Annotated in this window: 56 protein-coding genes; 31 read left to right on the top strand and 25 right to left on the bottom strand. The window is 68.4% G+C overall.

Annotation, left to right across the window (positions count from 1 at the left end; all coding sequences use genetic code 11):
* Positions 1-34: 34 nt before the first annotated feature.
* The 4 genes from AB2385_RS05945 to AB2385_RS05930 are packed head-to-tail and all read right to left on the bottom strand — an operon-like array spanning position 35 to position 3,941.
* On the bottom strand, positions 35-271 hold the full coding sequence (locus AB2385_RS05945; RefSeq protein ID WP_367654029.1) for a MoaD/ThiS family protein: 237 nt from the start codon (positions 269-271) through the stop codon (positions 35-37).
* 11 nt (positions 272-282) lie between these two features.
* A complete protein-coding gene (locus tag AB2385_RS05940; RefSeq protein WP_367654028.1) occupies positions 283-2,229 on the bottom strand; it encodes an aldehyde ferredoxin oxidoreductase family protein in 1,947 nt (648 codons plus the stop codon).
* A 35-nt stretch (positions 2,230-2,264) separates the two neighbouring features.
* On the bottom strand, positions 2,265-3,449 hold the full coding sequence (locus AB2385_RS05935; RefSeq protein WP_367654027.1) for an iron-containing alcohol dehydrogenase: 1,185 nt from the start codon (positions 3,447-3,449) through the stop codon (positions 2,265-2,267).
* Positions 3,450-3,461: 12 nt separating this feature from the next.
* Positions 3,462-3,941, bottom strand: a complete 480-nt coding sequence (locus AB2385_RS05930) for a hypothetical protein (RefSeq protein ID WP_367654026.1) — start codon at positions 3,939-3,941, stop codon at positions 3,462-3,464.
* A 321-nt stretch (positions 3,942-4,262) separates the two neighbouring features.
* On the opposite strand from AB2385_RS05930, the gene AB2385_RS05925 reads away from it, so the two are divergent.
* The 6 genes from AB2385_RS05925 to AB2385_RS05900 all read left to right on the top strand — a co-directional run bounded on the left by AB2385_RS05925 (position 4,263) and on the right by AB2385_RS05900 (position 11,656).
* The gene (locus tag AB2385_RS05925) at positions 4,263-5,306 is read left to right on the top strand and encodes a cytochrome-c peroxidase (protein WP_367654025.1); all 1,044 of its coding nucleotides are present in this window, start codon (positions 4,263-4,265) and stop codon (positions 5,304-5,306) included.
* 255 nt (positions 5,307-5,561) lie between these two features.
* Entirely contained in the window at positions 5,562-7,346 is a 1,785-nt protein-coding gene (locus AB2385_RS05920) for an L-lactate permease (protein WP_367654024.1), read from the top strand.
* A 13-nt stretch (positions 7,347-7,359) separates the two neighbouring features.
* Positions 7,360-8,091 (top strand): (Fe-S)-binding protein, encoded by a 732-nt coding sequence (locus AB2385_RS05915; RefSeq protein WP_367654023.1) that lies wholly within the window; start codon positions 7,360-7,362, stop codon positions 8,089-8,091.
* Entirely contained in the window at positions 8,088-9,626 is a 1,539-nt protein-coding gene (locus tag AB2385_RS05910) for a LutB/LldF family L-lactate oxidation iron-sulfur protein (RefSeq protein ID WP_367654022.1), read from the top strand. The genes AB2385_RS05915 and AB2385_RS05910 overlap by 4 nt, the downstream gene beginning before the upstream one ends.
* 7 nt (positions 9,627-9,633) lie before the next feature.
* Positions 9,634-10,353, top strand: a complete 720-nt coding sequence (locus AB2385_RS05905; RefSeq protein ID WP_367654021.1) for a lactate utilization protein C — start codon at positions 9,634-9,636, stop codon at positions 10,351-10,353.
* A gap of 133 nt (positions 10,354-10,486) precedes the next feature.
* Entirely contained in the window at positions 10,487-11,656 is a 1,170-nt protein-coding gene (locus AB2385_RS05900) for an iron-containing alcohol dehydrogenase (RefSeq protein ID WP_367654020.1), read from the top strand.
* A gap of 380 nt (positions 11,657-12,036) precedes the next feature.
* Here AB2385_RS05900 and AB2385_RS05895 read toward each other — a convergent pair whose 3' ends face one another.
* The 9 genes from AB2385_RS05895 to sufC form a co-directional block, all read right to left on the bottom strand.
* Positions 12,037-12,789 carry an alpha/beta hydrolase gene (locus tag AB2385_RS05895; RefSeq protein WP_367654019.1) on the bottom strand — a complete coding sequence of 251 codons (753 nt, stop codon included), beginning with the start codon at positions 12,787-12,789 and terminating at the stop codon, positions 12,037-12,039.
* A 191-nt stretch (positions 12,790-12,980) separates the two neighbouring features.
* Positions 12,981-13,358: a DoxX family protein gene (locus tag AB2385_RS05890; protein ID WP_367654018.1), complete on the bottom strand. Its 378-nt coding sequence runs from the start codon at positions 13,356-13,358 to the stop codon at positions 12,981-12,983.
* A gap of 237 nt (positions 13,359-13,595) precedes the next feature.
* Positions 13,596-13,910 carry a metal-sulfur cluster assembly factor gene (locus tag AB2385_RS05885; protein WP_367654017.1) on the bottom strand — a complete coding sequence of 105 codons (315 nt, stop codon included), beginning with the start codon at positions 13,908-13,910 and terminating at the stop codon, positions 13,596-13,598.
* 5 nt (positions 13,911-13,915) lie between these two features.
* Positions 13,916-14,221 carry a non-heme iron oxygenase ferredoxin subunit gene (locus AB2385_RS05880; RefSeq protein WP_367654016.1) on the bottom strand — a complete coding sequence of 102 codons (306 nt, stop codon included), beginning with the start codon at positions 14,219-14,221 and terminating at the stop codon, positions 13,916-13,918.
* A gap of 162 nt (positions 14,222-14,383) precedes the next feature.
* Positions 14,384-15,784 (bottom strand): Fe-S cluster assembly protein SufB, encoded by a 1,401-nt coding sequence (gene sufB / locus AB2385_RS05875; RefSeq protein ID WP_367654015.1) that lies wholly within the window; start codon positions 15,782-15,784, stop codon positions 14,384-14,386.
* On the bottom strand, positions 15,777-16,244 hold the full coding sequence (sufU, locus tag AB2385_RS05870; RefSeq protein WP_367654014.1) for a Fe-S cluster assembly sulfur transfer protein SufU: 468 nt from the start codon (positions 16,242-16,244) through the stop codon (positions 15,777-15,779). The genes sufB and sufU overlap by 8 nt, the downstream gene beginning before the upstream one ends.
* Entirely contained in the window at positions 16,241-17,467 is a 1,227-nt protein-coding gene (locus AB2385_RS05865) for a cysteine desulfurase (protein WP_367654013.1), read from the bottom strand. The genes sufU and AB2385_RS05865 overlap by 4 nt, the downstream gene beginning before the upstream one ends.
* Positions 17,468-18,616 (bottom strand): Fe-S cluster assembly protein SufD, encoded by a 1,149-nt coding sequence (gene sufD / locus AB2385_RS05860; protein WP_367654012.1) that lies wholly within the window; start codon positions 18,614-18,616, stop codon positions 17,468-17,470.
* 3 nt (positions 18,617-18,619) lie between these two features.
* Positions 18,620-19,405: a Fe-S cluster assembly ATPase SufC gene (sufC, locus tag AB2385_RS05855; RefSeq protein WP_367654011.1), complete on the bottom strand. Its 786-nt coding sequence runs from the start codon at positions 19,403-19,405 to the stop codon at positions 18,620-18,622.
* A 487-nt stretch (positions 19,406-19,892) separates the two neighbouring features.
* Here sufC and AB2385_RS05850 point away from each other — a divergent pair, with 487 nt between their 5' ends.
* The 7 genes from AB2385_RS05850 to AB2385_RS05820 all read left to right on the top strand — a co-directional run bounded on the left by AB2385_RS05850 (position 19,893) and on the right by AB2385_RS05820 (position 25,595).
* A complete protein-coding gene (locus AB2385_RS05850; protein WP_367654010.1) occupies positions 19,893-20,612 on the top strand; it encodes a helix-turn-helix transcriptional regulator in 720 nt (239 codons plus the stop codon).
* Positions 20,613-20,870: 258 nt separating this feature from the next.
* Complete coding sequence (locus tag AB2385_RS05845) at positions 20,871-21,401, top strand: hypothetical protein (RefSeq protein ID WP_367654009.1); 531 nt, start codon at positions 20,871-20,873, stop codon at positions 21,399-21,401.
* Positions 21,398-21,727, top strand: coding sequence for a hypothetical protein (locus tag AB2385_RS05840; RefSeq protein WP_367654008.1), 330 nt, complete (start codon positions 21,398-21,400; stop codon positions 21,725-21,727). The genes AB2385_RS05845 and AB2385_RS05840 overlap by 4 nt, the downstream gene beginning before the upstream one ends.
* Positions 21,728-21,970: 243 nt before the next feature.
* Positions 21,971-22,636, top strand: coding sequence for a vancomycin high temperature exclusion protein (locus AB2385_RS05835; protein ID WP_367654007.1), 666 nt, complete (start codon positions 21,971-21,973; stop codon positions 22,634-22,636).
* A gap of 136 nt (positions 22,637-22,772) precedes the next feature.
* Positions 22,773-23,927, top strand: a complete 1,155-nt coding sequence (locus AB2385_RS05830) for an MFS transporter (RefSeq protein WP_367654006.1) — start codon at positions 22,773-22,775, stop codon at positions 23,925-23,927.
* Positions 23,920-24,555 (top strand): ribonuclease HII, encoded by a 636-nt coding sequence (locus AB2385_RS05825; RefSeq protein WP_367654005.1) that lies wholly within the window; start codon positions 23,920-23,922, stop codon positions 24,553-24,555. The genes AB2385_RS05830 and AB2385_RS05825 overlap by 8 nt, the downstream gene beginning before the upstream one ends.
* Positions 24,556-24,977: 422 nt before the next feature.
* Positions 24,978-25,595 carry a hypothetical protein gene (locus AB2385_RS05820; RefSeq protein ID WP_367654004.1) on the top strand — a complete coding sequence of 206 codons (618 nt, stop codon included), beginning with the start codon at positions 24,978-24,980 and terminating at the stop codon, positions 25,593-25,595.
* Positions 25,596-25,695: 100 nt separating this feature from the next.
* On the opposite strand, the gene AB2385_RS05815 is transcribed toward AB2385_RS05820, so the two are convergent.
* Positions 25,696-26,634: a hypothetical protein gene (locus tag AB2385_RS05815; protein ID WP_367654003.1), complete on the bottom strand. Its 939-nt coding sequence runs from the start codon at positions 26,632-26,634 to the stop codon at positions 25,696-25,698.
* A gap of 200 nt (positions 26,635-26,834) precedes the next feature.
* On the opposite strand from AB2385_RS05815, the gene AB2385_RS05810 reads away from it, so the two are divergent.
* Entirely contained in the window at positions 26,835-27,332 is a 498-nt protein-coding gene (locus AB2385_RS05810) for an NUDIX domain-containing protein (protein WP_367654002.1), read from the top strand.
* On the opposite strand, the gene AB2385_RS05805 is transcribed toward AB2385_RS05810, so the two are convergent.
* From AB2385_RS05805 to AB2385_RS05790, 4 genes are all read right to left on the bottom strand, one after another.
* Entirely contained in the window at positions 27,329-28,219 is an 891-nt protein-coding gene (locus AB2385_RS05805; RefSeq protein ID WP_367654001.1) for a S1C family serine protease, read from the bottom strand. The two genes, AB2385_RS05810 and AB2385_RS05805, sit on opposite strands and share 4 nt — an antisense overlap.
* 177 nt (positions 28,220-28,396) lie before the next feature.
* A complete protein-coding gene (locus tag AB2385_RS05800) occupies positions 28,397-28,915 on the bottom strand; it encodes a hypothetical protein (RefSeq protein ID WP_367654000.1) in 519 nt (172 codons plus the stop codon).
* Positions 28,916-28,918: 3 nt separating this feature from the next.
* Positions 28,919-30,520 carry a peptide chain release factor 3 gene (locus AB2385_RS05795; protein WP_367653999.1) on the bottom strand — a complete coding sequence of 534 codons (1,602 nt, stop codon included), beginning with the start codon at positions 30,518-30,520 and terminating at the stop codon, positions 28,919-28,921.
* 417 nt (positions 30,521-30,937) lie between these two features.
* The gene (locus tag AB2385_RS05790) at positions 30,938-31,423 is read right to left on the bottom strand and encodes a GNAT family N-acetyltransferase (protein WP_367653998.1); all 486 of its coding nucleotides are present in this window, start codon (positions 31,421-31,423) and stop codon (positions 30,938-30,940) included.
* A gap of 432 nt (positions 31,424-31,855) precedes the next feature.
* On the opposite strand from AB2385_RS05790, the gene AB2385_RS05785 reads away from it, so the two are divergent.
* Together AB2385_RS05785 and AB2385_RS05780 are read left to right on the top strand one after the other, a co-directional pair.
* A complete protein-coding gene (locus AB2385_RS05785; RefSeq protein WP_367653997.1) occupies positions 31,856-32,524 on the top strand; it encodes a serine hydrolase domain-containing protein in 669 nt (222 codons plus the stop codon).
* The gene (locus AB2385_RS05780; RefSeq protein ID WP_367654046.1) at positions 32,434-32,769 is read left to right on the top strand and encodes a serine hydrolase; all 336 of its coding nucleotides are present in this window, start codon (positions 32,434-32,436) and stop codon (positions 32,767-32,769) included. Before AB2385_RS05785 ends, AB2385_RS05780 begins: the two co-directional genes overlap by 91 nt.
* Positions 32,770-32,807: 38 nt before the next feature.
* Here AB2385_RS05780 and AB2385_RS05775 read toward each other — a convergent pair whose 3' ends face one another.
* The 3 genes from AB2385_RS05775 to AB2385_RS05765 form a co-directional block, all read right to left on the bottom strand.
* Entirely contained in the window at positions 32,808-33,107 is a 300-nt protein-coding gene (locus tag AB2385_RS05775; RefSeq protein ID WP_367653996.1) for a spore coat protein, read from the bottom strand.
* A gap of 13 nt (positions 33,108-33,120) precedes the next feature.
* Entirely contained in the window at positions 33,121-33,339 is a 219-nt protein-coding gene (locus AB2385_RS05770; protein ID WP_367653995.1) for a hypothetical protein, read from the bottom strand.
* Positions 33,340-33,426: 87 nt separating this feature from the next.
* Complete coding sequence (locus tag AB2385_RS05765) at positions 33,427-35,280, bottom strand: methyl-accepting chemotaxis protein (RefSeq protein ID WP_367653994.1); 1,854 nt, start codon at positions 35,278-35,280, stop codon at positions 33,427-33,429.
* A 249-nt stretch (positions 35,281-35,529) separates the two neighbouring features.
* Between AB2385_RS05765 and AB2385_RS05760 the strand changes: the two genes are divergently transcribed.
* The 4 genes from AB2385_RS05760 to AB2385_RS05745 all read left to right on the top strand — a co-directional run bounded on the left by AB2385_RS05760 (position 35,530) and on the right by AB2385_RS05745 (position 40,041).
* Complete coding sequence (locus AB2385_RS05760) at positions 35,530-35,802, top strand: hypothetical protein (RefSeq protein WP_367653993.1); 273 nt, start codon at positions 35,530-35,532, stop codon at positions 35,800-35,802.
* Between the two features lie 186 nt (positions 35,803-35,988).
* Positions 35,989-36,444, top strand: a complete 456-nt coding sequence (locus tag AB2385_RS05755) for a MarR family winged helix-turn-helix transcriptional regulator (protein WP_367653992.1) — start codon at positions 35,989-35,991, stop codon at positions 36,442-36,444.
* A gap of 1 nt (position 36,445) precedes the next feature.
* Positions 36,446-38,173 carry an ABC transporter ATP-binding protein gene (locus tag AB2385_RS05750; RefSeq protein ID WP_367653991.1) on the top strand — a complete coding sequence of 576 codons (1,728 nt, stop codon included), beginning with the start codon at positions 36,446-36,448 and terminating at the stop codon, positions 38,171-38,173.
* Positions 38,170-40,041 (top strand): ABC transporter ATP-binding protein, encoded by a 1,872-nt coding sequence (locus AB2385_RS05745; RefSeq protein ID WP_367653990.1) that lies wholly within the window; start codon positions 38,170-38,172, stop codon positions 40,039-40,041. The genes AB2385_RS05750 and AB2385_RS05745 overlap by 4 nt, the downstream gene beginning before the upstream one ends.
* An 81-nt stretch (positions 40,042-40,122) precedes the next feature.
* Here the strand turns inward: AB2385_RS05745 and fliN are convergent, their stop codons facing one another.
* Positions 40,123-40,830: a flagellar motor switch protein FliN gene (fliN, locus tag AB2385_RS05740; RefSeq protein ID WP_367653989.1), complete on the bottom strand. Its 708-nt coding sequence runs from the start codon at positions 40,828-40,830 to the stop codon at positions 40,123-40,125.
* A 180-nt stretch (positions 40,831-41,010) separates the two neighbouring features.
* Between fliN and AB2385_RS05735 the strand changes: the two genes are divergently transcribed.
* Complete coding sequence (locus tag AB2385_RS05735) at positions 41,011-42,216, top strand: MFS transporter (RefSeq protein ID WP_367653988.1); 1,206 nt, start codon at positions 41,011-41,013, stop codon at positions 42,214-42,216.
* On the opposite strand, the gene mntR is transcribed toward AB2385_RS05735, so the two are convergent.
* Together mntR and AB2385_RS05725 are read right to left on the bottom strand one after the other, a co-directional pair.
* Entirely contained in the window at positions 42,213-42,668 is a 456-nt protein-coding gene (gene mntR, locus AB2385_RS05730) for a transcriptional regulator MntR (protein ID WP_367653987.1), read from the bottom strand. The genes AB2385_RS05735 and mntR overlap by 4 nt on opposite strands.
* 154 nt (positions 42,669-42,822) lie before the next feature.
* On the bottom strand, positions 42,823-43,581 hold the full coding sequence (locus AB2385_RS05725) for a metallophosphoesterase (RefSeq protein ID WP_367653986.1): 759 nt from the start codon (positions 43,579-43,581) through the stop codon (positions 42,823-42,825).
* Positions 43,582-43,931: 350 nt separating this feature from the next.
* Here AB2385_RS05725 and AB2385_RS05720 point away from each other — a divergent pair, with 350 nt between their 5' ends.
* The 7 genes from AB2385_RS05720 to AB2385_RS05690 all read left to right on the top strand — a co-directional run bounded on the left by AB2385_RS05720 (position 43,932) and on the right by AB2385_RS05690 (position 51,048).
* The gene (locus tag AB2385_RS05720) at positions 43,932-44,105 is read left to right on the top strand and encodes a hypothetical protein (protein ID WP_367653985.1); all 174 of its coding nucleotides are present in this window, start codon (positions 43,932-43,934) and stop codon (positions 44,103-44,105) included.
* A 204-nt stretch (positions 44,106-44,309) separates the two neighbouring features.
* Complete coding sequence (locus AB2385_RS05715) at positions 44,310-45,605, top strand: hypothetical protein (protein ID WP_367653984.1); 1,296 nt, start codon at positions 44,310-44,312, stop codon at positions 45,603-45,605.
* A gap of 150 nt (positions 45,606-45,755) precedes the next feature.
* On the top strand, positions 45,756-46,385 hold the full coding sequence (locus AB2385_RS05710) for a TetR/AcrR family transcriptional regulator (protein WP_367653983.1): 630 nt from the start codon (positions 45,756-45,758) through the stop codon (positions 46,383-46,385).
* A gap of 123 nt (positions 46,386-46,508) precedes the next feature.
* Positions 46,509-47,180: an MBL fold metallo-hydrolase gene (locus AB2385_RS05705; protein ID WP_367653982.1), complete on the top strand. Its 672-nt coding sequence runs from the start codon at positions 46,509-46,511 to the stop codon at positions 47,178-47,180.
* Between the two features lie 166 nt (positions 47,181-47,346).
* Entirely contained in the window at positions 47,347-48,036 is a 690-nt protein-coding gene (locus AB2385_RS05700) for a response regulator transcription factor (protein WP_367653981.1), read from the top strand.
* The gene (locus tag AB2385_RS05695; RefSeq protein ID WP_367653980.1) at positions 48,033-49,454 is read left to right on the top strand and encodes an ATP-binding protein; all 1,422 of its coding nucleotides are present in this window, start codon (positions 48,033-48,035) and stop codon (positions 49,452-49,454) included. Before AB2385_RS05700 ends, AB2385_RS05695 begins: the two co-directional genes overlap by 4 nt.
* 100 nt (positions 49,455-49,554) lie before the next feature.
* Complete coding sequence (locus tag AB2385_RS05690) at positions 49,555-51,048, top strand: GerMN domain-containing protein (protein WP_367653979.1); 1,494 nt, start codon at positions 49,555-49,557, stop codon at positions 51,046-51,048.
* Positions 51,049-51,322: 274 nt separating this feature from the next.
* Here AB2385_RS05690 and AB2385_RS05685 read toward each other — a convergent pair whose 3' ends face one another.
* On the bottom strand, positions 51,323-52,015 hold the full coding sequence (locus AB2385_RS05685) for a septum formation initiator family protein (protein WP_367653978.1): 693 nt from the start codon (positions 52,013-52,015) through the stop codon (positions 51,323-51,325).
* 834 nt (positions 52,016-52,849) lie between these two features.
* Between AB2385_RS05685 and alaS the strand changes: the two genes are divergently transcribed.
* The 3 genes from alaS to AB2385_RS05670 all read left to right on the top strand — a co-directional run bounded on the left by alaS (position 52,850) and on the right by AB2385_RS05670 (position 56,531).
* Positions 52,850-55,474: an alanine--tRNA ligase gene (gene alaS / locus AB2385_RS05680; RefSeq protein ID WP_367654045.1), complete on the top strand. Its 2,625-nt coding sequence runs from the start codon at positions 52,850-52,852 to the stop codon at positions 55,472-55,474.
* A gap of 21 nt (positions 55,475-55,495) precedes the next feature.
* The gene (locus tag AB2385_RS05675) at positions 55,496-56,086 is read left to right on the top strand and encodes a GNAT family N-acetyltransferase (protein WP_367653977.1); all 591 of its coding nucleotides are present in this window, start codon (positions 55,496-55,498) and stop codon (positions 56,084-56,086) included.
* A gap of 163 nt (positions 56,087-56,249) precedes the next feature.
* Positions 56,250-56,531, top strand: coding sequence for an IreB family regulatory phosphoprotein (locus AB2385_RS05670; RefSeq protein WP_367653976.1), 282 nt, complete (start codon positions 56,250-56,252; stop codon positions 56,529-56,531).
* Positions 56,532-56,584: the final 53 nt, after the last annotated feature.

The raw sequence follows: 56,584 nt of genomic DNA, 5'->3' as shown, positions 1-56,584 counted from the left end.
CATATCCCCCGATGCACAGGGACGGGTGCGGGGGCTATCCCCCGGCCGCGGGGGAGAGGAGGTACAACTCGTCGCCGTCCCGGAGGCGGGTGCGCAGCCCCGCCCGCTCGCCGTTCACGTAGACCGAGGCCCGAAGGAGCGGCTCGACCGAGGGGAGCCCCAGCTCTGCGGCGACCCTCTGCAGCGCCTCCTGCACGGTGGCCGCCTTCACGGCGACCTGCCGCTGCTTCGCATCCAGCCGCAGCGTGCCGAAGATGCGTACCGTGACCATCGCCTCACCCCCTACTGCAGCCCCAGGCGCCGGAGCAGCCGGGGCGTGGGCACGCCGTCCGGCGTCCAGCCCCGTAGGCGGTAATACTGCCGCTTCATGACTTCGAGCGGCACCCGGGTGCGGGGGTCGCCCGGGACCTGCTCGACGGCCTTCAGCCGCTCGGGCAGGTCGTCGTCGGCAGCGGTGACGCCGAGCCGCACGTTCACCAGCCGCTCCAGGTTGTAGCCCCGCTCCCCGATGCCCTTCAGCCGGCCCAGGTCCATCTTCATCCCGGTCACCGCCTCCAGTGCGCGCGTCACCGGCAGGCCCGGCAGGTGCATGGGCAGCCACGGCAGGCGGTGGATGAGGGCGACGGCCGGGCCGAGCCAGGGCAGGAGCCGGTTGACGGTGCGGGTGAGCCAGCCGTTGGGTCGATGGAGCAGGGGTGCCGGGAAGACGTCGTACGAGCTGAAGAGGCAGTTGCCCGCGGCGGAAATGCCCTCCATGAGGTCCTGCATCAGGATCGTGAGCGCTGCCTTGCCCCGCGGGGTGTGGGGGTCCATTTCCAGCCCCAGCCCTTCCAGCACGGCCAGGTAGCCGGCGTTGAGGTGGCAGCCGCCCCGGTTGGCGACCGCGTAGCCCAGCCCCTGGCCCACTGCCCCGCGAGGCTCGTAGGCCGGCAGCTCCAGCCCCTTCACCTGCATGGCGAAGCTCATCCCGCCGAAGCGCTGGGCCAGGCGGCGGCTCCCCTCGGCCAGCAGGTCGCCGATGCCCCGCCGGTGGGCGATGTCGTCGAAGAGCTGCGGCAGGTTCTCCACCTCGCCGAAGCGGAGGCCGTTCTCCCAGAGCCCCTTCTCGTTCAGTTCCATGGCGAACGCGATGGTGCCGCCGGTGGAGATGGAGTCCATGCCCAGCTCGTCCAGGAGGTAGTTCCAGCGGATGATGGCCGACAGGTCGGCGTTCTCCAGATTGGGCCCCAGGAGCACCAGCGTCTCCAGCTCGGGGCCCTTCACCCTGCGGCCCTTCCGCCCATCCCCTGCGGCGGCCGCGGCAGTTTCCGCCGCGTTCGGTGGCTCCTCGGGCAGGAGCACTTCCCGGCCGCAGTGGACCGGGCACCCGGCGCAGCCGCCGTTGCGGATCAGGTGCTCTTCGGCCAGGGTCTCGCCGGAGACGGCGTCGAACTGGTCGAACCGGCCCCGGCTGAAGTTGCGGGTGGCCAGCATCCGGTGGGCCTGCATTCCGGCCAGCAGCCCGGCGGTTCCCAGCCGGGGGAGCTGGTTGCCGGTGATGGGGTGCGACCGGAGGGCCTGTGCCCACTCCTTGTAGAGCGCCTTCACCCGCTCGGGCCGGGCCACGGGGACCGTCTTGCGGCCGTAGGCCACCAGGGCCTTCAAGTTCTTGGACCCGAAGACCGCGCCCCCGCCGGCCCGGGCCGCCATGCGGTCGTCGCTGGCGAGCCCGGCGAAGCGGACCCGGTTCTCGCCCGCGGGGCCGATCACCAGCTTGCCGGCGCGGGGCGGGAGGGCCGCCTGGGTCTCGCTGGTGGTCATTCCCCAGAGGTGCGAGGCATCATGGAAACGCACGCCATCCTCCGTGATCTCGAGCCACACGGGGGCCTCGGCCCGGCCGGTGATCACCAGCCCGTCGTACCCGGCCTTCTTGAGGTGGAGGCCGAAGGAGCCGCCGCAGTTGGACGAGGCCAGGAGCCCGGTGAGGGGGGAGATGGTGGAAACGTTGAACCGGGTCGCCATGGGCGCCCCGGTGCCGGTGAGCGGCCCGGTGGTGATGACGACGACGTTCTCCGGCCCGAAGGGGTCGATGGGCCCGGTGATCAGGTCGGCCAGGATGCGGGCGGCCAGCACCTTGCCGCCCAGGTAGCGCTCTCGCTGCTCGTCCGTGACGGGGTATTCGCTCACCTGGCGGGCGGAAAGATCGATCTGCAGCATCCGGCCCATGTATCCCTTGAAACGTGTGGGCACGTTCTCACCCCCTTTGTGCGCCGCTGCCACCCCCGTCACAGGGCCTGCTTGAGGATCTGCAGCACGTCGTCAAGCCCGGCTTCCTTGGGGTTCATCAGGAGGGCGCCGTCGTTGAGGGCGGTGCGGGCGATGTCCGGCAGGAGGTCCTCCTTCACGCCCACGTCCTGGAGGCGGAGCGGCAGGCCGCACGCCTCGTTGAGCCGCCGGCTGAGCTCACGGACCGTGGCGATGGCCTTCGCCCCCCGCTCGGCGGCCGGCGTCGCCGCGTACACGTCAGGCCCCGCCAGGGCCAGCAGCAGCCGGCCGTACCGCTCTCCGGTCACGTCGAGGTTGTACTCCATCACGTGGGGCAGCAGGATGGTCATGGCGTCGCCATGGGCCACCCGCGCCACGCCGCCACAGGCGTGGCCGATGGCGTGGACGAGCCCCACCATGGAGTTGGAGAAGGCGACGCCGGCCATGAGGGCGGCGTTGGCCATGGCGAGGCGCGCCTCGGTGTCGCGCCCGTTCACCACCGCGCGGGGTAAGTACTCCCGGATGAGCTCGATTGCCGCCCAGGCGTAGGCGTCGCTGAGGGGGTTCCGCTGGATGCAGGTGTAGCCCTCGATGGCGTGCACCAGGGCGTCCATGCCTGTGGATGCGGTGAGCCGGGGCGGCAGCGACTGCGTCATGCGGGGATCCAGCACCGCCAGGTCGGGCAGCAGGTGGTGGGAGACGAACTCCATCTTCACCTTCCGCTCCGGGTGGGCGATCACTGCCACCAGGGTGGCCTCGGAGCCCGTGCCGGCCGTGGTGGGGATCACGGCGAAGGGCACGTGCCGCTTCGGCTTCACGATGTCGGCCCCCACGTACTGCATGATGTCGTCGGTCTCCTGGCCAATGAGGATGCGGAGTCCCTTGGCGGTGTCGATGACCGAGCCGCCGCCCAGGGCGATGATGGCGTCACAGTTTGCCTCGCGGTAGAGGCGCCCGGCTGCGTTGACCACGTGCACCGACGAGTCGGGCGGGATGTCCTCAAACCGCGCCGCCAGGGCCAGGCCCGCACTCTTGAGCGCCGCCTCGACCACCCCGGTGAGCCCGATCTGGGTGAGCTCCCGGTTGGTGAGCAGCATCGGCCGGCTGGCGTGCAGGTGCTCCAACTCGTGGGGAAGGTTCTCGAGGGCGTTCTCCCCGGAGAGTACCTTGACGGGGTTGTAGAACTCGTAATACCGCGGCAGCACGTTCACCCCTCCTCAGGCAGCAAACAGCGTGACCAGGTAGACGCGGGCCATCGAGACCTCCCGCACCGGCACCCGTTGCATGATGCGGCGGGTGATGAGGCCGGGGAAGAGGTAGGCTTCGGTGACGAGGATTGCCCGCACCGCCGACATGGCGAAGGTGAGGTCGCCACGCATGGTCATGCGCCGCTCGGCGTAGGCCCGGGCGATGGACATCTGCCCCAGGAACACCGGCAACGCACCGTCGAGGTGTTTGAAGGTGATGAGCAGGGTGGCGTCTGGCAGTGGACGGAGGCCCAGGAAGCGGAGGCGGCCGCCCTGCCGCGCCAGCGACATGGCCGGTCCGGACGGCGCAATCGCGAGGCAGAGCCCCGCACCCTCGGCCCAGGAGCTGACCTCGGCGGCCACCCGACTGTCCAGCCGGGCGCAGACGCACATGCCCCGGCCCAGAAACCAGAGCAGGATCCGGATGAGGAGCGCCTTCAGTCCCTTCATGCCCATCATCCCTTTCCGCTGATGCTCCGAACGCAACCTTACAAGAAGTTCGACGATTAGCGTCCAGAATCCTGTACTCTTCCGCTCGGGTGCCTGACCTAGACCCTTCGTATACACGTTCCCCCGGAGGCGCATGGTCCCGCGAATCTGGCCACGTGCCGTGCGGAGCAGGCCAGGCGTATCTTATTCGTCCGATAACACAGAATTATACCGGATATCAGATACGCGAGTTTGTGTTTGGAAAGATTCTAGATTATCGTGGGGTTACGAGGGGAAGACTCCCCGCAAACTCAGCCACGACACACAGAGGAGGATGCAGGCATGTTTCGGCGACGGCACATCCTTGCGCTGGCCGGAGCCCTGACCCTGGGTCTGGTTGTCGGCTGCAGCTCCGCTCCCTCGACCCCAACTTCGACCACGACCGCCGACTTGTCCGCGAACCCGTCCGGGTCCGGCGAACTGACCATGGTCCGGGAGGGGAACTTCGCCACGATCGTTGCACCACCCGAGCCCGAGGACAACCCGACCACCCCGGAGAAGGTGGAGCTGGGCAAGATGCTCTACTTCGACCCCCGGCTCAGCAGCAGCGGCGTGATCTCCTGTGCGACCTGCCACAACCTCGGGCTGGGCGGAACCGACCGCCTTCCCACCTCGATCGGCCATGGTTTCCAGAACACGCCCCGCAACGCTCCGACGGTGCTGAACGCCGCCTTCTTCCAGAACCAGTTCTGGGACGGCCGCGCCCAGGGGCTGGAGGAGCAGGCCAAGGGCCCCATCCAGGCCGAAGGCGAGATGAACATGCCCGCCGACCAGGCCGTGGCGCGCATCAAGTCCATCAAGGGCTACCACGAGTATTTCGAGAAGGCCTTCCCGGGTGAGGCCGATCCCATCACCTTCGACAACATCGTGAAGGCTATCGCCGCCTTCGAGCGCACCTTGATCACGCCCAACGACGCACTGGACCGCTACCTGCGCGGCGACAAGCAGGCGCTCTCGCCGCAGGCCATCCGGGGCATGGAGACCTTCGACTCCATCGGCTGCACCTCGTGCCACGCCGGCCCGGCCCTCTCCAGCGGGGCCATGATGAAGTTCGACTGGGGGAGCGACGCAGGCAAGGCGAGCTGGACCAACAACCCGGAGGATGAGAAGTTCTTCCGGGTCCAGACCCTCCGCAACGTCTCGCTGACCGGGCCGTACTTCCACGACGGGTCCGTGGAGACGCTGGAGGAGGCCGTGACGATCATGGCCAGGGTGCAGCTGGGCGTGGAGCTGACCGACCAGCAGCGGGACGACATCGTCGCTTTCCTGCGCTCGCTGGTGGGCGAGATGCCCGCGGTGACGGTGCCGGTCCTGCCGGCCGAGTAAACTTCAACCCCAGAGACCGGGGCGTAAGCTCCCCGGTCTTTTTATGTGCAGACGCCGGGCACCGGTGATGGGGGACGGGCAGACCGCGTGCAGGCCAAGATATGTGACAAAGGTAACATTACGAAAAAGAAGGAAAAAGGCGGACGCCGGCCAATATGAATGGACTGATGGTCTGACCACCCGGCCGCATGTCCGCGGGCGCGCACGCGGACACCAACGGGCCGGAGGGTCGGGCCGACCAAAGGGGGGGTTGTGATGCCGTCTGGCACACTGGCGTTTCTGGCCATCAGTCCGATCTTGACCGTGTTCCTGTTCCTGGTCGTCCTCCGCTGGCCGGCGAGCCGGGCCATGCCCCTGGCGCTGGTCGTGGCAGCCGCGGTCTCCATGACCGTGTGGAAGGTGACCGGGGTGCACGTGGCCGCCTCCATCGCCCAGGGGGTCGTGGTCGCCCTGGACATCCTGTTCATCGTGTTCGGGGCGCTGCTGCTCCTGGCCACGCTCCGGGAGAGCGGTGCGGTGGCCACCATCCGCCGCGGGTTCATGGACATCAGCCCCGACCGGCGCATTCAGGCGATCATCGTGGGCTGGCTGTTCGGCAGCTTCATCGAGGGGGCATCGGGCTTCGGCACGCCCGCCGCCGTGGCGGGGCCGCTGATGCTGGCGCTGGGGTTCCCGGCGTCGGCCGCCGTCATGGTGGGCCTCATGATCCAGTCGACTCCGGTGACCTTCGGCGCGATCGGGACGCCGGTGCTGGTGGGGGTAAGCACCGGGCTGAACACCGAGATCGTACAGAACTACGTGGCGGCTTCCGGCTTCGGCCAGTGGACCGAGTACCTGGGGCAGATCGCGTGGCGGGCGGCGCTGCTGCACTTCGCCGCCGGCACCCTGATTCCGCTGTTCATCAGCAGCTTCCTGACCGGCTTCTACGGCGAGCGCCGCTCCTTCGTGGAGGGCCTGAAGGCGTGGCGGTTCGCTCTGTTCTCCGCCTTCGCCATGACGGTTCCGTACCTTCTGGTGGCTTACTTCCTGGGACCGGAGTTCCCATCCCTGATCGGCGGTCTCGTGGGCCTCGCCATCGTGGTGGCTGCGGCCCGCAAGGGCTTCCTGGTGCCGGCGGAGGTCTTTGACTTCCCGCCGCGGGCCCGGTGGGAGAAGGACTGGATGGGAACCGTGGAAGGCGAGGTGGGCCAGGAGCGGCCCGGCATGACCCTGCTCAAGGCGTGGCTCCCCTACGTGCTGGTGGCGGGTCTGCTGGTGCTGACCCGGGTTCCCCAAGTCGGGCTGAAGGCGCCGCTGAACAACATCGTGATCGCGTGGCCGAACATCTTCGGCACTAGCCTGTCTGCTTCCGTGACGCCGCTGTACTCCCCGGGCTTCATCTTTATCCTGGTCTCGCTGCTGGTGGTGCTCCTTCATGGGATGAAAGTCTCTGAGGTAAAGCGCGCATGGGCGTCAGCCTTCCGGCAGGTGCTCGGGGCAGCGCCGGCGCTCCTCTTCGCGGTGCCGATGGTGCGGGTCTTTATCAACTCGGACGGCGGAGCGTCAGGCCTCGCGTCGATGCCCCTCACCCTGGCCACCGCCGCCGCCACCGCAGCCGGCGCCGCCTGGCCGCTCTTCGCGCCCTGGATCGGCGCACTCGGGGCGTTCGTGGCCGGCTCCAACACCGTCTCCAACATGATGTTCGCCCTCTTCCAGTGGGGCGTGGCTGACCAGATCGGGGCCATTCGCGAGGTGGTGGTAGCCGTGCAGGCGGTGGGGGGCGCCGCCGGCAACATGATCACCGTCCACAACGTGGTGGCGGCCGCGGCGGTCGTGGGCCTGGCAGGCCAGGAGGGGGCGATGATCCGCAAGACCATCATCCCCATGACCTACTACGTGCTGCTGGCCGGTTCGCTCGCCTACATCTGGAACTACGGCGTTGGGCTGAACCTTGGAACCCTGGTGCTGGGCGGGCTGCTGCTGGTGGGGCTTGGCATCCTGGTGCGCGCCCGCACCGCCGCCCCTGCCCTGTCAGGGGCAGGCAGCGCACGCGGCGCCTGAGGGGATGAGCGGCATGCGCGTCTCTCTGTTCATCACCTGCCTGGCCGATCTGCTCTTCCCGGAGGTCGGGGTGGCCACTGTACGGCTGCTTCGCCACCTGGGGGTGCAGGTGGACTTTCCGCAGGGACAGACCTGCTGCGGCCAGGCCATGTGGAACAGCGGCTTCCGCACCGAGGCAGCGGTCCTGGCCCGGCAGCACCTCGCGGCCTTCGGCGGCAGTGACTACATCGTGGCCCCGTCGGGTTCCTGCGCCGGAATGGTCTGCCGCCATTACGAGGAACTCTTCCGGGACGAGCCCGCGCTGCTGGAGCAGGCCCGGCAGGTGGCCGCGCGGACCTACGAGCTCTCCCAGTTCCTGGTGGACGTGCTGGGGGTGGAGGACCTGGGCGCCTCCTATCGCGGCCGGGCGGTCTACCACAACGGCTGCCACATGGCCAGGGTCCTGGGGGTGAGCAATCCGCCGCTGCGCCTGCTGCGGCGGGTGCGGGGGTTGGAACTGGTGGAGATGGAGCGGCCGGATCTCTGCTGCGGCTTCGGGGGCACCTTCAGCATCAAGCAGCCGGAGATTTCGGTGGCAATGGCCGATGAGAAGATCGAGCACCTGAACGCCGCAGGCGCCGACCTCCTGGTGAGCGCGGACCTGGGCTGCCTCATGCAGCTCGAGGGCCGCCTGCGGCAGCGGGGCGCCGGGGTGCGGACGTTGCACCTGGCGACCCTGCTGGCCGAGGGGGTGGGGCTGGCATGAGTGCCGGGCCGTTCACGGAAAGGGTCTCCCGGGCCCTGGCCGACGCCCGTCTGCGGGGCGCCCTGCGGTTCACCACGGACCGGCTCTTCCGCATGCGCCGCCAGGCCATGGAGGTGCTGCGGGCTTCGGCGGAGCAGGGGCTCGCCCTGGGCGACTTCGAGCGGGTGCGGGCCCGGGCGGCGGCAATCCGGCAGCATGCGGTGGCCCATCTGGACTACTACTTGGGTCAGGCCGCGGAGCAAATTCAGCGGCGCGGGGGGCAAGTCTACTTCGCCCGCAACGCCGAGGACGTGGTGCGGGTGGTCCTGGAGATTGCCCGCCGCCGCGGCGCCGATCTGGTGGTCAAGTCGAAGTCGATGGCCTCGGAGGAGGTCCACCTGAACCAGATCCTGGCCCGAGCAGGTATCGAAGCGGTGGAGAGTGACCTGGGCGAGTACATCGTTCAGCTGGCCGGCGAGACGCCCTCGCACATCATCATCCCCGCCATTCACAAGACCCGGGAGCAGGTGGCCGAACTCTTTGGCCGGGTGATCGGGCACGCGCTGTCCGCCGACACGCCTACCCTGACAGCCGTGGCTCGTCAGGTGCTGCGGGAGAAGTTCCTGCGCGCCGGAATCGGCGTGAGCGGGGCCAACTTCGTGGTGGCCGAGACGGGAACGCTGGTGCTGGTGACCAACGAGGGGAACGGCCGGCTGGTCAGCTCGGTTCCGCCGGTCCACGTGGCCATCGTGGGAATCGAGAAGGTGATTCCAACCCTGGCGGACCTCTCGCCCCTGCTGGCGGTGCTGGCCCGCAGTGCCACCGGGCAGCAGATCACCACCTATACCCACCTGATCACGGGTCCCCGGCGGCCCGGTGAGCTCGACGGGCCGGAGGAACTTCACGTGGTCTTCCTGGACAATGGGCGCTCCCGGATCCTGGGCAGCGAATACGAGCAGGTGCTCACGTGCATCCGGTGCGGGGCCTGCCTGAACGTCTGCCCGGTCTACCGGCAGATCGGCGGCCACGCCTATGGCGGGGTGTACAGCGGCCCCATCGGCGCCGTGATCACGCCGCTGCTGGGCGGCCGGCAGGAGTGGTCAGACCTGCCGATGGCCACCAGCCTCTGCGGGGCCTGCCACGAGGTCTGCCCGGTGGGGATTCCCCTCCACGACCTGCTGGTGCGCCTGCGGGAGGAGAACGTGGCCGCCGGCCGCACGGAGGGTGGGGAGCGGCTGGCAATGCGGCTCCTGGCCTGGGCTTGGAGCCGCCCGTGGGCCTACCGGCTGAGCGGCCGCATCGCCCGGTGGCTGCAGCGGGGCTTCTTCGCCGGATCGGCCGCCGGCGATGGCTGCTGGTCAGAGCGAGGGCCCGGCCCCCTCGCCGCCTGGGCCGCCGGGCGACAGGTGCCAGTGCTGGCCCCGCGCTCCTTCCGGGAGCTGTGGGGTGACCTGGTTGCGGAGCCCGCCGGGCCGGCGGCGGCCGTGCGGGCCGCGCGGGAGCAGCCCGAACAGTCCGGGGCATCAGGCCCGGACGGGCCTGGCGGAGGGAGGTGAAGCGGCCATGACCGAGCACGAGTTGTTGACCGCACTGGCCCGCCGCAAGGGCCGGGAGCGGCCCCTGGCCGGGCCGGTGGAATGGGACAGCGACGCGTCGCTGCTCGCACGGTCTCCCGACTGGGGGCTGGACGCGCTCTGGGAACGGTTCGCCCGCGAGCTGGAGAGGCTGGGCGGCACCCCCTACCGGGCCGCCTCGCTGGCGGACGCACGCGCACACGTAGCGCGGGTGGCGGCCGGGGCGGCGGGGCTGCCGGCAGCTCAGGCCGCCGGCGGTGACCGGCCGATAGTGATGGCCTGGAACCACCCGGTGGTGGCGTCGCTGGGGTTGGACGGTGCGTTGCGTGAAGTCGGTCTGGACCTGGCGGTCTGGGGCGGGAACGCTGCGGCCGGTCCCAGGCAGGCAAGAGAGCTGGCGGCCCGGGCTGTGGCGGGGATCACGGGCGTCGACTGGGCGGTGGCCGAGACCGGTACGCTCCTGCTCTGCTCCGCACCCGGCCGGGGGCGTGTGGTCAGCCTGCTGCCCCCCGTGCACGTTGCCCTGATCCGTCCCGCCCAGCTGCTGCCGTCGCTCGCAGAGGCCATCAGGCGGGTGGGCCGGGCGACGGAACTGCCCTCCTCCCTGGTGCTGATCACCGGACCCAGCCGCAGCGCCGACATCGAGAACGACCTCAGCATCGGCGTCCACGGTCCCGGCTCCGTCCACGCCGTGCTGCTGCCGGAGTAAGGCTGCCTCGTCGCGCCGTGGAAGCAGGATCCAACACCGCTCGCTCATAATACGTACAAGGTGGGCCGATCGCCGCTCTCTCGTGCACAAGCCACTGGACCATCACGTACAGCAGAGGAGAGGATCACGCACTATGGACAATTTCGTTTTCCACAATCCCACCAGGCTGATCTTCGGCCGCGGGCAGCTCCGGTGCCTTCGGACGGAACTCGAACCCTACGGCAAGCGGCTGCTTCTGGTTTACGGCGGCGGCTCGATCAAGCGCACCGGCCTCTACGACGAGGTGATGGCCATCCTGCGGGAGGTCGGCTGCCAGGTGTTCGAACTGGCGGGGGTGGAGCCCAACCCGCGGCTCAGCACCGTCCACCGGGGTGTCGCCATCTGCCGGCAGGAGCAGATCGATTTCATCCTCGCCGTCGGGGGCGGCAGCGTGATCGACTGCGCCAAGGCCATCGCGGTCGGGGCCCGCTATGACGGGGACGTGTGGGAGGTCATTACCGGGAAGGGACAGGCAACCGGGGCGCTGCCCTTCGGCACGGTGCTCACCCTGGCAGCCACCGGCTCGGAGATGAACCCGAGCTCGGTGATCACCAACTGGGAGACCCGGCAGAAGCTCGGCTGGTCCGCCGAGCCGTACACCTACCCCGCCTTCTCGATCCTGGACCCCGTCTACACCTTCACCGTGCCCCGGAACCACACCGTGTACGGCGTGGTGGACATGATGTCCCACGCGCTGGAGCAGTACTTCCACGCGGCGGACAACGCACCCCTGATCGACCGCTGGATCGAGGACCTGCTGCGCACGGTGATGGAGGCGGCGCCCAAGGTGGTGGCCAACCCAACGGACTACGAGGCCAGGGAGACCCTGATGTTCTGCGGCACGATGGCTCTGAACGACGTGCTCAGCATGGGCACCGACGGGGGCGACTGGGCCACCCACGCCATCGAGCACGCGCTCTCGGCGGTATACGACATCCCTCACGGCGGCGGCCTGGCCATCGTCCAGCCCAACTGGATGAAGTACTGCCTGGACGTCAACCCGGCGCGGTTCGCCCGCCTGGCGGTGCGGGTATTCGACGTGGACCCGGCAGGCCGCACGGACCGGGAAGTGGGCCTGGAGGGGATCGAGCGGCTGCGGCAGTTCTGGACGAGTATTGGCGCACCCTCCCGGCTTGCCGACTACGGCATCGGCGACGAGCAGATCGAGCGGATGGCTGCCCTGGCCATGAGGGGCGAGACCATCGGTCACTTCCGCAAGCTGACGCAGGAAGACGTGGCCGCGATCCTGCGGATGTCGCTGTAAGGGCAGTGGTGGTCCGACGGCCTCACCACACTGCTGCGCGGGCCGTCGCACTTGTTCGCACTGGCTGGTGCTGAGGCGCGGTGTAGGGGCGGTGGGCCCTGAGTCGCCGGAGGCTACGCGCGGCTGTGCAGGCCGGCCAGGCGGGTGGGACCTGTTCGCATTTGCTGGTGCTCACGACTGCTGTGCCCCCCACGACTGTCGCCAGACCGCAGCACCAGTGAAGTAGAACAGGCACGATGTCTGGCGGGAGCACCAGGCGACTTGCGGGTGCAGGGAAGCCAGAGGGTTCCTCAGGCGCAGCACCAGTGAAGTCGAACAGGAACAACGGGCGCGGAGGTAATACCCTCCGCGCCCCTTGTCTACCTGACTTTTCTGTGAGCTTAGCTGTGCTTCTTGATGAACTCGAGGATTTTCTCCAGGATCAGCTCCTTGTCATTGTCCAGCGTGGCCACGTGGTACGAGTTCTCCAGCCACAGCAATTCCTTCTCCGTGCTGGAGACGGCGCTCATGATCAGCTTGCCGTTGCGGGGCGGCACCACGTGGTCTTCCCGCGACTGGATGACCAGGATGGGACACTTCACCCGGGAGAGCATCATCTGCGTGACGGCGCCCAGGGCGATCAGGTGCTTGATGGCCGGCACCGGGGTGACCGGGTAGGCCAGCTCCTTCACGTCGGGGGCCTTGATGTCGCTGCCGATGCCGGGCAGCTCAGCCGGCGCGTCGGGGGCGAAGGCAAGGGCCGCCATGTCGGGGGAGTCCATCGCGACCGCGGCGTTGATGGGGATGACGCCGGCGAACCGGTCCGGGAACTGGGCCGCGGCCCAGAGCGTGAGCGTGCCGCCCATGGAGAGGCCGGTCATGAAGAGGACGTCACAGCGCTCCTCCAGCCAGCGCATGGCCGCCACGATGTCCGCTGTCCAGTCGGACGCGGTGGCGGCGGCCATGTCGGCGGGCGTGGTGCCGTGCCCCTTGAGGCGCGGCAGGGCCACCGTGTAGCCGGCCCTGGCGATGCCCTCGGCCAGGAAGCGCATGGACTGCGGTGTGCCCGTGAACCCGTGAGAGACGAGGACACCTGTGCGACTGCCGGTGGCGTACAGCGGTTCGGCGCCAGGGAGAACCGGGAGGTCCGTCATGGCGAGATCACTCCTCTCTCAGCCAGGTGCTGCATTTCTTTGCTTCTCGAATGGTTACGGCAATTCCTTCCCGGTTCAACACCTTCTCCGGCGGATTGGCACAGGCTTCAGGCCAGTGGCCGGCGGTCCCGCGAAACGCCGGAACGCACCTGCAGACCGGCTGACTGCAGATGCGTTCCCGGGCGCCCCTATCAGAGCGGGCTTACGAACCAGCGGCCGTAGGCGACGAAGGCAGCCAGCAGCAGGAGCACCGCGTTCAGCGCAACGGCCTGGCCCTCGCCCCGCCGGGCGTGGAACCCCGCGGCCAGAAGCATGATGAGTCCGAGACCCACGGCGGCCAGCGGCGTGAGCCACGACGGGAGCGCGGTGACGGCAGGCAGGACCATCCCGAGGGCGCCGAGCAGTTCCGCGGCGCCGATGAACGTGACCAGGCCCCTCGGCACGTCCTTGACCCAGGCCAGGGTCTGCTTCGCCCGGTCGTACTGGAACGCCTTCTGGAACCCGGCCATCAGGAACACGGCAGTGAGCACGACCTGGGCGGCCCACAGGCCGGTGTTCAGCCAGTCCACTTTCCGAACCTCCCCGGCTTGCGGTGCTTCTGTGTGCGTTACGGGTACAGCACTGTTCGACAAGCGTGCAGCCGGGCGGGCCAAGCTGCAACTTGTGTGGCACATCATATGAGCAGAGACCAAGACTGTGCCACACACGAATGTCCCGGGGCCGCCGGTCCGGGAACCCGCGCCCACGCCGCGGCGCCAAAATCGAAGTGGCGGCTCCGCCAGCCTGGGCGGAACCGCCATGTATCGCTACAGCAGCCCCATCTCCCGCGCCTTCTTGAGCCGTTCGCTCATCCGGTCCGGCGTCCACGGCGGGTCGAAGACCAGCCGCACGTCCACCTGGTTCACGCCGGGGATGGACTTGAGCGCGGCTTCTGCCTGCATCTGGAGCAGCGGTCCGATGGGGCAGGCCTGGGTGGTGAGCGTCATGTCGATGCCCACGTTGTTGTCCTCTGTGATCTCGATGTCGTAGACCAGACCCAGGTCCACGACGTTGATGCGCAGCTCGGGGTCGACCACCCGCTCGAGCACCTTGAGCACCTGCTCCTTGGTAATCTGCGCCACCTGCGTCACACCTCCACGAGGATATCGTTCCCCTGGACGACGACCTTAAAGGTCTCCACCGGGGTGACCGCCGGCAGCGTGAGCGCTGCGCCGGTCCTGATGTCGAACAGGGCGCCGTGGCGGGGGCACGCCACACGGTCGCCCATGATCTGCCCCTCGCTGAGCGACGCCTCGGCGTGGGAGCAGGTGTCGGCCACGGCGTAGTAGCCGTCTTCCAGGTGGAATATGGCGACGGGCACCCGCTTCACCACGACTCGCTTCGACTGACCCACCGGAACCTCGTGCGTCTCGGCAACCTTCACCAGCGCCATCGATTTCGCCCCCTGTGCGGGTCGGGTACGGGACCCGCCTGTGCCATGTTGGATCGACTGGTCCACTGCCCGGCAGGCGGAACGCTCCGCAGCGTGCCGCCGACCGCGGTCACCGGCCGAGTCGATGCCATCCGCACCGGCGCCAACGCACCGGGCGGCCGGTTAGCCCACCGAACCCTCCATCTCCATCTCAATGAGCCGGTTCAGCTCGACGGCGTACTCCATCGGCAGCTCGCGGGCGAAGGGCTCGATGAAGCCCATCACGATCATCGTCAGGGCCTGCTCCTCGGAGAGGCCGCGGCTCATCAGGTAGAAGAGCTGCTCCTCGGAGACCTTGGAGACGGTGGCCTCGTGCTCGATGGTGACGTTCTGGTTCTTGATGTCCATATACGGGATGGTGTGCGACTGGGACTTGTCGTCAAAGATCAGCGCGTCGCATTCCACCTTCACCTTGGCCCGCTCCGCCTGCGGCTCCACCAGGATGTGGCCGCGATAGGTGGTGTTGCCGCCATCGCGGGAGATGGACTTGGAGGTGATGCGGGACGAGGTGTCGGGAGCGAAGTGATAGATCTTGGCGCCGGCGTCCTGGATCATGCCCCGGGAGGCGACGGCGATGGAGATGACCTCACCGCGGGCCCGGGGGCCCATCAGGTAGATCGCCGGGTACTTCATCGTCACCTTGGAGCCGATGTTGCCGTCAACCCACTCCATCACTGCATCCTCGTACGCCACAGCCCGCTTGGTGACGAGGTTGTAGACGTTGGTGGACCAGTTCTGGATGGTGGAGTACCGGCAGCGGCCGCCCTTCTTCACGATGATCTCCACCACCGCTGCATGGAGCGAATCGGTGGAGTAGATGGGGGCGGTGCAGCCCTCGACGTAGTGGACGTTGGCGCCCTCGTCGACGATGATCAGCGTCCGCTCGAACTGGCCCATGTTCTCCGTGTTGATGCGGAAGTAGGCCTGCAGCGGGATCTCGACCTTCACGCCCGGGGGCACGTAGATGAAGGAGCCGCCGGACCAGACGGCCGTGTTCAGGGCCGCGAACTTGTTGTCCGTCATCGGCACGATGGTGCCGAAGTACTGCCGCACGATGTCCGGGTACTCCCGGACGGCGGTGTCCATGTCGCAGAAGATGACGCCCTGGGCCTCGAGGTCCTTGCGGATGTTGTGGTAGACCACTTCAGACTCGTACTGCGCCGACACGCCGGCCAGGTACTTGCGCTCCGCCTCGGGGATGCCCAGACGGTCGAAGGTGCGCTTGATCTCTGCGGGCACCTCGTCCCAGGTGCGGCCCTGCCGGTCGGTGGCCCGCACGAAGTAGTGGATGTTCTGGAAATCGACCCCCGACAGGTCGGTGCCCCAGGTGGGCATCGGCTTGGCCTGGAAGACCTCAAAGGCCTTCAGCCGGATCTCCCGCATCCACTCGGGCTCGTTCTTGAACCGGGAGATCGACTCGACGATCTCGCGGGTGAGCCCCTTGTCGGACTTGAACACGTAGTTCTCGGGGTCGCGGAAGCCGTATTTATACTCACCGACGATTTCGTACGGCTGGCTAACCATTCTTTGCCCCTCCTTCGTACTCCTTGATCCCCTCTTCCAGGCAGTGCCAGGCCAGGGTCGCACACTTGATGCGCACGGGGAACTTGCTCACGCCAGAGAGCGCCTGGATCTCGCCGAGGGGCTTGTAGTTCCCCTGCTCCCCCTGAATCATGCTGTAGAAGCTCCGCATCAGCTCCTGGGCCTCTGCCAGCGTTTTCCCCTTCAGGGCGACCGACATCATGGACGCGCTGGCCATGGAGATGGAACAGCCGCGCCCGTTCCACTTGACGTCGGTGATCTTGCCGTCATCACCAAGCTCGACCTGGACCTCGATGTCGTCGCCGCACGTGGGGTTGTGCAGATGCTTCTTGAGCACGGCGCGCTGCACGACTCCCTTGTTGCGCGGCCGCTTGTAGTGGTCGAGGATGACTTGCTGGTAGAGCGCACTCAGGTTCACCGGATGCTGAGCTTCGTTGTTCATACGCCGAAGAACTCCTTTGCGTGGAGGATGGCGTCGACCAGCCGGTCGACCTCCGCCTGCATATTGTAGATATAAAAGCTCGCTCGGTTGGTCGCCGGCACGTCGAGGATCTCCATTAGCGGCTGGGCGCAGTGGTGGCCCACCCGGATGGCCACGCCCTCGGCGTTGAGCACCGCCGACAGGTCGTGGGGGTGAATGCCCGCCACGTCGAAGCTGATGAGGCCGGCCCGGGGCTGCCGCGGGCCGAAGAGCCGCACGCCGTCGATGGCCGAGAGCCGCTCCCAGGCGTACTGGGTGAGCGCCTTCTCGTGCGCGTAGACGTTCTCCATGCCCAGCGCGGTGAGGTAGTCCACGGCCACCCCGAAGGCGATGAAGTCGGCAATGTTCGGGGTGCCGGCCTCGAACTTGGCCGGGGGCTCCGCCCACTTCGCACCGGTGAGGTGCGCCTCGGCGATCATGGAGCCGCCGAAGTAGGTGGGTTCCATCTCCTCCAGCAGTTCCATCTTGCCCCAGAGGAAGCCGGTACCCGTGGGTGCGAGCATCTTGTGCCCGGCGACGGCGATCCAATCCGCGTCCCAGTCTACCACGTTCACGGGCATGTGCGGTACCACCTGTACAGCATCCACCGCCACCTTGGCCCCCGCCTGGTGCGCCCTGGCCACCATCTCCTTCACCGGGTTGATGGTGCCCAGCACGTTGGAGGCCCCGGAGATGGCCACGAAGCGCACGTTGCCCTCGCTCAGCAGCCGGTCGTAGTGTTCCTGGTCCAGGGTGCCGTCGGGGAGCAGGTTCACGTACTTCACCTGGGCTCCGGTGGCCAGGGCGGCCTGCTGCCAGGGGAGCAGGTTAGAGTGGTGCTCCATGCCGGAGGTGATGATGACGTCGCCGGGCCGCAGCCGGGGGCGCAGCCAGCCGTACGCGATCATGTTCAGCCCCTCGGACCCGTTCCGGGTGAAGATCACCTGGTTGGGCGAAGGCGAGCCGATGAAGCGCGCAATCTTCGCCCGTGCGCCTTCGTAGGCCTCGGTGGCCCGCTCGGCCAGGGTGTGAATGCCCCGGTGGACGTTCGCGTTATATCCCTCGTAGTATTCGACCAGCGCCTGAATCACCTGCCGCGGCTTCTGCGTGGTTGCCGCATTGTCGAGGTAGACCAGGGGATGGCCGTTCATCTCCTGATGGAGGATCGGGAAGTCCTGCCGGATTCGGGCCACATCCAGGGCCACTTACTTCACCTTCTCTCCCATGAGCTGGATCATCTCGTCACGCAGTTCCGCCACGGGGATCTGCTCCAGCACCGGCGCCAGGAAGGCCAGCACCAGCATGCGGACGGCCTCGGCCCGGGTGAGGCCGCGGGCCTGCAGGTAGAAGAGCTGCTCCTCGTCGAGCTGGCCCACCGTGGCGGCGTGGCCGGCGCCCTCGACCTCGTGCTCGTTGATGATGAGGGCCGGGATCGAGTCGGCCCGGGCCTTGTCGGAGAGGAGGAGGGCCTGCTGCCGCTGGAACGTGGAGGCGTTCTTGGCGGCGTAGTTGATCTGGCCGTTGCCGCGGAAGACGGTGTGCGCCCGGCCGGAGAGGACGCCGCGGCCCAGGATGTCGGAACGGCTGAAGGGACCGCTGTGAATCTGCGCCGCCACGATGTCCTGGTGCTGCCGGTCGGTGGCGCCGAAGACCACCTTCAGGCTGGACTCGGAACCGGCGCCGTCCACGTTGTTGACGATTTCGGAACGCACCAGGGCGCCGCCGAACTCGCCGCCGACCCAGTCGAGGGTGGCGTCGCGGCCCGTCACGCCGCGGCGGAAGACGAAGGCCCAGGCATCCTGGGAGTGGTTCTGCAGGTAGCCGTAGCGCACCCGGGCGCCCTGGGCCGGGAAGACCTCCACCACGGCCACGCTGAGATAGTCGCCGGTGCCCTCATACCGCTCCAGGAGCGTGACCTCGGCGTTGTCCTCGGCGATCACCAGCGTGTGCAGGTACTGCGCCTCGCCGTCGGCGGCCTCGTAGACCACCTGCAGCGGCTCCGGCACCACGACCCCGCGGGGCACGTAGAGCAGCACGCCGCCGTTCAGGTGGGCCGCCTGGGAGGCGCTGAGGAGGTTCTGGTCCATCGGGAAGAGCTTGCCCAGGTACTGCGCCACCAGGTCGGCGTGCTCAGCCGCCGCGGTGAGCAGGTCGGTGAAGATCACGCCATCCGGCACGGAACCCTTGAGGGTGACGCGGGCGGGCACCGGCCGGTATTGGGTCACGTCAAGCCCCTCCAGGGAGGTGCGCCGCCAGGCCTCGTCGGTCTTGGCCGGAAGTTGCAGCGACTCGGTGAGCGAGCGGGCCGCCTGGCGCCGCTCCTCCAGGAAGCGGGGTTCGGTGACGGTCGGCATGGGTTACTTCACCCCCGCCTCGGCCGTCTCGTCCACGATGCCGAGCTCGGCCTTGATCCAGTCGTAGCCCTTCTTCTCGATCTCGAGGGCCAGCTCGGGGCCGCCCGTCTTCACGATGCGGCCGTTCATGAGCACGTGCACCACGTCGGGCCGGATATGGTCAAGGATGCGGTGGTAGTGGGTGATGACGATGGCGCCGAAGTCGGGGCCGCGCAGGGAGTTGACGGCCTTGGCGACGACCTTCAGGGCGTCGATGTCGAGGCCGGAGTCGGTCTCGTCCAGGATGGCGATCTTGGGCTGCAGGAGCGTCATCTGCAGCATCTCGTTCCGCTTCTTCTCGCCGCCGGAGAAGCCTTCGTTCAGGTAGCGGCCGGCGAAGGACTCATCCATCTCGAGCAGCTGCATCTTCTCGGCGAGCATCTCCTGGAACTCCCAGACGCCGATCTCCTCGCCGCGTACGGCGCTCACGGCCTGACGGAGGAAGTTGGCCACGGTGACGCCCGAGACCTCGAAGGGATACTGGAACGCGAGGAAGAGGCCGGCCTTCGCTCGCTCCGTGACGTCCATCTCCAGCACGTTCTGGTCGCCGAGCATCACGGTACCTTCGGTGACCTCGTAGCGGGGATGGCCCATGAGGGCGAAGCCGAGGGTGGTCTTGCCGGCTCCGTTGGGGCCCATGATGGCGTGGATCTCGCCCGGCTTGACCTCGAGATCCAGCCCCTTGATGATCTCCTTGCCCTCGATGCTCACATGCAAGTTCTTGACAATCAGAGGGGCGCCAGTGGTCACGATCGCACTACTCCTTTCGATTCCTTTCGCTATAGTCCAGACCCGATCCGATCAACCCGGGTGCCACCCGCAGCCGGTGTGCCCTGGCAGTATCTCCCGGGCAGGGCGGCTCGCCCTCCCGGTCCGTTCGTCCGAGTGGCCGCCCCGGCCGGGCGGCTCGCCGCCGCCCGTGCGCACCGGGATGTCTGCCAACTAGCATGCCCAGCGTCGGCGACCTGGCTGGGAAGTGTACCCTTGTTTTACACTGTGGCTATAGTGTAAAATAGGTGCGAAGCCAGCGGGCGGGTACGATTAAGGCTCACGCCACATTGTATGGACCAGATTTACACTGTGTCAATAGTGTTATCGGGCTCAATCGGAGAATTTCAACCAAACTGTTTCGTAAGTATAGACGTGGGGTGTGGCGCCGGGTGACGGGCGGACCTCACGCCCGGTGTCCGGCTCGTCCGACCCGAACGGCCAGGCAGCGTGTTTGGGGGGGGACAAGGTGGAACGGGATCCGCAGAAAGTGAGTGCAGCACTGGCCGATCCGACCAGGTACAACATCTACCAGTACGTTCTGGTGGCGCCCGACCCGGTGTCCGCAGCCGAGGTGGCCCGCCGGTTCGATTTGCATCCCAACGTCGCCCGGATGCACCTGAACAGGCTGGTGGAGGTGGGCCTGCTGGTGCAGCGCACGGAGAAGAGCGGCAGGGGTGGCCGGCCCGGCTACGTGTACGCGCCGTCCGGGAGCGCCGTATCGCTGACGACGGTTCCCCCGCGGGACTTCCAGCTGCTGGCCGACCTGCTGGTGCAGTCGCTGGCCCTGCTGGGCGACGGCGGGAAGGAGGCCGTGGAACAGATCGGCCACAGCTTCGGCAGGCGGCTGGGGCAGGAGGCCCTGGCCAAGCTCGCTCCGGCGCTCGACGGCGCGGCCAGTCCGACGGAGCTGCTGGAGGCCTGCGCGCTGGCGCTCAGCCGGCTCGGGGTCTCGGCCAAGGTGGCCCTGGGGCCGGGGGGGCGGCCCAGCCTGGTGCTGAAGTCGTGCGGTTTCCACGAGGTGGCCTCTGCTCATCCGGATCACATCTGCCACCTCTGCAAGGCGATGGTGGAGGGCGTGGCCCAGACATGCACCGAGGCCTCGCCGGGGGTGACGCAGGCGGGAACCGTACCCCGGGGCGACAAGGAGTGCGTCTACGAGGTGAACGGTCTGATCCACCTGGAGTAACTCGCGCAGAAGCGCCCGCGGTCCGGTGAGACGGCCCGCGGGCGCTTCCGCGCGCCGCCATTGACGTGGAGGCGACGGCCCCCTGGCTGGGGGGCAAGGCGCCGGCCGAGCGGTCGGTGCGACCGCTGGCGATGTGCGATTGTCGGTGACGAGCAGGTGCGGTTGCATCGGTGGCCGAATATGTACTTCCTTGAGGAAAGAGCCGGAATTGCCGCGATAGCTGAATGTATGCGGCAGCACCTCGGGGAGGGGATGCGGTTGCGGCGGTGCATGCGCGGCCGGCTGGCGGCGGTGGCGCTGGCCTTGCTGGTCGCATTCGGGACGTCGGCGTTGGCGCATGTGATGGACCTGTTCGGTTACGTGACGGTGGACGAGCAGGGCACGGTGGTGGCCAGGCTGGTGGACGTGTACGGCGGCCTGGTGGAAGGGCAGCGGGTGGAGCTCTACGCCAGGCCCCCGGGCGGACGGGCCACCAAACCTGTGGTGATGGAGGAGATCGCCCCCGGCACTTACCGCGGCCGGGTGGTTCCCGAGGGGGCGCCGCGGTACGCGGTGACGATCGACCTGGCGCTGGGCGGCGACCTGCACCGGATCGAGCTGGAGGTGGGGGCCGGGGCCGCGGTGCCCGAGCAGTTCCTGGCGATGGCGCAGATTGACCCGCGCTGGCCCTGGACCCGGGTGTTGTTCGTGGCGGCGGCTGTCGTGCTGGCCGCCGGGTCGTGGGTGGCCTGGCGGCGGCGCCCCGCGGGGCCGGAGCCAGACGTGGTCGAGGGAGGGGTGGCGGAATGAGGCGGTGGACCGCGGCCCTGGCGCTTGCCGCAGCGCTGCTCACCGGCTGCGGCGGCAGGGATAGCGAGGGGCCGACGCTTGCGGTGACCGCGGCGCAGGAGGGCCGGGACCTCGTGGTGTACGTGAAGACCGAGAACTGGGAAGCCGGCAGGGACGGCCACGTGCACATTTATCTGAACGACGGTCCCGAGGCCATGATCTATGGTTACAAATACACAGTGCCGAATATCGAGCCGGGCGAGTACAAGATCCACGTGGAGCTGGCCAACACCCGGCACGAGCACATCGGGGTGTCGGAAACCATCTACTTTGAGATAAAACCGTGACCGTGACGCCGGCCCGCAGTGGCAGAGGTACCTGCCGCTGCGGGTCATGTGCTTTCCGGGGCGGTCTGTGCCGAACCGTCCGGGGCCCGTCGTGAACCCGGGGGGCTCGCGCCTGTCCCCCGGTCCGGCGGACGGCGGCATCCCGGCGCACCCGCGACGGCCGAAGGCGCCGCGCAGTCTCGTGGAACAGGCGGGACGCACCGTTCGTCCTATGGGCAGCGAAGGAGCAAGGAGATGAGGCCCATGCGGGGTGGGCGCCGGTGGTTGGTGCGCCTGGTCGTTGCAGCACTGGTGGGCGCGGCCCTGGTGCTGGCGGTGAACGCCGTGGTCTACTGGCAGGGCCGGCGCCTGATCGTGAGCGCCGCCGACGCGCAGCCCGCCCAGGTGGCCCTGGTGCTGGGCGCCGGCGTGACGAGCGACGGCAGGCCAACCCCGATGCTCCGGGACCGGCTGGAAGCGGCCCTGGAGCTGTACCAGACGGGCAAGGTGCGGAAGCTGCTTCTATCGGGCGACCACAGCCGGGCGGATTATGATGAAGTGAACGCGATGCGGCGCTACCTCGAAGAGCGGGGGGTACCCCCGGAGGACCTGTTCCTCGACCACGCCGGGTTCGACACCTACGACTCCATGTACCGCGCCGGTGCGATCTTCCAGGTGAGGGACGTCATCGTCGTCACCCAGGAGTTCCACCTTCCGCGGGCCCTGTGGATCGCGACCCGCCTCGGGCTGGACGCGCAGGGGGTTCCGGCGGACCGGTTCCGGTACGGGGTCGAGCGGGCCTATGCGGCCCGGGAGTTCGCCGCGCGGGTGAAGGCGTTCGCCGAGGTAACTCTGCGCCGCAGGCCCGTCTTCCTGGGGCCCGTCATTCCCATCAGCGGCGACGGCCGGGCCACCCACGACCAGCCCTGAGCTGAGGCGGCCACGGCTTCCCTCCACGTCAAGCCCGTGACTTTCGGTGAGGCGAAAGGAGTTCGGCCGGCCGGGGCGAAATCAGAGTATCTCTGTGCGGTTCCGCAGGCGTAAGTCGCACGCAGGAGGCCTGGTCGTGTCCGCTGTCTACTTCTTCTTTTTCGGGGCCCAGGGCGCCATGACGCCGTTTCTCTCGCTCTTCTACAAGAGCGCGGGCCTCTCCGCCACGGAGATCGCACTGCTGCTCTCGGTGCCGCCGGTGATGCTGTTTCTGTCCCAACCGCTCTTCGGCCAGCTCGCCGACCGCTCGGGCAACCGGGGGCGGCTCTTCGGGCAGATCCTGGTGGCCGCCGCCCTCGCCGGCGCGCTGGTGAGCCTCGGCTCGTCGTTCTGGACCTTCCTGCCGCTGGTGGCGCTCTGGTCGTTCTTTTCCGGCCCGCTGGGGGCGATTGCCGACTCCATTGCCCTGGGCGAGGTGCAGCGGACGGGGGCCAGCTATCCGCAGCTGCGCCTGTGGGGGTCGGTGGCTTGGGTGATCACGACCACCTTGGGCGGGTGGCTTTACAACCGCATCGACCTGCGCTGGTCGTTTGCCTTCTACACGACCATCTCGCTCGTCACCCTGATCTTCAGCCGCCGGCTGCCGGCGGACGGCGTGAGCCGGGAGCGGGGGCCCCTGCCGCCGTTCTCCACGCTCTTCCGCATCCCGGAACTCACCGGCTTCCTGCTCTGCTCGGGGCTGCTGCAGGTCACGGTCGCGGCCAACTCGGCGTTCCTCTCAATCCACATCGGCAGCCTGGGCGGTTCCAACTCGGTGGTGGGGCTTGCCTGGGCGATCGCCGCGTCCATGGAGGTGCCGGTCTGGCTGTACCTGGACCGCATCACGGAGCGCTTCGGGGACATGGAGGTGGTGACGGTCTCCGCCTTCATGTACGGGCTGCGCTGGCTGCTGATGGGCGTGGCCCCGGCCGCGGGGCTGGTGCTTGCACTGCAGCTGATGCAGGCCGTCACCTTCGCTCTGTTCGCCCCCACCGCCGTGCAGATCGTGGGCCGGCTGGTCCCGCAGGAACTGCGCACCAGCGGCCAGGCCCTGCTGGTGCTGGTGAACAGCGGCGTGGCCACGGTGATCGGCAACCTGGTCTCCGGGCGGCTCGTGGACCTGTCCGGGACCGTCCTGCTCTACCGGGTGGCCGCCGTGATCGCCCTGGCTGCGGGCCTCGGCTTCCTGCTGCTGACCCGGCGCACCCGGGGCGGTGCGGCGGTGAGAAGGGAGGTGACCCGGGTTGGCTGATCTGCGCCTGGAGCGGGTGCTCTGGCGGCATGGCTGCCAGGTGGTCGGCGTGGACGAGGCGGGCCGCGGCCCGCTGGCAGGCCCCGTGGTGGCGGCGGCATGCATCCTGCCCGAGGGGGCGGCGCTGCCCGGGGTGAACGACTCGAAACAGCTGACGGAGAAACAGCGTGAGGCGGCGTTCGGGCCGATCCAGGAGATCGCCCTGGGCTGGGGCATCGGCGTCGTCGACGCCGCCCGCATTGACGAGATCAACATCCTGCAGGCCACTTTCGAGGCCATGGCGCAGGCGGTGGAGGCCGCCCGGGCGATGGCCGCCCTCCGGCTCGGGCGGGCGGCGGAGGCCGCGTTGCTGGTGGACGGCAACCGGCCCCTCCCCCAGTGGAGCGGCTGGCAGCGGCCGGTGGTGGGCGGCGACCGCAAGTCGCTCTCCATCGCCGCGGCGTCGATTCTGGCCAAGGTGACCCGGGACCGGATCATGGTGGAGTACGATAAGCTCTACCCCGAATACGGCTTCGCCCGCAACAAGGGGTATGGGTCGAGAGAGCACTGGGAGGCCCTGGAGCGGTTCGGGCCGTGCCCGATCCACCGGCGGACCTTCATCGGGCACCGGCAGCTGCGGTTTTTCTGAGGCTGTGGCTCGGCCGGACCAAGCCATCGGGACGGAGGACTTCGGCTCTTCCGTTTCCCGGTGGCTTTGCCGCGCGTGCCCGTGGTGGAACAAAACGGACGCCGGCGGGCGTCCAAAGCAGCGGGAACTCGAGATGCACGGGCCCGGAGCCGTAAGGCTCAAGGTGCGGGAGTGCAAGGGGGCGTTTTCGGTGCGTACAAGGGCAGGACGGAGGCGTCGGTGGGGACGAGGAAGGGGAGGCGCTGGTCTGCAAGTTCGGGGAGAGCCGGGACGGCCTGGCGCGCTATGCCCTGTTCAGCCGCGGCGAGGGAGACTGGCGGGCTTTCCTCTACCCGCCGGCGGAGGAGGAGCCGGGTGAGGCCCGGCACGCGTCGGCAGCCACGCCCGGGGTGCCGCCGGGGAGCCGGCTGGAGGATGCCGGGGTGATCCTGGAAAAGGCGAAGGATGTCATCAGGACCCTGGACCTGCCCACAGCGGAGTCGCAGATGGAGTTCAGGATCGCCAAACCTGATCTGGTGTTCGTGTGCCGGTACAGCCCAGCCGGAGGCGAGGGTGAGGTGCCACTGCTGGCCTGCCGATTTGCGGAGTTCGTCAACGCGATGATGGGGCATGCGCTGTTCTGGCACGACGGCGCCGACTGGCAGGCCCAGCTCTATCCCCAGGCCGAAGCGGCTCTGGCCGAGGAGCGGTACCGCGTTTTCGGCTCGTATGGGCACAACTGCCCGGTCGGGTGCGGTGCGGACTTCAAGGCGCTCCGGCAGGACGGCGCCGACGCGCTGGCGGTCGTGGACCTGTCCGGGGTCGGCACGCGCTCCAACATGGAGGTCCACCTGCTGCGCCGGGAGGGCCGGGAGTGGCGCCTGCTGTGGGTGCCCAGACCGCAGGACTTCCGCTTCACCTACACCGGGTACCGGAAGAACCCGATGGTTTCTCTTGGTGCGGAAGGCATCGACCAGTTCACGGTGACCTACACGGACGGCGTGGTGGAGACGTGGACCCGCAGGGGGACGGCCTACGTGCGGGAAACGGCCCCGCAGTAGCGGCAAGCAGCGGGCCGTATCACGGGCCTTTCAGAAGCGGGAAGGGCGATCCCGCCGCCTGGCGAGATCGCCCTGTTGCCGTTTCCCAGCCTGCCGCTCGCTACTCGTTCACAATCAGTTGCTCCCGCCGCCGCTGGATGTCGTCCAGCTCGAACCGGATCGCCCCGTCCTGCGCGGCGAGCCAGTCCAGCAGGTGCAGCACCTGGCTGCGGGCGTTCTGGGCCGACCGGAGCGCCTCGGCGATGCGGCCCTGGATCATCCAGTCCACGAAGAAGCTGTCCCAGAAGTAGTCGGCAAAGCGGGTAAAGCCGTCCAGGTCCACCACGGGCAGGTCGACGCCCCCGCCCACGTCGGCCAGCTCCCGGCGGAAAACGTCGAGGGCGTGCCGCACCTGCGCCAGTTCGGCCCGGGCGTCGTCGATGCGGGAATGCTTGACCATGGTGCTGATGAGGCCGCCGCCGAACATGTCCCAGGTGCCCCAGCGGTCGGCGGACTGCAGGAGATCGACCACCCGGTCAAGGCCGGCGGCTGCCGCCTGCCCGGCTTCCAGCGCCTCGACGACTTCCCGGGCGCGCCGGCGGACGTCGGCCTCCTCCTGTTCCAGGGCGAGGAGGCGCTCGGCGGCCCATCCCTGTGCGGCGCGCAGCCGCTGCTCCTTCTCGGCCAGGAGGGCGCGGTACTCGGCCTCGGCGCCGGCGAGCCGGGCGGCTTCCGCCTCTGCCGCCTCCAGGTCACGCCGGATCTCCTCTGCATGGTGCCGGGCCTCCTCGTAGCGAACCAGCGCCTGGGCAGCCTCCTGGCGCTCCCGGTCCAGCCGTTCGGCCTTGCTGGTGAAGAGGGTGGCCAGCATCGCCCCCAGGGAACCCGATTCCAGTCTCTCCACGTCTCGCTGCTCCTTGGCGAGGGCAGCCTTCCGTTCTGCGGCGCGGTCGGTCGCTTCCCGGTGCTCGGACCGGAGCCGATCGATCTGCCGCTTCAGCTTCTCCAGGCGGGCATGGCGATCGGCGGCTTCGGCCAGCCGGCGGTTCAGTTCGTCCACGGGCATCCCTCCTGCATATGGAGTGTAGATTCTCCGCACGAAAGGTTCGCCAGTCGTGCCGCCGTTTCTCGCCTGACTGGAAGGGGGCCCGGGCCGGGCTGGAGGTTCGTGGATCGCATCCTACAGGAACTGGGTTTGGCGCCGTCGAAGGCAAGAGAACGAGAAGGATGCGCCGGCTCCGACGAGAGGAGGATCGCGGGATGCCGTACTGTTTTGCGTGTGGGGGCAAGCTCGAGTGGCGTCTCGTGGAGAGTGAACAGCGCGACCGGCTGGTCTGCACCAGGTGCGGCCGGATCACCTACCTGGATCCCAAGGTCGCGGCCTGCACGATCCCGGTGATCGGCGGCCGGGTGCTGCTGGCGCGGCGGGGCATCGAGCCGGGCCTGGGGCTCTGGGTCTTCCCGGGCGGCTACGTGGAGCGCGGGGAGACCGTGCCGCAGGCGGCGGAGCGGGAGACCTTCGAGGAGGTGCGCCTCCGGGTGCGCGCCACCCGGCCGGTCGGGGTCTACTCCTACCCGGATTCTGTGGTGGTGGTCGTGGTCTACCACTGCGACGTGGTGGGCGGAGAGCCCGCTCGCGGGACCGAGACGCAGGAGGTGCGGCTCTTCGGCCGGGACGAGATCCCGTGGGACCGGCTGGCATTCCCCAGCACCCGGGACGCGCTGCGGGACTTCGTCACGCAGTGGCCGGGAGGCTAGCGCCTGGCGGCGGCGGGCAGCTCGCCCACGCGGACGGGCACGTCAAGGGTGCGGCCGCCCCGCAGGACCGTGAAGGAAACGACGCTGCCCACCGGCGTCTTGCGGATCTGGCGTCGCAGCGCCGGCATGGAGGGGGTGGGCACGCCGTCCACCGCGGTCACCATGTCCCACTCCGTGAGACCGGCCAGGTGCGCGGGGCCGCCGGGCTCCACACCTGCGACCAGCACGCCGCGGTCCGGCAGGTCCAGCGCCCGTGCCACCGCCGGGTCGATGACCTCGGTTGTCCCGAGCAGGCCGACGTACGGGTGCTCGGCCCGGCCCAACCGCCGGAACTGCTCCGTCACCTGGAGCACCTGCCACGCCGGGATGGCGAACCCGATGTTCTGCCCCCGGGCGAGGACCAGGGTGGGTATGCCGACCAGGCGGCCCTGCAGGTCCACCAGGGCGCCGCCGCTGTTGCCGGGGTTGATGGCCGCGTCGGTTTGAATCAGGCCGTCCAGACCGCCGATGATGCGCTCGACGGCGCTGACGACGCCGGTAGTGACGGTCCAGCCGAAGCCGTAGGGGTTGCCGATGGCCACCACCAGTCTGCCCGGCACGACGGACTCCTCGGGGGCCGGCTCCACCCGGGCGGCCATCGGCGAGTCGGTCTCCACCAGAGCCAGGTCGTAGAGCCAGTCGGCCGCCACGACCCGCCCCGGCCGGGTGACACCATCCGCGAACGTGATGGCCGGTACGGGGTAATCGCCCACCACGTGGGCGTTGGTGATCACGCTGTGCGAATCCAGAAGCACGCCCGAGCCCTGTCCGCGGCCGGCCCGCACCTGGACGACGCTGGGACCGACCTGGGAGGCCACCCGGGCAAACGGCTCGTCCTGCCAGTTCATTCCGAACACCTCGCTTGATTATCTCTGTCCTTTTGACATTCATTGACCTTAAGGAGATACGGATTGTGGACATGCAAGAGGCGCCGCCCCCGACTGCCGGGAACGGCGCCTTGTGTTGCTGATGATTCGCGCCGGGCCTGAGGCCGGCGGCGTCCCTTGTGCTGGCGGGGCACGGTCTCATGGTGCCTCCCGTTCTGCGACGGCCCGGCTCAGCCAGAGCTTGAGGTAACGGGCGGCCACGCGGCGGTGCACCGCCGCCTGCGTGCGCTGGTAGAGCCAGCGGCGGAAGCGGCTGCTCCCCGATCCCACCAGGGCGGGATAGTAGCCCTCCACGGCCATCACCAGCCGATCGGGGTGCAACTCCAGGCGCAGTTCGCCGCGGCAGCGCTTGTTTTGCTGCACCAGGAGGCCGGCCGCGATGGGGAAGCAGATGGCCGCCACGCCGGCCTTTTCTCGGATCGCAGGCACGCGGAAGGAGAGGAGGGTGACGCCGCAGAGACGCACCACCATCGTACCGGCCGGGCCCTGGCGCACCCGGAGGAAGGGCCGGGCCAGCCGGTCCAGGAAGGCGAAGTAGCCGTAGCCCGCCTCCTGCACCTGTTGGAGATTCGGCTCAAGGTGTGTGCCGGAGACGGCCAGCGACTGCACGGAGCGCACCTGGCCGGCGGCGGAGACGGACGTATCGTCGTTGACCATGGCTCAGCGGGCCTGTGCGGTGGCCCGGAAGACGAGGTTCTCGTTGTTCTCCATCACGTACCGCATGGACCACTCGTTGCGGAAGAGCAGGACGTTCCGGCCGTCCCGGTCGGTGACGGCCAGGTGGTCGGTGCCCCAGAAGCGGCGGGGCTGGTAGCCCTCGCCCTCGACCCACCGGGCCACCTGGTGGGGCAGGCGCTCCAGCGTCACCTCCACGCCGTACTCGTTCAGCATGCGGTACTGGAACACGTCGAACTGCAGCTCGCCCACCGCGCCGAGAATCGGATCGGGGTGGCCGGGCTGGGTGGCGTAGAAGACCTGGATGGCGCCCTCCTCCGTCAGATCCTCGAGCCCCTTGCGGAAGTGCTTGGACTTCATGGCGTCCTTGTACCGCACGCGGGCGAAGTGCTCGGGCGAGAAGGAGGGGATGCCCTCGAACTGGACGGGCTCGCCGGTGCAGAGCGTGTCGCCGATGCGGAAAATGCCGGGGTCGAAGACGCCGATGATGTCGCCGGCGTAGGCCTCCTCCACGATCTGCCGCTCCTGGGCCATGAACTGCTGCGGCTGGGACAGGCGCACCTTCTTGCCCAGGCGGACGTGCTGCACCTCCATGCCCCGCTGGAACCGGCCCGAGACGATCCGCAGGAAGGCGATGCGGTCCCGGTGGGCCGGGTTCATGTTGGCCTGGATTTTGAACACGAAAGCTGAGAAGCGCGGCTCCTCCGGCTCCACCAGCCGGTCGCCGGCGAGGCGCGGGGCGGGGGAGGGGGCCAGCTCCAGGAAGTACTCGAGGAAAGGCTGCACGCCGAAGTTGGTCAGCGCCGAGCCCCAGAAGAGGGGGGAGAGGTCGCCGCGGCGGAACCGGTCGAAGTCCCAGGGGTCGCCGGCCACGTCCAGGAGTTCGATGTCCTCCCGCAGCTTCCGGTACAGCTCCTCACCGAGGATGGTCGGCAACTTGGGATCGTCCATGGCGATGGTTTCGGTGCGGGCCTTCGTCTGGCCGTGGTCCCGGTCGTCGAAGAGCTCCACGTGGCCCTTCTGCCGGTCGAAGACGCCCTTGAAGGTGGAGCCCATGCCCACCGGCCAGTTCATGGGGCAGGTGCGCATGCCCAGGACATCTTCGATCTCCTGCATGAGGGCGAAGGGGTCCTTGCCCTCCCGGTCGAGCTTGTTGACGAAAGTGAAGACGGGGATGCCCCGCATCTTACAGACGTGGAAGAGCTTGATGGTCTGCGGCTCGACGCCCTTCGCCGCGTCGATGAGCATCACCGCCGAGTCGGCCGCCTCCAGCGTGCGGTAGGTATCTTCGGAGAAGTCCTGGTGGCCCGGCGTGTCGAGGATGTTGACCATGCAGCCGTCGTACTCGAACTGCAGCACGGAGGAGGTCACCGAGATGCCGCGCTGCTTCTCGATCTCCATCCAGTCGCTGGTGACGTGGCGGGCCGCGCGCCGGGCTTTCACCGAACCGGCCAGGTGGATGGCGCCGCCGTAGAGCAGGAGCTTCTCCGTGAGGGTGGTCTTGCCCGCGTCCGGGTGGGAGATGATGGCGAACGTCCGTCGGCGGCGGATCTCGGAGGAGAACGGGGCCGCGTTGGTGGCAAGCATCTGTTTCGATCCGCCCTTTCGAACAGCAAAGTGCCGTGCGCAACCGGTGCGGCACGGCGATTGTACTCGATGCAACTCATATATTGTACGTTCACGCCAGAAGAGCGTCAAGGTCAGGGCTGGCGGCGACACCTGCGCCGACGGTGCGCGGGCCTCGTCGGCCTTGCGGGCGGAGATTCGGTGGAACGGCGGCTGCACGTTCCGCCGGGTAACCGCACAGCCCCATGCGCGCTCCGGGTGCCTGTTCGCATTGACTGGTGGTGGGGCACCTCGACTCCTCGGTTCACGCGGCACGCGTCGCGAGGGCTCGGGCCCGGCCGGAAGCACCGCCTGGTGCGCCAGCGGGGACAGTGGCGGGTCTGCAGGGGCCCGGGGCACCTTAGGCCGCTGCTCCGCACATGGCGGCAGCGGCCTGCTCTAGATCCGCTTCTCCAGTTCCAGCTCGTCATGGATGGGAATGCCATAATCGCCGACGAGCGGGATGGACGGCTTGATCCTGCGCGCCTCGTCGATGGCGCCCACGTGCACGGCGACGAGCCGGTAGCCGCGCCGCTGGTAGAAGCGCAGCGCGTCGAGATTATCGTTGGAGGTGATCAGCCAGACCCGGCTGCACCCCGCTGCACGGGCGGCCTCCTCCACCGCGTCCAGAAGGGCCGTCCCCACGCCCTGCCCCGGGGCGGACGCGTTCAGGCTCAGCAACTCGCACTCCGGGCCCTCGATCCGGTACGCCGCTGCCCCGACGCGGCTCCCGCCGGTCCAGGCGATGCGGGCCTCGAGCTCCGCCAGGCCGTGCACTCTGCCCCGGGTGACCATGACGGTGCCGCCCCATTCCTCAACCCAGAGGCCGGTCAGCCACGCCCGGTCGTCTTCGTTCTGCGGTGGACGAATGGTGAGAAGGCTCATCGAATCCCCCCGGTCGGATAACCCTCGCCCTCACCCCCTCATGCCGCCCGCCGGCGCGTTTCGCCGGCCACCGGGGAACCCCGGTCGGACCCGGGCGAGCGCATCCGCTGCGCCGCGGCGGTGAGGGCTACACGCAACTTTGACATTATTACGTTGAACCCTGCACGGCGTCAAGGCGGGCACCGGAGTTTGGGACACCGCACCGGCGCCCCGCAGGTGGTGAAACCCCAGCCTGAGGCGTACCGTCCTAACGGTGTGCCCGGACGGCCTTGTGTGAACGCCGACGGGCCAAGTTTCCGGCGCCGTGACGGTCGCCGCCCCGGGTACAGCGCCAGGGCGGGTCGGGTTCCGAACGGCGGCCGGTTGCTCCCCGCTGGGGTGACCTGACCCCGGGGGAGCGACCCAACTCTTCCGGTGTGGAGGGCGGAGTGCGTGCAGAGGACTCGGGTCGTGTCGTGGCTGGCACTGCTGTGTGTGGTTCTGATGGGGAGTGCGGCGTTGATCGGCTACCTGCGCTGGCACTCCCGGGCGGTGGTGACGGCGGCGGTTCCCGCCGGTCTGCATTCGGTGGTGACCACGCTCGAGGCCGACCTGTCGGTCCGGCTGATGGCGGCAGTCGCAGAGGCTCGCGACCAGCTGGACCTGCCGGCGGTCCAGGTGGCGGTGGTGAAGGGCGGCGACGTCGTGTGGACCGGCGCCGTGGGCTGGGTGGACCCGCCGGCCGGACGGGCGGTGACGGTGGCGGACCGGTTCCACATCGGCAGCGTGAGCAAGCTCTACACGGCCGCACTCATCCTGCGGCTGAGCGAGGAGGGCCTGCTCTCGCTGGACGACCCGGTCAGCCGGTTCGTCGCCGACGTTCCCAACGGTGACCGGATCACCGTGAGGCAACTGCTGAACCACACCAGCGGGCTCGCCAACTACACCGAAAGCATGGCCTTCAACCTCCAGACCGTCCTGCTCAGGCGCCGCTGGCCGCCCTGGAGACGCAGGCCTTCGGGGCCGGGGCCATCACCGCCGGCGCCGGCGACGTCGCCCGGTTCACCTACGCCCTGTTCGCCGGGGACCTCCTGGACGAGACCAGCCGCCGGGAGATGCTGACGTTCCTGCCCGTGCCCGATGAGGATGTGCCGGGGCAGACGGGCTACGGCCTGGGGGTCCGGCGGATCGTGATCGGCGGCGACGAGATGGTGGGCCACACCGGGACCTTTCCGGGCTACAGCAACGTGTCGCTCTACTCGCCGAAGCACGACCACGCCATCGCCGTGCTCTCCAACCTCTCCATGAGCGAGGTGACCCGGGTGCTGGCGGCGGTCCACGCGGTGCTGGCGGAAGAGGGACGGTGACGCGAAAGCCGCCCCATGGCGGGGCGGCTTCGCCGCGTCTACCCTTCCAGCACGTGCCGGGCGTCGTGCAGGGCCTGCTGCACCAGCTGGTCCGGCGTGTCATAAGCCCTGTACCAGCCTCGCTGGATCGCCAGCTGGGTGCAGCGTTCGTGCTCGGTCAGGGCGTCCGTCAGGTGCGTCATCAAGATGTGGCGCAGGTCGGGGCTGGTCGTCTCCAGGATCGCCATGCAGTAGGCCGTGGCTTTCAGCTTGGCCGCGTTGAGGAGGCTCTCGGCAATCACCCGGTCGTCGGGCTTCATCCCCACGGCTTCGCCGATGGCGCTCATCACGGTCGACATCGCTCTGCCCTCCTCAGCCCATGCCGTGTCGCATACAGAAGTCCGTCAGCGCCTGCACATGGGCCTGCGCGGTCTGCAGGCAGGCCTTGAGCTGCTGGCGGAGGTCGGCGTCTGCGATCATCGTGAGCATCGACTTGGTCTTCTGCACGTCCCCCGACTCCAGCCGGATGAGCTCGTTGAGCAACAGCTTCTCATGAGCCGTTACCTGTTGCTCCTGGGCGATCGCGCTCACCGTCTGTCAACCCCTTTCCACGTTCGGTGAACGAGGCTCAGGGGTAGTATGGCCCGATCTGTCGACGGAAACCCTCATTCTATGCGACTACATGTGGAACCGGCCGAGGCGCTCCTGCATCTCCCGGGCGACGGTGGCCAGTTGGGCCGCCGCCCCGGCAATCTCCTCCACGTTGGCGTTCAGTTCCTCGGCGGAGGCGGCCACCTCTTCGCTGGAGGCCGCGGTCTCCTGGGCCGTGGCGGCAATCGAGTCGATCCCCCGGATCACATGGCGGGCGTTGCCGGCCATCTGCTCCGTGGCGGCCGTGCTCTCCTGCGTGACGGCCGCCATCTCGGCCATCGCCGTCTGCACGGAGCGGCTCGCGGCGACGAGCTCTTCGGTGGCGGCTGCGATGGACGCCACGTGGCCGCCGGTCTCTTCGACCATGGCGACGATCTCCTCCAGCGCCCGCCCGCCGTCGACGGCCAGTGCGGCGCCCCGGTTTACCTGTCCGGTCACCTGTTCCATAAAGCGCACGGCGTTGCCCGTGGCGGCCTGGATGCGGTCGATCAGGCCGGCGATTTCGCCCGCCGACGAGGCGACCCGCTCGGCCAGCCGGCGCACCTCCTCGGCCACCACGGCGAACCCGCGCCCCTGCTCACCGGCGCGGGCGGCCTCGATGGCCGCATTCAGGGCCAACAGGTTGGTCTGCTCTGCGATGGCCGTGATCGTCTCGGTGATGGCGCCGATCTGGCCCGAGAGGTCGCCCAGGGTGCTGACCTGGCTTGCCGACTGGGCCACGCTGGCCTGGATCTCCTGCATCGCCGCCACCGACTGGCCCACCACCTGCTTGCCCGCCCTGGCGGTGGAGAGCGTCTGTTCGGCGGTGGACCGCATGTCGCTGGTCTTCTGCGCCACATCGTCCAGATGGGCGAGCATGCCGCGCACGTCGGCGGCGGCCTGTTCGGCGGTCTTCGCCTGCTGCTGTGCGCCTTCGGTGATCTGGTCGATTGCCTGCTGGAGTTCCTTCACCTCCTGCGCACTCTGCCCGGCCACCTGCGACTGGGAGCTGGTTCCCTGGGCGATCTGGTTGACCACCTGCGCCACCTGATCGGAGGCTTGAGCCATCGCGCGGGTGGTTTCCTTGAGATCGTCAGCCATCTGGGCCGCGTGCTGGCCAGCCGCCGCCACGTCGGCCAGGAAGCCGCGCAGGCTGCGGACCATGTCGTTGACTGAGCGGGCGAGGATGGCGACCTCGTCGCTTCCCTTGATCTTCAGTTCCTCAACGGTGAGGTCTCCCTGCGCCACCCGGTTCGCAACGCCAGCCAGCTGACCCAGGGGCCGGGAGACCGAACGGATCATCCGTACCGCGTCGATGATGGCCAGGGCCAGCCCGCCCACGTTGAGCAGCATCAGGAGGATGGAGGACAGCCTGACCCTGCGGTCTGCTTCCGCAGCCAGTGCATCGGCCTGGGTGTCAATGTAGGCCGTGATGGCTTCCGTGGCCTGGATGTAGGCGTCCAGTTTCTGCTGGACGAGCGGCACTTGTGCCCCGGCGGTGGCCCGGTCCGCCGAGAACAGTCGGCTTACCTGGTCATTGAACTGCTGGGCGGCGCTCTCCAGGTTGCTCACCAGCGGTCCGGCCTGCGGGCTGGACGCCGTCTCCTTCAAGTATGCAAGCGCGTTCTCAGCCTGGACCAGGAAGGTCTCGTGTTCTTCTCGTGCTGCGGCCTGGCCGAGTGCATACGAGAGCGCCATCTGCGCCTGGCCGCGCACGGCACTCTCGAGGCGGGCCACCTGCGTCTGCGCGGCACGGAGGTCGTTGGCCAGCAGCAGGTACTGCTGATGTTGCAGCGAGAGGGTCCAGTAGCTGTTGATGGTCGACGCCGTCATCAAGAGCAGGATGAAGCCGAAACCAAATGAGAGTCTCTTGGCGATGGTCCAGCGCATCTTCCGCAGCATTCTTCCCAATTCCCCCCAAGGCCGATGTATACTGTTGCATTTTCGGATTCGCTCCTCCAGTACCTGCATATAAATATTTGATCATGCATTTTCATGCACAGCGGCCGGGGCCAGACAGCCTGTGCCGCTCGTGCCGGGGCAGGGGAGTTGACTAGCCCAACTTAGATACGTTGTAATATGATTCTACTTGGAACGTTCGGGTCTGCCGGAGGTACAGCCCCCGGCTGGCGGGTGGAGGAGGCTGGCCACATGGCCGAGGAGAAGACGCGGCAGGAATACGAACGGAAGCGGCGCGGGCTCATCACCGCGCTCATCGTGGCGGTGGTGCTGCTCTTCGCAGGGTCGTCGGCGATTGGGCAGATCTTCGGGGACCGGTGGGGTATGATCACGCTGCTCGTTGTGATCATCGGGTTCCTGCTCTTCGTGTGGAAGTATTGGCGCTGCCCCTCCTGCGGAAAGCACCTGGGCCCGGAGCTGAGCCACCGGCAGTGCCCCCACTGCGGCGTGCGCCTGATGGGGTGAGTGCAAGCACCCCCGGGCCGAGGGGGCGCAGCAGAGCGGTGGCAACGACGGCGGTCTCGCCACGTGTGGCGAGGCCGCCTTCATCCTGTCTGACGTGCGGTGTTCGTTACCGCTTGTCAACGCCAGTCCCTGCGGGTATGATATAGTTCTGTACAGAACGTTCTCGAGGGAACGAGGTGAGTCCCCGTGTCCGGCCGGAGGCAAGACATCAGCCACCTGTGGCACCAGGTCAACCGGCGCATGCACAGCCTGCTGAACCACGCGTTCCGGGAGTCGGCCATGCCGCCGCCCGTCTTCTTCATGCTGCGCGAGATCGTGCGGGAACCGGGCATCACCGTCTCCGAACTTGCGCGGCGGGTCGACATGGTGAAGAGCCACGTCTCCCGCACCGTGGACCACCTGGCGCGCGAGGGCTACGTGCGGAAGGAGCCCGACGCCGGCGACCAGCGGCTAATCCGGCTCTACGCCCGTCCGGAGGCCCAGGACCGGCTGCGCCGGACGGACGCGGCGGTGCGCAGCGTGTGGGAGTCGGTGGTGGCTGGCGTTCCCGAGGAGGAACTGGCCACGGTGGAGCGGGGACTGCGTATCCTACTCGAGACGCTGGAACGAAACGCAGCCACTCGGCAAAGGGAGAAGGTCTAGTGTGCTCAAGCTGTTGCGCTATCTGAGGCCCTACGCCGCCCTGGTGGCGGCGAACTTCCTGTTCGTGTTCTTCAGCGCGTTCGCGGAACTCTACCTGCCGAGGCTCATGGCCGACATCGTGGATTACGGCATCGTGAACGGCGACACCGCGTACATCTTGCGCACCGGCGGCTGGATGCTGCTGGTCGCGCTGGTCGGCACCGCGGTGGCCATTCTGGGCAACTACGCGTCCGCCCGGGTCTCCATGGGGTTCGGCCGCGACCTGCGCAGCGCCGTCTTCCGCAAGGTCCAGGGGTTCTCGCTGGCCGAGTTTGACCGCATCGGCACCGCCACCCTGATTACCCGTACCACCAACGACATCACCCAGATCCAGAACGTGCTGGTGGTGGCCCTCCGGATGATGCTCTTCGCGCCGATGATGATGATCGGCAGCGTGATCCTGGCGCTCTCCACCGACGTCGGGCTCTCGGTGGTGGTACTCGTCGCCCTACCGCTCCTGGCCCTGACCATCGGCGTCGTGGGCACCCGGGCGGTTCCGCTCTTCCAGGCGATGCAGCGGAAAATCGACCGCCTCAACCGGGTGGTGCGCGAGGGACTGACCGGCGTTCGGGTCATCCGGGCCTTCAACCGCACCGAGTACGAGACCGGCAGGTTCGTCGACGCCAACCGCGACCTCACCGAGACGGCCATCCGGGTGAACCGGCTGATGGCGGCGCTGATGCCCACGCTCTCGCTGCTGATGAACCTCACGGCCATCGCCGTGGTCTGGTTCGGCGGCATCCGCATCGAGGCCGGCCACATGGAGGTCGGCGACCTCATGGCGTTCGTCCAGTACGTGATGCACATCATGTTCTCCCTGATCATGCTCTCCATGATGTTCATCATGCTGCCCCGTGCGGCCGCCTCGGCGACCCGCATCAACGAGGTGCTGGACGTATCGCCCGCCATCACCGACCCGCCCGAGCCCCGGTCGCCCCGTGAGAGCCTGGGCCAAGTGGAGTTCCGGAACGTTACCTTCAGCTACCCCGGCGCGGAGCGGCCGGCGCTGGAGGGGATCTCGTTCGTCGCCCGGCCCGGGGAGGTCACCGCCATCATCGGCGGGACCGGTTCCGGCAAGACCACCCTGGTCAACCTGATCCCTCGCTTCTACGACGTGCAGGAAGGCGCAGTTCTGGTGGACGGCGTGGACGTGCGGGAGTGGAAGCAGGACGAGCTGCGCGCCCGCATCGGCTACGTGCCCCAGAAGGCGATGCTCTTCAGCGGCACCATCGCCGACAACATCCGCTTCGGAAGGGCGGACGCCACCGACGACGAGATCGCCCACGCGGCGGCGGTGGCCCAGGCCAGCGATTTCATCGCCGAGATGAAGGACGGGTTCAACACCGAGATCGCCCAGGGAGGCACCAACGTCTCCGGCGGCCAGAAGCAGCGGCTCACCATCGCCCGGGCGCTGGTGCGCCGGCCCCGGATCTACATCTTCGACGACAACTTCTCTGCCCTGGACTTCAAGACCGACGCCCGGCTGCGGGCGGCCCTGAAGCGGGAGGTCGGCCGGGCCACCGTCTTCATCGTCGCCCAGCGGGTGAGCACCGTCATGGACGCCGACCGGATCATCGTGCTGGACGCCGGCCGGGTCGCCGGCATGGGGACCCACCGCGAACTGATGCAGAGCTGCGCGGTCTACCGCGAGATTGTGGCCTCGCAGCTATCGGAGGAGGAACTGGCATGAGCGCAGCACACGGACCTCGACGCGGCCCAAGACCCGGCCGCGGCCCCGGCATGGGGCCGCCCATGGCCATGCCCGGCGAGCGGGCCCGTGACTTCTGGGGCACGCTGCGCCGCCTGCTTCGTTACCAGCGCCCGCGCCTCTGGCAGATCGGACTGGTCTTCGTGCTGGCAGCGCTGAGCACGGTCTTCGGCATTCTGAGCCCGCGCATCATGGGCAAGGCCACGACGAAGCTCTTCGAGGGCATGATGGCGAAGCTGGCCGGCATCCCGGGCGGGGGCATCGACTTCGCGGCGATCGGCCGCATCCTGGCGCTGCTGGCGGTCCTGTACGTGGTGAGCGCAGGCTTCTCGTTCCTGCAGCAGTACGTGATGGCCGGGATCGCCCAGCGTACGGTCTACGACCTGCGCAACCAGGTAAACGCCAAGCTGTCCCGGCTGCCGCTGCGCTTCTTCGACGGCCGCACGCATGGCGAGATCCTCAGCCGGGTGACCAACGATGTCGACAACATCGCCGGCACCCTGCAGCAGAGCCTGACGCAGCTCATCACTGCCCTCGTGACGCTGGTGGGAGTGGTGGTGATGATGCTGGCCATCAGCCCGGTGCTCACGCTGGTGACGCTCATCTCGCTGCCGCTCTCGGCCCTGGTCACCGTCGGAGTGGCCCGGCGTTCCCAGAAGTACTTCGCGGCGCAGCAGGCGGCCCTGGGCGAACTCAACGGCCACGTGGAGGAGACGTTCACCGGCCACCTGGTGGTGAAGGCCTACGGCAAACAGGGTGACGCCATCGCCGAGTTTGACCGGATCAACGAGCGGCTCTACACGGCGGGCTGGAAGGCCCAGTTCATCTCGGGCATCATTCACCCCCTGATGGGCCTCGTGAACAACATCGGCTACGTGATCGTCGCGGTGGCGGGCGGCATCTTCGTCACCCGCAGGGCGGTCGAGATCGGCGACATCCAGGCGTTTATCCAGTACGCCCGGCAGTTCAGCCAGCCGATCACGCAGACCGCGAACATCGTAAACATCATCCAGTCCACCATCGCCTCGGCCGAGCGGGTCTTCGAGCTGCTGGACGAGGAGGAGGAGGTGCCTGACGCGGCGGAGCCGGTGAAGCTCGCACAGCCGCGGGGCGAGGTGCGCTTCGAGAACGTCCGCTTCAGCTACAAGGCCGAGGAGCCGCTGATCGAGAACCTCAACCTGACCGCCCGCCCGGGTCAGGTGATCGCCATCGTCGGCCACACGGGCGCCGGCAAGACCACGCTGGTCAACCTGCTGATGCGCTTCTACGAGCTCAACGGCGGCCGCATCACGGTCGACGGCGTGGACATCCGGCGCATGCGGCGGGAGGATCTGCGGGCGCTCTTCGGCATGGTGCTGCAGGACACGTGGCTCTTCCACGGCACCATCCGGGAGAACATCGCCTACGGCAAGAAGGGAGCGACGGAGGAGGAGGTCGTGCGGGCGGCGAAGCTGGCTCACGCCGACGCCTTCATCCGGGCCCTTCCCGACGGCTACGACACCGTGCTGAACGAGGAGGCGTCGAACCTCTCCCAGGGGCAGAAGCAGCTGCTCACCATCGCCCGGGCCTTCCTCGCCGACCCGCCCATGTTGATCCTCGACGAGGCCACCTCTTCGGTGGATACCCGCACGGAGCTGCAGATCCAGCGGGCGATGCAGTCGCTGATGAAGGGGCGGACCAGCTTCGTGATCGCCCACCGGCTCTCCACGATTCGGGACGCGGACCTGATCCTCGTGATGGACCACGGGCGCATTGTGGAGCAGGGCACGCACCGACAACTGCTCGCGGCGGGCGGCCACTATGCCGACCTCTACAACAGCCAGTTCGCCGCCGGCCAGCTCGTCGGGTAAGCCTGCGCCGGCCCGGGCCAAGAATAAACAGCCTCCGTCCGGTGTGATGCCGGACGGAGGCTGTCGCTTTGCTGGCCAAGGTTACGAGGCCAGTTCTTGCCGGAGCTTCGTTTCCACGATGCGGATGCCGTACTTCTCGCCGATGGCGACGACTTCCGCCTTCATGGCCGGAACCTGGTTGATCTTCACATCAAGCGGCTCGCTGGCCAGACGGTCGAGGGTGATCACGGAGCCGGGGCCCATGGCCAGGATCTCGCCCAGGGGCAGCCGGACGGTGCCCAGTTCCACGTGCAGCGTGAGTTCGATGTCGAGCAGCGCGTTCCGCAGTCCGGGTGCGATGGACTGCAGGGACCGCGGCGCCTTCGCCCCACCCTGGCCGGAGGATCCAGGCCGGGCACCTGCGGCGCCCGTGGGGGTACCGGCGGTGCCTGCGGCAGTGCCCGCCGCTTCCGTCTTGGTACCGGCTCCGGCGACCGTGCCGGGGGCGGAAGGGGTAGCTGCAGAGGCAGTCCCCGCCGGAGCAGCACCGGCGCGCTTTGAGGCAGCCACGGCGGCGTCCAGTTCCTCCTGCGTGACCATCCCCAGATCGGTGACCGACGCAAAGCCGTCGGGCTGAGCTGCTCCGGGTGCCCCGCCGCCCGCGGTGGTTTCCCCGGCGGCGGACTGGTCCGTCTTCGCTCCTTCGCCCTGGCTCTTGTCCTGGCCGGCCTGCGCCGCCTCACGCGCATCGGCGGCCAGGAGGCTGGCGACAAGCGCATCGATTTCGGCCTGGCTCAGCTTGTTGGACACGGTGGCTCTCCCCTCTTCTGTCACTGCGACTGCTCAACAGTTCAACTAGTCTCCTGTGAAACCCTGCCAAAGTTGCCGCCAATTCCAATTCTACTTGGCCGTGATGGACACGAACGCCATTTCGGCCTATAGTCTAGACATGAACATGGCGGGTGAGCCGGGGAGGAAGTGCCGTCGCTCATGGAGTCGTGGCGCAGAAACGTGTTTGTTCTCTGGGCAGCAGTGTTCATCGCGTCGGCCTGCTGGACGATGGTGATGCCGTTCATGCCCGTCTTCCTGGGGGACGACTTGGGCGTGACGGTCGGCGTCACGGTCTGGGCCGGCGTGCTCGGCGCAGTCAACTCCGGATTCAGCGCACTCAGCGCCCCGCTCTGGGGCGCCCTGGGCGACCGGTGGGGCCGGAAGGCGATGATGGTGAGGGCCGGGATCTTCCTGGGCGCCTCGTACGTGCTGATGTCCCTGGTCCGGACGCCGGTGGAACTGCTCGGCGTGCGCATCATGATCGGCGCGTTGACCGGCTTCATCCCCACGGCGACGGCCCTGGTGGCGACCACAACCCCGGAGCGCCATCTCGGGCGGGCGCTCTCCCTGGTGCAGACGGGCAACCAGGCCGGGTCGATTCTGGGCCCGATGCTGGGCGGAGTCCTGGCCGACCTGGTGGGGATTCGCACGACGATGATGCTGAGCGGCGTGTTCGTCTTTGCGGCGACGCTGCTGGTGCTGGTCAGCGTGCGGGAGCAATTCGAGCGGCAGCCGCAGCAGGCCGGCAACCTGGTCGGGGACATGCGCCACGTGCTGCAGGGCGGGGCGCTCCTGCTGGTGCTCCTGGTGAGCACCCTGATGCAGTCCTCGCAGTCAGCCATGGAGCCCATTCTGGTTCCGTATATCAAGGAGCTTCTCGGTCCCGGTCAGCCGAACTGGCTCGCCGGCGTGATCTACTCGCTGCCCGGCCTCGCCTTTATCGTGGCGGCGCCCCGGTGGGCGGCCCTCGGCGAGCGGTGGGGCTACACGGTCACGGTCTCCGTGGGGCTGCTGGGGGCTGCCCTGCTCACGATCCCCCAGGCCCTGGTGAGCAGCGGCCTGGGCATGGGGGTTTTCCGGCTGACGGCGGGCCTGGCACTGGCGGCCGTGAGCCCGGGCATCGCGGCGCTCATCACGGAGTTGGTGCCCCGCGAGCAGCGAGGCAAGGCGTTTGGCCTCAACCAGTCTGCGTTCAACCTGGGCGCGATGCTGGGCCCGCTGCTGGGCGGCGTGCTCGGCGACCGTGCGGGCGTCCGCTGGGTGTTTCCGCTGACCGCCGTGCTGCTCCTCTTCGCGGCGGGCTGGTGCTGGATGGTCGTGCGCGCCCGGGTGCAGCAGCAGACCGGCACCCGTCAGTCGGCCTAGGCCTGCTCCCGCGCTTTGGCTGCGGCCGCTTCCTGCTCCCGGCGACGCCGCTGGTGGGCGGCCAGGGCCAGGCGAACGTCCTCGTTCTCGCGCAGGAACGAGGTGAGGTCCTGCAGACAGCGCACGGTGGACGGGCTGACGTGGTGCTCGATGCCCTCGACGTCTACCTGAACGGTCTCTTCCGGCACGCCGATGGTACGGAGAAACTCCGACAGCATCGCGTGCCGGTCTTTCATCTCCTCGCCCAGCATCTCGCCTGCGGGCGTGAGGACGAACCCCCGGTAGCGCTCGTAGTGGCAGTAGCCCGCCTCCGCCAGCCTCTGCACCATCTTGGTCACCGAAGACGGCTGCAGGTTCAGCTCGATGGCAACGTCGCTTACCCGGGCATAGCCCTTCGTCTTAATCAGTTCGTAGATCTTTTCCACGTAATCTTCCATGCTCGGGGTTGCCATGGCCACCCTCATTTCCTCTCTCCGTCTGTGTCCCTATCTTAACATAGATGGCCGGCGCCGGTCATGCCCCACCGGGACTCGGGTGCGCCCGCCGCGGCCGCGGGGTGGACGCGCCTGCGTCCGCCCCGGGGGGAGGCTGGCAGGCGGTCGCCCCCTACTGCGCGTGCGACGCGGGCGCAGACGGGAAGAGGTTCACGGGCGTGAAGTCGATGGCATCGCAGGCCACGAGCTGGTAGCGGACTCCGCCGTGCACCCCCTGGAAGGCGCGCATCGCCGCACCCGGCCCGTGCAGGTGGCCGTACACGCAGAGAAGCACCCCGCCCCAGCTCTCGATGAGCTCGGTGAAGCCCGTCGGTGCGTGGTCTTCGGCTACCGGGGGATAGTGGAGCATCACCACGTATGCGGCAGCCCCCGCCTTGCGCCCGGCCTCCAGCGAGAGCCGCAGCCGGCCGACTTCCCGCAGGTAGATCTTCTCATTGTGCGCGGGATCTTCATCCCAGGAGCGATCCCCCGGGGAGATCCAGCCCCGGGTTCCGCACACCGCCACGGGCCCTGCCACGCCCGGCACGGCGCCCTCGGGGAGGAGGACGGCGTCGTTCTGGATAAAGGCGATGGTGCTGAGGGGCAACTCCCGGAGCTTCTTCAGCGACTGCCACCAGTAGTCGTGGTTGCCCTGAATCAGCAGCTTCCGGCCGGGCAGGCGGTCGATCTCCTGCAGGTCCGGCAGGGCCTCCTCGAGGGTCATCGCCCACGAGATGTCGCCGGGCACGAGCACGACGTCGTCCGGACCGACCGTCGCCTCCCAGTTCTGAAGGAAACGCACGGTGTGGCCCGCCCAGCGGGGGCCGAATATGTCCATCGGCTTGTTGACGGCCAGGCTGAGATGAGGGTCGCCGATCGCGTAGATGGCCACGGGAGCTCCTCCTTCTTGGCGTGTGGGCGGTGGCTGGCGATCGCCCGCTTCGGGTTCTCTGGTGCCGGTGGGCGTGGGGCTGTCCCCGCGGATCGGCCCGGCAGGGTTCTCGTGACCGGAGGAGGTCGCACCAGCGAAGCCGAACAAGAACGACGGGACAGGAACCCCCTGCCAGTCGCCCCGGATGCGGGCGGCGCGGATGTATAACCTTCAGTGTTCAGCATGCACCTTGTTTACTGGATTCTAAGCGTAGCGGAGGGGGGAAGTGCCGTCAAGGGATGGGGCGCACGGGGCGAGATCAGGTCTGATCACGAGGGCCACGGAAAGGTGAGCAACAGGAGGGGTTGGACGTGGGGGCAAACCTGCGCACCGTTGTTGCCCTCCTGGTGTCGTTGCTGTTCGGGTGCAGCACGGCCCAGGGACCGGCGCAGGAACCGGGGCAGGTGAAGATCGCACTGGAGCAGGTGGTGAGCGGGCTCGAGCGGCCGCTCTCCCTGACTGCACCGGTTACCTCTGGGGCCTGAGCCGGAAGGACGGGGAGTGGCAGACCACCCGCCTGCTGGATTCGGGCTTGAACATCACCTCGTTCGGCGAGGACGAGGACGGCGAGCTGTACGTCGTGGACCGGCGCGGATCAGTCTACCGCATCGTGGCGGCCGAGTAGGTGCGGCAGGTGAGCGGGCGGGGCGTGCGCAGGGTCCACCGCAGCCATAGAGGAGGTCGTCGCAGTGGAAACGATCATGACCGCACTCCAGCAGGCACACCAGTTGGCGGCGGGCGGAGCGCTGTGGCCGGGGTTCGACCTGGATACCATCCCGATTGTTCTCCACGGCCGGACCGAGGCGTTGCTCGTCGGACACCCCGCGCCCCCGGCGGGTTTTCACCCGGCCGGAACGGTGGCGGGCCGGGCCATCCACCGGGGACCGGCCTTGCCGGAGATGGCGGCCAACACGGCCGCACCCGTGAACGGACACCTGTCCGCCCTGGTCAGCTTGCCGGAGAACGGGCCCGGCGACGCGCCGACGCTGGCCCGGCTCATCCTGCACGAGGCGTTCCACGTGTTCCAGCAGGCAGCGCTCCCGGCCATGCCGCACATCGACCAGAGCGCGATGGAGGTCATGCGGGAGTACCCCGAGAACGACGCCGCCAACAACGCCATGGCCATCGTCGAGAACCTGTTGCTGGCCCGGGCCCTGGACGGGGAGGCAGGCGCCGCTGCGGCGTTCCTGGCGATGCGGCAGTACCGCCATGGGCGGCTGGTCCGACTGGACCGGAGCGAGGTGGTGACCTACGAGCAGGCCGTCGAGTGGGTGGAGGGCACGCCCACCTACATCGAGCTCCGGGCGGGGGCGGCGCGGGACGCGCTCTCCGAGCGGCTGCGACTGCACAACCGCGGCGGACGGAATGCCGCATATCGGCGGTTCTACGATACCGGTGCGGCCCTGTCCCTGCTGCTCGATCGCCACGCGCCGGGCTGGCAGGAACGGCTCCGGCGGCGCACGGCCAGCCTGCAGGACCTGCTGGCCGAGGCCGTCTCCGAGCCCTGGCCGACCGTGAACCAGGTGGTGGTCGCCGAGGGGTTTGCCCGCATCCTGGAGACCGAGGAGGAGGCGGAGGTGAAGCGGCAGGAACGTGTGGCGGCGCTTCTGGACGAACTGGACAAGGGGCCCGGCGTGCGCGTGGAGATTCACCTGCCGCCGCGGGTGATCGGGGTGATGTGGGACCCCAACAACCTGCTGAACATCGGGCCGGGCCGCCGGCTGCACACCCGGTTCTGCGGCGCCGCAGGGCCGGACGGGCTGAAGGTGTCAGTCGAAGCGCTGTGCCTGGAGGAATGGGGCCCTGCCGGGCGGCGCTTCACGGCCCGGTTGCCCGAGATGCCGGCGGTGCAGAAGGGCGACTCCGCAGGTGCCGGGGATGGAGAGTGCGGGCCGCTGACGGTGCAGGGCCGGGGTCTCACCTTGACCGCACCGGCGGCGCGGTGCGAGGCAGGGGACCGCTGGCTGCGCGTCTGGGTCTTGTAGTGCTGCCGGGCGGTACGACGTCATACGCAGGGCGGCGTCAAGGTCTGGGCGGCGGGCAGAGCTGCCTGCCGCCCCCCTTGACGCGCGTACTAACCATTGGTTAGTATGAAAGCGGAACAACTAACCAGTGGTTAGGAAGGGGGGATCGAGTTGGCGAAGCGGCAGCAGGCGCGGGCAGATGAAACCAGGCAGGCCATCTTGCAGGCGGCCGGCCGGCTGTTCGGGCAACGGGGGTACGAGTCGGTCACCATGCGGGAGATCGCCCGGGAGGCGGGCTGCTCGCACACGGCCATCTACCTCTACTTCAAGGACAAGGAGGCGCTCCTGCACCAGCTGGCCATCGGTCCGTTGACAGAGCTGGAAAGCGAACTGGACGCCGCTCTGCGGGATGAGAGCCTGACTCCGTCCGATCGCCTTGCGGCGATGGGCCGGACCTTTATCCGGTTTGGCCTGACACACCGAAACAGTTACCACGTGCTCTTCATGGCCAGGGCGGAACGGGTGGACGTGGAAGCGCCCGAACTTGCCGTCAACGCCCTGCGGAACCGCCTGTTCGGCCTGCTGCGTCAGGCCGTGGCGGATCTCCTGCCGCCCGGAGCGTCCGCCGACAGTACGCTCGCCTACGCCAGGGTGGTCTTCTACCACCTGCACGGCATCGTGGAGACGTACCGCCTGTCGCCGGAAGATCTGCCCTCGCTCATGGAACGGCTGGGTGGGACGTTTGCGTTAAGCCTGGAGGTGCTCCTGAAGGGGATCGAGCAGACGGCGCGGCGGGGATAGCGCCGCGGGGCGGGGGGCACAAGGCAGGACGGCGGGGAGGGCACGGACGGGTGGCGGTCGGCGGGCTCAAGGCGTAGAGGCGTAGAGCAGACAGCGAGCGAGGGAACGAATGGAGGGAAAGGCGTGAGAGTCGAGCGCATATCGGAACATGTGTGGGCGCTGTCCACCTGGGTCGTTGTCCCCATCCGGGTGTGGGTCGTCGCAACGGAGGATGGGGTGACACTGGTGGACGCCGGTCTGTCCACCATGGCCCGGGGCATCCTGGAGTTCATCGCCAGGCTGGGTGCCGGGCCGCTTCGGCGCATCCTCTTGACGCACGGGCACAGCGACCACACCGGGGCGATTGACGGGGTCAGGCGGAAGCATTCGGTGCCGGTCTTCGCCCACGCCGCGGAGATCCCGTACATGACCGGGCAACTGCCGTATCCCCGCCGGCGGGCGGCGGCGGCCACTGTGGCCTCGGGCGTGGTACAGCCTCTGGCGGAGGAGGTTCCCGGCGTTCTGGCCCGGGTGGGCGGACTGCGCCCCTACCTGACCCCGGGCCATTCTCCCGGCCACGTGGTCTACTACCACGAGCGCGACCGGGTGCTGCTGGCCGGGGACCTGTTCACGTCCAGGCGGGGGCGGCTGGGGCGGCCCATGGCCATCTTCACCGCCGATATGGCCGAGGCCGTGCGTTCGGCGGCCATCGTGAAGCGGTTGCGCCCCGACCGGCTCGAGGTGAGCCACGGCGGCCCAGTGTTCCACCCGGCCGTCCAGATGGACGCGTACCTCGCCGCCGCGGACCAGACGTGAGTGGACGGGGTGAGCCCTTCTCCGGCCGCCGTGGGGACGACCGCCCGCACCGGGTGCACTTCTCCCTGACGACGCCGCGCAGTCTCCTGCTGCGGTTGGGTGGACCGGTCCCACCGGGTGCGCTATCCTGGCAGTGGAAGGCAGCTTCCGGCAGGGGGGATCTGACTTGCCACACATCCTCGTCGTGGACGACGAACCGGGCGTGCTGAAGGGCCTGCGGCTGAGCCTCGAGCAGGAGGGCTTCCAGGTGACTACCGCCCGCGACGGGCGGGAGGCCCTGAACAAGTTCCGGGCGGGAGACTTCGACCTGATTGTGCTCGACCTGATGCTGCCCGAGGTGGACGGTCTCACCGTCTGCCGGGAGGTGCGCGCGGCCGGCATGACCCCGATCATCATGCTCACGGCCAGGGCCGACGACGTGGATAAGATCCTCGGCCTGGAGCTGGGGGCGGACGACTACCTGACCAAACCCTTCAACACGCGGGAGCTCATCGCCCGCATCCGGGCGGTGCTGCGGCGGGCGGAAGCGCCCTCCCGGGCGGCGCAGGAGGGGCGGGTGGCCGTGGGCGATCTGGTGCTCTACACCCGGCAGCGACGGGCGGAGGTGGCCGGGCGCCCGCTGGACCTGACCCCGCGGGAGTTTGACCTGTTGGAACTGCTGGCCCGCCATCCCGGGGTCGTCTACACCCGCCAGGAACTCCTCGACCTGGTGTGGGGGTATGACTTCACCGGCGACGACCGCACCGTGGATGTGCACGTCCGCCGCATCCGCGAGAAACTGGAGGAAGATCCTTCCCGGCCCCGCTACCTGCGCACCAAGTGGGGCGTGGGCTACTACCTGGAGGCCGAGCCGTGAGGCGGCCCGGGCGGTGGCCGCTGGCGGCGCAGCTGGCGGTGGCCTTTGCGCTGGTCACCGTGCTGGCCCTCGGCGGCAGCGGGACGCTCCTGCTCTACCAGTCGAGCGCCCGGCTCCTGGCGGAGCGGAGCGAGTCGGTGCTGGCCTGGGGGCAGGCCGCAGCCGGACTGGCGGCAGAGTACTGGTCTGACCCCGGGGAGAGCCTCACGCTCGCGCTCTACCGCTTCCATCAGCAGAGCGGCATCCGGCCCGTGGTGGTGGACCGGGAGGGCCGGGTGCTGGCGGACATCACCACCGCAACTCCCCTGCTGGGGGAGCAGCTGACCCATCCGGAGGTGCGGGCGGCGCTGGCTGGCCGGGCGACCACGGGCACCCGGCGGCTGCCCACCGGCGAGTGGGTGATGTACGGCGGCGTGCCGGTGACGCTGGACGGCGAGCAGGTGGGGGCGGTGCTGGTCGCGGCCGACATGGGCGCGGTGCGGGATGCCCGGCGCGACCTGCTGCGGCAGCTGGTCTGGGTGGCGGGGGGCATGGCCGCCGTGGCGGTCTTGCTCGGCGTCCTGCTGGCCCGATACCTTGCCCGCCCGCTGGTGCGCCTGCGCGCCGCCGTGACGCAGCTGGCGCGGGGAAGGCTCGATGCGCGGGTGGTGCCCGGCGGAAGCAGCGAGCTGTGGGACCTGGGTCTGGGCTTCAACCGCATGGCGGAGGAGTTGGGCCGGCTGGATCAGCAGCGGCGGGCCTTCGTGGCCGACGCGTCCCACGAGCTGCGCACTCCCGTCGCCGCCATCCGGGCCCTGGCCGAGCCGCTGCTCACGGACCGCCCCCTGGACGTGGCGATCTACAAGGAACACCTGCACGATATCGTGCAGGAGTGCGACCGCGCCGGCCGGCTGGTCGACTCGCTGCTCGAGCTTGCGCGCCTCGACATGCGCGCAGAGGCGCGCCGCCAGGCGGGTGAGGACGCAGAGCCGGTCGACCTGCGGGTTGTGGTTGCCGAGGTGGTGCACGCCCTGGAGCCGCTGGCCGCGGAGCGGGGCGTGCGGCTCGAACTGTTGCCCGGCGAGCCCGTGACCGTTCGGGCTGACGCACATTTGGTGCAGACCGTGGTGGGCAACCTGGTGGAGAACGGGGTCAAGTACACGCCGTCGGGAGGCCTCGTCCAGGTGGCCGTGGGGACCGGTGGTACCGGTCTGGCCTGGATCAGAGTCAAGGACACGGGGATCGGCATCCCGCCCGAGCACTTGCCGCACATCTTCGAGCGCTTCTACCGGGTGGACAAGGCCCGGTCCCGGGCCACCGGCGGCGCCGGGCTGGGGCTGGCGATTGCGGCGGAGGCCGCAGCCCGCCTTGGCGGCCGAGTCGAGGTGGAATCGGAAGTGGGCAAGGGCAGCGCATTTACATTTACACTGCCGGTTTAATCAACGCGTCATACTTTCGTAACAACTCGTCACATCGGGGTCATACTTGACCGGTAGACTCTGCAGTAGCGCCGAACCCCGAAAGGAGTCGATTCGAATCATGATGCAGACCGGTCGCATGACCCTCGCCCGGGCGCTGCCCCTGGTGCTGGCCATGGCCCTGGCGACGTCCGGGTGCGCCGGCGTGGGTCCGCAGCAGGCCCCCGAGGGCGAGGCCCCCATCTCTCCGTCCGAGCAGGTGCAGCCGCCGGTGAAGACCCAGACCATCACCGTGTTCTACCCTGACTGGCAGGCGCAGCACGTCATCCCGGAACAGCGGCAGGTTCCCGAGAGCAGCGGTGCGGACCTGGTCACCCGCGTGGTGGAGGAGTTGCTGGCCGGCCCGACCGATCCGACCCTCCGGCTTGCGTTCCCGGAAGGGACAAGGCTGCTGGAGCCCGTTACGGTGGCGGACGGGGTGGCCACGGTGAACCTGAGCCGGGAGCTGAACCAGGTGCAGGGCTCCGCGGCGGTCATGGCCGTGATCAACTCGCTGCGGCTGAGCCTGCGCGACATCCCGGGCGTAAACCAGGTGAAGCTCCTGGTGGACGGCACCAACGAAGGGAGCCAGCTGGCCGGCGGCGTGACGACGGTGCGGGACCCCATCCTGTACCTCTACCCGGTGTTCCCTAACCCGGAGCGGACGAAGTACCTGCAGGACCGCGCAGATCAGGGACTCGACCCCTGGCGGCGGGACCCGCTCAAGGTTGCACAGTTCGAAGGCCAGATGTTTGGTTTCACGACTGCGGAGCTCCAGGAGGCCACCGTACGGCGGGAAGAAAGCGAGGCCGAGGTGTACGTGACCCGCGACGGCACCACCTACGCCTTCACACTCGTGCGGAACGAGGCCGCCGGCGAGGGTGGAATCTGGACGATCGAGAGCCTGAACCCGGTGCAGTGGCACGAGTACGACTCGCTCCCGCTCACGCTGCGGGAATGGGTTGACCTCCACGCCGCGACCACCATCGCTGGGGCCAAGACCCACGGCGATCGCCTCTACCTGCTCGCCTCCGTGGAGGAGGGCGAGGTGCGCATCACCTCCGCCGCCACGAATGGCGACGAACTGGTGGTCTACGTGCGGGAGGAGGGCGGCGAGGGGCTCTCCATCGCCTCGATCCCGCTTCCCGGCGCAGAAGTTACGACCGTCTTCCGCTGGGAGGCGCCGCCTACCGGGCCGGCGAAGCAGTACACGGACGTCGAAACGCTGCCCCGCCTTTACACGGAGGACGGGATCGGCGAGCCCGAGGTGAAGCTGACGGGCGATGCGGTGATCGCCTCCACGGTGAGCGAACCCGGTCGGATCACGGTGAAGGGCTACGCCCGACACCTGTTCGAGGCCAGCATCTCGGCCCGCCTGCTGGACGGGAAGGGTCAGGAGGTGGCGGCCGCACACGCCATGGCCGCGGCCTCGATGTGGGACTGGGGCGCTTTCACCATCGTGCTGGAGCACAGCGCCCCCGCGGGTGAGTACCGCCTCGAGGTCGGCGACTACAGCATGCGGGACGGCGCCTGGCAGCCCCGTACGGTGACGTACGTGAGGGTGGAGGGGGACTAGCCCGACCGAGAGGCGCCCGTGAGGGTGCAGGGGGACTAGCCTGACCGAGAGGCGTTCCTGAGGGTCTCCGGGGCACAGCGCAGAGCGATCGACAAGCAGAGCCCTTTCGGCGTGGCCGAAAGGGCTCTCTTATCCGGGCGGGCCTGTGCTGGCGCGAAGGGCCCGTCGGGCTGCTCCACTGGTATACCCGGCGCCGGAGGAGGCAGAAGGACGGGAACCACCGCCCGGTCGCTATGGGCGACGACTGGCCCCTTCATGTCGCCAGGCCTCCCCCTCAGTCGAGGAACATCTCTGGATTCGCCCACGTGGCGTAATCGCTGAGCGGAATCTCAAAGGAGAGCACCGTCGTGAACTGGTCGGGGCCCCGGTACGTGGCACGATAGACGGTGAGGCCGCCGGCACGCCGGTACACGATGAACAGCCCAGGGCCCTCCCGGTCCAGGATCACGTCCAGCATGCCCAGCTGCACCCAGTTGGAGAAGAGGTAGGTGCGGGTGCCGTCCGGCTCCTCCACGTAGACGTGCCACGGATGGCCGTCGTCCCAGCCGAACTCCTTGCGGTCCCGCATCCAGAACGCGTTGGTGGTGACGGAGACCCGCTCGTCGACTCCGTCCCTGTCCAGGTCGGCGGTGAGCACTTGGTGATACTCCCACCCCGGCTCGCCGCCTACGGCCGGTGGGAAGTTGGGGTTGACGAGATCCACCACCCGGTCCTCGGGGGAGAGTCTGTCCGCGAGGTACTGGTTCCGGAACTCGAGTTCTTTGACTTTCGCGTCGAGTTCCGCCACCCTGGCCTCCAGCTCCCGGTTGCGGGCGGCCAGCTCTTCGTTCGCAGCCGTGAGTTCAACAACCTGTTTCTTCAGTTCCTCGACCTGGGCGGTGCCGCCGGGAGCCACAGACGGAGACGAGCAGGCCACCGACATGAGCGCCAACGCAGCCACCAGTGCGAAGCAAGAAGGACGGCGCATGCGATCACCTCACCCAATGGACGAAGAATTGTGACGGATAGTCGCGCGACGCGCGACGCTACGGGATCGGGCCGGACTGGACCACGCGTGCGCCGAAGCAGGGTTGGAGCAAAAAGCAAACTTCTCTTAGGGAACCACGTCAACGAACTGATATTAGTACGGATCATGCTAAGCCTCTTGTTCGGTGCTCCAGGTGCGACGAGCGGTTCTCAGGTGGTGGGGAAGCGCTCGCGCCCAGGATGACAGACTGTCCAGGTGAGCGGGCTCTTCGGATGCCGGGGTTTCACGGCGGGCGTTCCTGATCTGGCCATTCCTCTGCTCCAGAACGCTATCGGCCCTGTTCGGCTTGACTGGTGCTGCCGACCGGCCCGGCGCCTGGTGGCGCCGGCCTGAGAGCGGAACCCAGAAGGGCCCGCATACCGGGTTTCAGTCGCCACCGGTGCCAACGAACGCGAACAGGGCCAACGCGGCGGGGAGGCGCTCCCGCTCCTTGACAGGCCCCATTCACCCCGGTATAATCCCTGGTAGCTTAACCCAAGGACGGGGAAGACCGGAACCACAGGCCACGCGCCAGAGAGGGCGCCTCGCCGGCTGAAAGGGCGCCTGCGGAGGCGGGTCCGGGGCCACCCCTGAGGGGCCCACCGAGGCGAGGCGCTCGCCCAGGCTGGGACGGCCGCCATGCCGTTATCACTGGGAAGAGATGGCCGCCGGGCCTTCCGGCGGTCAAGCAGGGTGGTACCGCGAAGGCAGCATGCCCTCGCCCCTGACGCGCTTGAGGCGTCGGCGGCGGGGGTTCTCAGTTTTAGGAGGAGGTTTCAACCCATGCCCAAGTACATGACGGGCAACGAGATCCGGACGGCATTCATCGAGTTCTTCAAATCCAAGGGCCATACCCATGTGCCCAGCTCGTCGCTGGTGCCGCACAACGACCCCACGCTGCTTTTCACCAACGCCGGGATGAACCAGTTCAAGGACACCTTCCTGGGCCTGGAGAAGCGAGACTACACCCGCGCCGTCACTGCGCAGAAGTGCGTGCGGGCCGGCGGCAAGCACAACGACCTGGAGGAGGTCGGCTTCACCGCCCGGCACCACACCTTCTTCGAGATGCTGGGCAACTTCAGCTTCGGCGACTACTTCAAGAAAGAGGCCCTGCAGTACGCGTGGGAGTTCATCACCAGCCCGCAGTGGCTGGGGCTGCCGAAGGAGCGGCTCTGGGTCTCCATCTACAAGGACGACGACGAGGCCTTCGAGGTCTGGAACAAGATCGTGGGCGTTCCTGCCGACCGCATCGTGCGCCTGGGCGAGAAGGACAACTTCTGGCGCATGGGCGACACCGGCCCCTGCGGCCCCTGCTCCGAGATCTTCTGGGACATGGGGCCGGAGCATGCCTGCGACCATCCCGACGGCTGCGCCATCGACACCTGCGGCTGCGACCGCTGGCGTGAGTTCTGGAACAATGTCTTCATGCAGTACAATCAGACCGCGGAAGGGCTGGTGCCGCTGGAGCGGACCGGCGTCGACACGGGCCTGGGCCTGGAGCGGATGGCCACGATCATGCAGGGCGTCTGGTCCAACTGGGAGATCGACCTCTGGCAGCCCATCTTCGCCCGCATCGGCGAACTCTGCGGCAAGAAGTACGGCGACGGGCCCGAGGCCGAGTCCGTGGCCTTCCGGGTGATCGCGGACCATGCCCGTTGCTGCACTTTCCTCATCGCCGACGGCGTGCGCTTCAGCAACGAGGGCCGCGGCTACGTGATGCGCCGCATCCTGCGCCGGGCGGTGCGCTTCGGGCGCAACCTCGGCTTCACCGGTCCGTTCCTCTGGAAGGTGGCCGAGTCCGTGGCCGAGGTGATGGGCGACGCCTATCCCGAGGTCCGCACCGAGCTGCCCACCATCCAGGAGGAGCTGCGCCGGGAGGAGGAGCGCTTCTTCCGGACGCTGGAGCAGGGCATGGCCCGGTTGGAAGACATCCTGCGCAACATGCGGCAGGACGGCAAGTCCGTGGTCTCGGGCCAGGACGCCTTCATCCTGTACGACACCTACGGGTTCCCGCTGGACATCGTGCGCGACGTGGCCCGGGAGCACGGCTTCTCGGTGGACGAGGAAGGCTACAACCGTGCCATGGCCGAGCAGAAGGCGCGGGCGCGGGCGGCGCGGGACGTCTCGTACATCACCGAGGCGCAGAGCCGCATCGCCTCCCACCTCGAATCGGTCCCGCCCACCCGGTTCCTCGGCTACACCGACCTCGCCGCCGAGGGCGAGGTCCTGGCGGTGTTCGATGAGGAGGGCAGCCCCACCGGCGCAGGGGCGGGGTCTGCCGTGGTCATCGTGCTGGACCAGACGCCGTTCTACGCCGAAGGCGGCGGCCAGGTGGGCGACACCGGCCGGCTGACCGCCGGGGGCCTCGTGGTGGAGGTGGAGGACTGCCGGAAGCTGCCCTCCGGCCACTTCCTGCACTACGGCACGGTGCAGGAGGGCTTCCTGGAGGTGGGCCAGCGGGTGACCGCCGCGGTCGACGCCCCGCGGCGTCGGGCCATCCAGAAGAATCACACCGCGACGCACCTGCTCCACAAGGCACTGCGGGAAGTGCTGGGGACTCACGTCCACCAGGCCGGCTCGCTGGTGGCACCGGATCGGCTCCGCTTCGACTTCACCCACACCGGTCCGATGACGCCGGAGCAGATCGCTGCCGTGGAGGAGATGGTCAACCGCGAGATCGAGGCGGCCGAGCCCGTGACGTGGCGCGAGATGCCCATCGACGAGGCGAAGGCCCTCGGGGCTATGGCCCTGTTCGGCGAGAAGTACGGCGACGTGGTGCGCGTGGTTTCGGTGGGCGACGGCTGGTCCCGGGAACTCTGCGGCGGCTGCCACGTCAGTAATACTAGCCAGATTCAGTACTTCAAGATCCTCTCCGAATCTGGCATCGGCGGAGGCGTGCGCCGCGTGGAGGCTGCTACCGGCGCCGGCGTGATCCGCTACTTCGAGGAAGGCCAGGCGCAGGCGGCGGCGGCGCAGGAGCAGTTGCGCGGCCGGGTGAAGGAACTGGAGAAGGACCTGGAGCAGCTCCGGGCGCGGCTGGCCGCCAACGAGGCCCTGAGCCTGGTGGAGCGGGCCCGGGAGGTCGGCGGCGTCAAGTTCGTGACCGGCACCGCCCCCGTGGCCACCATGGAAGACCTGCGGAACATGACCGACACGATCCGGGACCGGCTGGGCTCCGGCGTCGTGGTGCTGGGCGCCGTCACCGGGGAGGGCAAGGTGAACCTCGTGGCCGCGGTGACGAAGGACCTGGCCGGCCGGGTGCACGCCGGCAAGCTCATCAAGGAGGTCGCGCAGATCTGCGGGGGCGGCGGCGGCGGCCGGCCCGACATGGCCACCGCCGGCGGCAAGAACCCCGAGCGGCTGGGCGAGGCGCTGAACGCCGTCCCGCGTCTCCTGAGCCAGCAGCTGGGACTGCAGTGACCCCGCGAAGGAGGAAGGAGCATGGCGGGCGTGATCTGGGGCGAGAAGGCGGGAATTCGTCCCCTCAGGCCCCGGGATGCCAGCGCCCTGCACCGGTTCATGACCGACCCCGAGGTGGGGCACCTGCTCTATGAGGAGAAATCGGGGCCCGTACCGGGCCCCTTGCTCCTCGCGTTCACCCTGTGGCTGAACTCCCTGGCGCCCCGCCCCGAATGGGCGATTGTGGACGAGAAGGAACGCTTCATCGGCGTGGTGCGGCTGTGGCGGATCAGCGAGCGGAACCGTTCGGCGATGCTGACGATCTTCATCGGCGAGCCCGCTTACTGGGGCCGGGGTTACGGTTCCGACGCCCTCCGGCTGGTTCTGCGCGAGGCGTTCGGTCCCATGGACCTGCACCGGGTGGAACTGCACGTGTTCGAGTTCAACCAGCGCGCGATCCGCAGCTACGAGAAGGTCGGCTTCGTCCACGAGGGGGTCCGGCGGCAGGCTCTCCTGCGCAACGGCCACTACTACGACATCCTGGTGATGGGCATCACCAGGCCGGAGTTCTTCGCACGGGAGCAGGAGCGGCAGTCCGCCGCCCGGGAGACCGGCGTGGGGCGGCGTCTGTGAACCTTCCGGTGGGCGCACCCGGAGGTGCATGCACCCGCTGGCGAGGGTCCCGGGAGTGGCGGCGGCCCCCGTCTGCGTGAGAGGATTCGGGCAGTCGACGAGCGAATACGCATGGAGCGGGATTCATGCCGACGGATGTATCTGATGGGAAGGCGGTGTTCCCATGCCAGGAATCGATGACAAGACTGTATACTGGCGGAACAAGCCGGAAGACCGGAATCCGGGAGAGGTGCTGCGTAAGGTGTACGCCGCGCTGAAGGAGAAGGGGTACAGCCCCATCGACCAGATCGTCGGGTACCTCCTCTCCGGGGATCCCACCTACATCACCAGTCATATGGGAGCGCGCAACCTGATCCGGCGCATCGAGCGGGACGAGCTTCTCGAGGAGCTGGTGCGCAGCTACCTGGAGAAGGTCGAGGGCAGCGCGGAGTCCCGTGGTGGATAGAGCGGACCGATGTGCGCGAAGGCGGGGCGCCTGTGAGGCGCCCCGCCTGTTCC

This window comes from Symbiobacterium sp., from assembly GCF_040797425.1.
Lineage (GTDB): Bacteria > Bacillota > Sulfobacillia > Symbiobacteriales > Symbiobacteriaceae > Symbiobacterium.
The sequence above is the reverse complement of the archived record's forward strand: the minus strand, read 5'-3'. Positions and strand labels throughout refer to the sequence as shown.

Excerpts from the sequence above, each read along its gene's own strand:
- AB2385_RS05690 (WP_367653979.1), top strand. The coding sequence starts at position 49,555 with ATGATGCAGACCGGTCGCATGACCCTCGCCCGGGCGCTGCCCCTGGTG.
- AB2385_RS05915 (WP_367654023.1), top strand. The coding sequence starts at position 7,360 with ATGCGCGTCTCTCTGTTCATCACCTGCCTGGCCGATCTGCTCTTCCCG.
- AB2385_RS05790 (WP_367653998.1), bottom strand. The coding sequence starts at position 31,423 with ATGAGCCTTCTCACCATTCGTCCACCGCAGAACGAAGACGACCGGGCG.
- sufU (WP_367654014.1), bottom strand. The coding sequence starts at position 16,244 with ATGAACAACGAAGCTCAGCATCCGGTGAACCTGAGTGCGCTCTACCAG.
- AB2385_RS05745 (WP_367653990.1), top strand. The coding sequence starts at position 38,170 with ATGAGCGCAGCACACGGACCTCGACGCGGCCCAAGACCCGGCCGCGGC.
- AB2385_RS05810 (WP_367654002.1), top strand. The coding sequence starts at position 26,835 with ATGCCGTACTGTTTTGCGTGTGGGGGCAAGCTCGAGTGGCGTCTCGTG.
- AB2385_RS05805 (WP_367654001.1), bottom strand. The coding sequence starts at position 28,219 with ATGAACTGGCAGGACGAGCCGTTTGCCCGGGTGGCCTCCCAGGTCGGT.
- AB2385_RS05900 (WP_367654020.1), top strand. The coding sequence starts at position 10,487 with ATGGACAATTTCGTTTTCCACAATCCCACCAGGCTGATCTTCGGCCGC.
- AB2385_RS05895 (WP_367654019.1), bottom strand. The coding sequence starts at position 12,789 with ATGACGGACCTCCCGGTTCTCCCTGGCGCCGAACCGCTGTACGCCACC.
- AB2385_RS05800 (WP_367654000.1), bottom strand. The coding sequence starts at position 28,915 with ATGGTCAACGACGATACGTCCGTCTCCGCCGCCGGCCAGGTGCGCTCC.
- AB2385_RS05765 (WP_367653994.1), bottom strand. The coding sequence starts at position 35,280 with ATGCTGCGGAAGATGCGCTGGACCATCGCCAAGAGACTCTCATTTGGT.
- AB2385_RS05670 (WP_367653976.1), top strand. The coding sequence starts at position 56,250 with ATGCCAGGAATCGATGACAAGACTGTATACTGGCGGAACAAGCCGGAA.
- AB2385_RS05735 (WP_367653988.1), top strand. The coding sequence starts at position 41,011 with ATGGAGTCGTGGCGCAGAAACGTGTTTGTTCTCTGGGCAGCAGTGTTC.
- sufD (WP_367654012.1), bottom strand. The coding sequence starts at position 18,616 with ATGCCGACCGTCACCGAACCCCGCTTCCTGGAGGAGCGGCGCCAGGCG.
- mntR (WP_367653987.1), bottom strand. The coding sequence starts at position 42,668 with ATGGCAACCCCGAGCATGGAAGATTACGTGGAAAAGATCTACGAACTG.
- AB2385_RS05775 (WP_367653996.1), bottom strand. The coding sequence starts at position 33,107 with ATGTCGACCGTGATGAGCGCCATCGGCGAAGCCGTGGGGATGAAGCCC.
- AB2385_RS05835 (WP_367654007.1), top strand. The coding sequence starts at position 21,971 with ATGCGGGGTGGGCGCCGGTGGTTGGTGCGCCTGGTCGTTGCAGCACTG.
- sufB (WP_367654015.1), bottom strand. The coding sequence starts at position 15,784 with ATGGTTAGCCAGCCGTACGAAATCGTCGGTGAGTATAAATACGGCTTC.
- AB2385_RS05930 (WP_367654026.1), bottom strand. The coding sequence starts at position 3,941 with ATGAAGGGACTGAAGGCGCTCCTCATCCGGATCCTGCTCTGGTTTCTG.
- AB2385_RS05840 (WP_367654008.1), top strand. The coding sequence starts at position 21,398 with ATGAGGCGGTGGACCGCGGCCCTGGCGCTTGCCGCAGCGCTGCTCACC.
- AB2385_RS05945 (WP_367654029.1), bottom strand. The coding sequence starts at position 271 with ATGGTCACGGTACGCATCTTCGGCACGCTGCGGCTGGATGCGAAGCAG.
- AB2385_RS05685 (WP_367653978.1), bottom strand. The coding sequence starts at position 52,015 with ATGCGCCGTCCTTCTTGCTTCGCACTGGTGGCTGCGTTGGCGCTCATG.
- AB2385_RS05760 (WP_367653993.1), top strand. The coding sequence starts at position 35,530 with ATGGCCGAGGAGAAGACGCGGCAGGAATACGAACGGAAGCGGCGCGGG.
- AB2385_RS05910 (WP_367654022.1), top strand. The coding sequence starts at position 8,088 with ATGAGTGCCGGGCCGTTCACGGAAAGGGTCTCCCGGGCCCTGGCCGAC.
- AB2385_RS05920 (WP_367654024.1), top strand. The coding sequence starts at position 5,562 with ATGCCGTCTGGCACACTGGCGTTTCTGGCCATCAGTCCGATCTTGACC.
- AB2385_RS05795 (WP_367653999.1), bottom strand. The coding sequence starts at position 30,520 with ATGCTTGCCACCAACGCGGCCCCGTTCTCCTCCGAGATCCGCCGCCGA.
- AB2385_RS05925 (WP_367654025.1), top strand. The coding sequence starts at position 4,263 with ATGTTTCGGCGACGGCACATCCTTGCGCTGGCCGGAGCCCTGACCCTG.
- alaS (WP_367654045.1), top strand. The coding sequence starts at position 52,850 with ATGACGGGCAACGAGATCCGGACGGCATTCATCGAGTTCTTCAAATCC.
- AB2385_RS05880 (WP_367654016.1), bottom strand. The coding sequence starts at position 14,221 with ATGGCGCTGGTGAAGGTTGCCGAGACGCACGAGGTTCCGGTGGGTCAG.
- AB2385_RS05675 (WP_367653977.1), top strand. The coding sequence starts at position 55,496 with ATGGCGGGCGTGATCTGGGGCGAGAAGGCGGGAATTCGTCCCCTCAGG.
- AB2385_RS05905 (WP_367654021.1), top strand. The coding sequence starts at position 9,634 with ATGACCGAGCACGAGTTGTTGACCGCACTGGCCCGCCGCAAGGGCCGG.